This window comes from Agromyces sp. Y575, from assembly GCF_059445445.1.
In genome coordinates this window covers 907,997-964,373 of sequence record NZ_JCAIUI010000002.1, presented here as the reverse complement: position 1 = coordinate 964,373, position 56,377 = coordinate 907,997, and the positions used below count along the sequence as shown (strand labels likewise).

General features: G+C 68.7%; 55 protein-coding genes (2 of these 55 cut by a window edge). 14 read left to right on the top strand and 41 right to left on the bottom strand.

The window, feature by feature from the left end:
• The 3 genes from AC1C2U_RS10595 to AC1C2U_RS10585 form a co-directional block, all read left to right on the top strand.
• A protein-coding gene (locus AC1C2U_RS10595) for a SulP family inorganic anion transporter (protein ID WP_495361695.1) crosses the window boundary here: on the top strand, window positions 1-234 show its 3' portion. 1,233 nt of this gene lie to the left of the window's left edge; only the last 234 of its 1,467 coding nucleotides appear in the window; its start codon lies off the left edge, out of view; its stop codon occupies window positions 232-234.
• Window positions 235-310: 76 nt separating this feature from the next.
• Window positions 311-1,015: an SOS response-associated peptidase gene (locus tag AC1C2U_RS10590; protein ID WP_495361694.1), complete on the top strand. Its 705-nt coding sequence runs from the start codon at window positions 311-313 to the stop codon at window positions 1,013-1,015.
• A gap of 143 nt (window positions 1,016-1,158) precedes the next feature.
• Entirely contained in the window at window positions 1,159-1,443 is a 285-nt protein-coding gene (locus AC1C2U_RS10585; RefSeq protein WP_495361693.1) for an iron-sulfur cluster assembly accessory protein, read from the top strand.
• Between the two features lie 77 nt (window positions 1,444-1,520).
• Here the strand turns inward: AC1C2U_RS10585 and AC1C2U_RS10580 are convergent, their stop codons facing one another.
• The 6 genes from AC1C2U_RS10580 to AC1C2U_RS10555 all read right to left on the bottom strand — a co-directional run bounded on the left by AC1C2U_RS10580 (window position 1,521) and on the right by AC1C2U_RS10555 (window position 9,230).
• Window positions 1,521-2,993 carry a DUF2252 domain-containing protein gene (locus AC1C2U_RS10580; RefSeq protein ID WP_495361692.1) on the bottom strand — a complete coding sequence of 491 codons (1,473 nt, stop codon included), beginning with the start codon at window positions 2,991-2,993 and terminating at the stop codon, window positions 1,521-1,523.
• A gap of 34 nt (window positions 2,994-3,027) precedes the next feature.
• Window positions 3,028-4,650, bottom strand: a complete 1,623-nt coding sequence (locus tag AC1C2U_RS10575; protein ID WP_495361691.1) for an MFS transporter — start codon at window positions 4,648-4,650, stop codon at window positions 3,028-3,030.
• A gap of 211 nt (window positions 4,651-4,861) precedes the next feature.
• A complete protein-coding gene (locus AC1C2U_RS10570; RefSeq protein WP_495361690.1) occupies window positions 4,862-5,461 on the bottom strand; it encodes a hypothetical protein in 600 nt (199 codons plus the stop codon).
• Between the two features lie 99 nt (window positions 5,462-5,560).
• Complete coding sequence (locus AC1C2U_RS10565; protein ID WP_495361689.1) at window positions 5,561-6,406, bottom strand: class II glutamine amidotransferase; 846 nt, start codon at window positions 6,404-6,406, stop codon at window positions 5,561-5,563.
• An 87-nt stretch (window positions 6,407-6,493) separates the two neighbouring features.
• Window positions 6,494-7,816 (bottom strand): serine hydrolase domain-containing protein, encoded by a 1,323-nt coding sequence (locus tag AC1C2U_RS10560; protein WP_495361688.1) that lies wholly within the window; start codon window positions 7,814-7,816, stop codon window positions 6,494-6,496.
• A gap of 106 nt (window positions 7,817-7,922) precedes the next feature.
• Window positions 7,923-9,230, bottom strand: coding sequence for an ATP-dependent DNA helicase (locus AC1C2U_RS10555; protein ID WP_495361687.1), 1,308 nt, complete (start codon window positions 9,228-9,230; stop codon window positions 7,923-7,925).
• 154 nt (window positions 9,231-9,384) lie between these two features.
• Here AC1C2U_RS10555 and AC1C2U_RS10550 point away from each other — a divergent pair, with 154 nt between their 5' ends.
• Window positions 9,385-10,431, top strand: a complete 1,047-nt coding sequence (locus tag AC1C2U_RS10550) for a hypothetical protein (RefSeq protein ID WP_495361686.1) — start codon at window positions 9,385-9,387, stop codon at window positions 10,429-10,431.
• A 24-nt stretch (window positions 10,432-10,455) separates the two neighbouring features.
• Here AC1C2U_RS10550 and AC1C2U_RS10545 read toward each other — a convergent pair whose 3' ends face one another.
• The 7 genes from AC1C2U_RS10545 to AC1C2U_RS10515 form a co-directional block, all read right to left on the bottom strand.
• Complete coding sequence (locus tag AC1C2U_RS10545) at window positions 10,456-12,555, bottom strand: bifunctional copper resistance protein CopD/cytochrome c oxidase assembly protein (protein WP_495361685.1); 2,100 nt, start codon at window positions 12,553-12,555, stop codon at window positions 10,456-10,458.
• A gap of 172 nt (window positions 12,556-12,727) precedes the next feature.
• Window positions 12,728-13,015, bottom strand: coding sequence for an HU family DNA-binding protein (locus AC1C2U_RS10540; protein ID WP_139415757.1), 288 nt, complete (start codon window positions 13,013-13,015; stop codon window positions 12,728-12,730).
• Between the two features lie 563 nt (window positions 13,016-13,578).
• Window positions 13,579-13,884: a 30S ribosomal protein S14 gene (rpsN, locus tag AC1C2U_RS10535; RefSeq protein WP_495352100.1), complete on the bottom strand. Its 306-nt coding sequence runs from the start codon at window positions 13,882-13,884 to the stop codon at window positions 13,579-13,581.
• 3 nt (window positions 13,885-13,887) lie between these two features.
• On the bottom strand, window positions 13,888-14,055 hold the full coding sequence (rpmG, locus tag AC1C2U_RS10530; RefSeq protein WP_022892462.1) for a 50S ribosomal protein L33: 168 nt from the start codon (window positions 14,053-14,055) through the stop codon (window positions 13,888-13,890).
• Window positions 14,055-14,291: a 50S ribosomal protein L28 gene (rpmB, locus tag AC1C2U_RS10525; RefSeq protein ID WP_495352099.1), complete on the bottom strand. Its 237-nt coding sequence runs from the start codon at window positions 14,289-14,291 to the stop codon at window positions 14,055-14,057. Before rpmB ends, rpmG begins: the two co-directional genes overlap by 1 nt.
• 246 nt (window positions 14,292-14,537) lie before the next feature.
• A complete protein-coding gene (locus AC1C2U_RS10520; protein ID WP_495361684.1) occupies window positions 14,538-15,602 on the bottom strand; it encodes a LacI family DNA-binding transcriptional regulator in 1,065 nt (354 codons plus the stop codon).
• Between the two features lie 66 nt (window positions 15,603-15,668).
• Entirely contained in the window at window positions 15,669-16,901 is a 1,233-nt protein-coding gene (locus tag AC1C2U_RS10515) for a Gfo/Idh/MocA family protein (RefSeq protein WP_495361683.1), read from the bottom strand.
• 222 nt (window positions 16,902-17,123) lie between these two features.
• Between AC1C2U_RS10515 and AC1C2U_RS10510 the strand changes: the two genes are divergently transcribed.
• From AC1C2U_RS10510 to AC1C2U_RS10500, 3 genes are all read left to right on the top strand, one after another.
• Complete coding sequence (locus AC1C2U_RS10510; protein ID WP_495361682.1) at window positions 17,124-18,365, top strand: ABC transporter substrate-binding protein; 1,242 nt, start codon at window positions 17,124-17,126, stop codon at window positions 18,363-18,365.
• Between the two features lie 159 nt (window positions 18,366-18,524).
• Window positions 18,525-19,376, top strand: a complete 852-nt coding sequence (locus AC1C2U_RS10505) for a carbohydrate ABC transporter permease (RefSeq protein ID WP_495361681.1) — start codon at window positions 18,525-18,527, stop codon at window positions 19,374-19,376.
• On the top strand, window positions 19,373-20,284 hold the full coding sequence (locus tag AC1C2U_RS10500) for a carbohydrate ABC transporter permease (RefSeq protein WP_495361680.1): 912 nt from the start codon (window positions 19,373-19,375) through the stop codon (window positions 20,282-20,284). The genes AC1C2U_RS10505 and AC1C2U_RS10500 overlap by 4 nt, the downstream gene beginning before the upstream one ends.
• Before the next feature lie 32 nt (window positions 20,285-20,316).
• Here the strand turns inward: AC1C2U_RS10500 and AC1C2U_RS10495 are convergent, their stop codons facing one another.
• The 12 genes from AC1C2U_RS10495 to AC1C2U_RS10440 form a co-directional block, all read right to left on the bottom strand.
• A complete protein-coding gene (locus AC1C2U_RS10495; protein WP_495361679.1) occupies window positions 20,317-20,967 on the bottom strand; it encodes a hypothetical protein in 651 nt (216 codons plus the stop codon).
• The gene (locus tag AC1C2U_RS10490; RefSeq protein WP_495361678.1) at window positions 20,964-22,568 is read right to left on the bottom strand and encodes an ammonium transporter; all 1,605 of its coding nucleotides are present in this window, start codon (window positions 22,566-22,568) and stop codon (window positions 20,964-20,966) included. Before AC1C2U_RS10490 ends, AC1C2U_RS10495 begins: the two co-directional genes overlap by 4 nt.
• An 11-nt stretch (window positions 22,569-22,579) precedes the next feature.
• Window positions 22,580-23,950, bottom strand: a complete 1,371-nt coding sequence (gad, locus tag AC1C2U_RS10485) for a glutamate decarboxylase (protein ID WP_495361677.1) — start codon at window positions 23,948-23,950, stop codon at window positions 22,580-22,582.
• 283 nt (window positions 23,951-24,233) lie between these two features.
• Window positions 24,234-25,136, bottom strand: coding sequence for a glycine betaine ABC transporter substrate-binding protein (locus AC1C2U_RS10480; protein ID WP_495361676.1), 903 nt, complete (start codon window positions 25,134-25,136; stop codon window positions 24,234-24,236).
• 153 nt (window positions 25,137-25,289) lie between these two features.
• Entirely contained in the window at window positions 25,290-26,186 is an 897-nt protein-coding gene (locus AC1C2U_RS10475; protein ID WP_495361675.1) for a glycine betaine ABC transporter substrate-binding protein, read from the bottom strand.
• 299 nt (window positions 26,187-26,485) lie between these two features.
• Entirely contained in the window at window positions 26,486-27,436 is a 951-nt protein-coding gene (locus AC1C2U_RS10470) for an ABC transporter permease (RefSeq protein WP_495361674.1), read from the bottom strand.
• Entirely contained in the window at window positions 27,433-28,953 is a 1,521-nt protein-coding gene (locus AC1C2U_RS10465; RefSeq protein WP_495361673.1) for a quaternary amine ABC transporter ATP-binding protein, read from the bottom strand. Before AC1C2U_RS10465 ends, AC1C2U_RS10470 begins: the two co-directional genes overlap by 4 nt.
• Before the next feature lie 396 nt (window positions 28,954-29,349).
• Complete coding sequence (locus AC1C2U_RS10460; protein WP_495361672.1) at window positions 29,350-29,751, bottom strand: Fur family transcriptional regulator; 402 nt, start codon at window positions 29,749-29,751, stop codon at window positions 29,350-29,352.
• Window positions 29,748-30,590 carry a metal ABC transporter permease gene (locus AC1C2U_RS10455; RefSeq protein ID WP_495361671.1) on the bottom strand — a complete coding sequence of 281 codons (843 nt, stop codon included), beginning with the start codon at window positions 30,588-30,590 and terminating at the stop codon, window positions 29,748-29,750. Before AC1C2U_RS10455 ends, AC1C2U_RS10460 begins: the two co-directional genes overlap by 4 nt.
• Complete coding sequence (locus tag AC1C2U_RS10450; RefSeq protein WP_495361670.1) at window positions 30,590-31,576, bottom strand: metal ABC transporter permease; 987 nt, start codon at window positions 31,574-31,576, stop codon at window positions 30,590-30,592. Before AC1C2U_RS10450 ends, AC1C2U_RS10455 begins: the two co-directional genes overlap by 1 nt.
• Window positions 31,577-31,623: 47 nt before the next feature.
• On the bottom strand, window positions 31,624-32,412 hold the full coding sequence (locus AC1C2U_RS10445; RefSeq protein WP_495361669.1) for a metal ABC transporter ATP-binding protein: 789 nt from the start codon (window positions 32,410-32,412) through the stop codon (window positions 31,624-31,626).
• Between the two features lie 4 nt (window positions 32,413-32,416).
• Window positions 32,417-33,478: a metal ABC transporter substrate-binding protein gene (locus AC1C2U_RS10440; RefSeq protein WP_495361668.1), complete on the bottom strand. Its 1,062-nt coding sequence runs from the start codon at window positions 33,476-33,478 to the stop codon at window positions 32,417-32,419.
• Between the two features lie 155 nt (window positions 33,479-33,633).
• Here AC1C2U_RS10440 and AC1C2U_RS10435 point away from each other — a divergent pair, with 155 nt between their 5' ends.
• Window positions 33,634-34,119, top strand: a complete 486-nt coding sequence (locus AC1C2U_RS10435) for a GNAT family N-acetyltransferase (protein WP_495361667.1) — start codon at window positions 33,634-33,636, stop codon at window positions 34,117-34,119.
• Window positions 34,120-34,273: 154 nt separating this feature from the next.
• Here AC1C2U_RS10435 and AC1C2U_RS10430 read toward each other — a convergent pair whose 3' ends face one another.
• From AC1C2U_RS10430 to AC1C2U_RS10415, 4 genes are all read right to left on the bottom strand, one after another.
• Entirely contained in the window at window positions 34,274-35,704 is a 1,431-nt protein-coding gene (locus AC1C2U_RS10430) for a dihydrolipoamide acetyltransferase family protein (RefSeq protein WP_495361666.1), read from the bottom strand.
• A gap of 64 nt (window positions 35,705-35,768) precedes the next feature.
• Entirely contained in the window at window positions 35,769-36,728 is a 960-nt protein-coding gene (locus AC1C2U_RS10425) for an alpha-ketoacid dehydrogenase subunit beta (RefSeq protein ID WP_495361980.1), read from the bottom strand.
• 170 nt (window positions 36,729-36,898) lie between these two features.
• Window positions 36,899-38,044, bottom strand: coding sequence for a thiamine pyrophosphate-dependent dehydrogenase E1 component subunit alpha (locus AC1C2U_RS10420; protein WP_495361665.1), 1,146 nt, complete (start codon window positions 38,042-38,044; stop codon window positions 36,899-36,901).
• A gap of 16 nt (window positions 38,045-38,060) precedes the next feature.
• Complete coding sequence (locus AC1C2U_RS10415; RefSeq protein ID WP_495361664.1) at window positions 38,061-39,170, bottom strand: histidinol-phosphate transaminase; 1,110 nt, start codon at window positions 39,168-39,170, stop codon at window positions 38,061-38,063.
• 53 nt (window positions 39,171-39,223) lie between these two features.
• On the opposite strand from AC1C2U_RS10415, the gene AC1C2U_RS10410 reads away from it, so the two are divergent.
• The gene (locus AC1C2U_RS10410) at window positions 39,224-39,610 is read left to right on the top strand and encodes a phage holin family protein (protein ID WP_495361663.1); all 387 of its coding nucleotides are present in this window, start codon (window positions 39,224-39,226) and stop codon (window positions 39,608-39,610) included.
• Here the strand turns inward: AC1C2U_RS10410 and AC1C2U_RS10405 are convergent.
• The 3 genes from AC1C2U_RS10405 to AC1C2U_RS10395 form a co-directional block, all read right to left on the bottom strand.
• Window positions 39,573-41,090, bottom strand: a complete 1,518-nt coding sequence (locus AC1C2U_RS10405) for a hypothetical protein (RefSeq protein ID WP_495361662.1) — start codon at window positions 41,088-41,090, stop codon at window positions 39,573-39,575. The genes AC1C2U_RS10410 and AC1C2U_RS10405 overlap by 38 nt on opposite strands.
• Entirely contained in the window at window positions 41,075-41,455 is a 381-nt protein-coding gene (locus AC1C2U_RS10400) for a hypothetical protein (protein WP_495361661.1), read from the bottom strand. Before AC1C2U_RS10400 ends, AC1C2U_RS10405 begins: the two co-directional genes overlap by 16 nt.
• 98 nt (window positions 41,456-41,553) lie before the next feature.
• Window positions 41,554-42,717 carry a phosphotransferase gene (locus AC1C2U_RS10395; protein ID WP_495361660.1) on the bottom strand — a complete coding sequence of 388 codons (1,164 nt, stop codon included), beginning with the start codon at window positions 42,715-42,717 and terminating at the stop codon, window positions 41,554-41,556.
• 99 nt (window positions 42,718-42,816) lie between these two features.
• On the opposite strand from AC1C2U_RS10395, the gene AC1C2U_RS10390 reads away from it, so the two are divergent.
• The gene (locus AC1C2U_RS10390) at window positions 42,817-43,344 is read left to right on the top strand and encodes a low molecular weight protein-tyrosine-phosphatase (protein WP_495361659.1); all 528 of its coding nucleotides are present in this window, start codon (window positions 42,817-42,819) and stop codon (window positions 43,342-43,344) included.
• Window positions 43,341-44,720 carry an adenylosuccinate lyase gene (gene purB / locus AC1C2U_RS10385; RefSeq protein ID WP_495361658.1) on the top strand — a complete coding sequence of 460 codons (1,380 nt, stop codon included), beginning with the start codon at window positions 43,341-43,343 and terminating at the stop codon, window positions 44,718-44,720. The genes AC1C2U_RS10390 and purB overlap by 4 nt, the downstream gene beginning before the upstream one ends.
• A gap of 54 nt (window positions 44,721-44,774) precedes the next feature.
• Here purB and AC1C2U_RS10380 read toward each other — a convergent pair whose 3' ends face one another.
• From AC1C2U_RS10380 to AC1C2U_RS10365, 4 genes are all read right to left on the bottom strand, one after another.
• The gene (locus AC1C2U_RS10380) at window positions 44,775-44,918 is read right to left on the bottom strand and encodes a hypothetical protein (protein ID WP_495361657.1); all 144 of its coding nucleotides are present in this window, start codon (window positions 44,916-44,918) and stop codon (window positions 44,775-44,777) included.
• Between the two features lie 158 nt (window positions 44,919-45,076).
• Window positions 45,077-45,394 (bottom strand): hypothetical protein, encoded by a 318-nt coding sequence (locus AC1C2U_RS10375; protein WP_495361656.1) that lies wholly within the window; start codon window positions 45,392-45,394, stop codon window positions 45,077-45,079.
• The gene (locus tag AC1C2U_RS10370; protein WP_495361655.1) at window positions 45,391-45,978 is read right to left on the bottom strand and encodes a DUF308 domain-containing protein; all 588 of its coding nucleotides are present in this window, start codon (window positions 45,976-45,978) and stop codon (window positions 45,391-45,393) included. The genes AC1C2U_RS10375 and AC1C2U_RS10370 overlap by 4 nt, the downstream gene beginning before the upstream one ends.
• A gap of 37 nt (window positions 45,979-46,015) precedes the next feature.
• Window positions 46,016-46,966: a helix-turn-helix transcriptional regulator gene (locus AC1C2U_RS10365; RefSeq protein ID WP_495361654.1), complete on the bottom strand. Its 951-nt coding sequence runs from the start codon at window positions 46,964-46,966 to the stop codon at window positions 46,016-46,018.
• A gap of 104 nt (window positions 46,967-47,070) precedes the next feature.
• On the opposite strand from AC1C2U_RS10365, the gene AC1C2U_RS10360 reads away from it, so the two are divergent.
• Complete coding sequence (locus AC1C2U_RS10360; protein ID WP_495361653.1) at window positions 47,071-47,475, top strand: VOC family protein; 405 nt, start codon at window positions 47,071-47,073, stop codon at window positions 47,473-47,475.
• A gap of 126 nt (window positions 47,476-47,601) precedes the next feature.
• Here the strand turns inward: AC1C2U_RS10360 and AC1C2U_RS10355 are convergent, their stop codons facing one another.
• From AC1C2U_RS10355 to AC1C2U_RS10345, 3 genes are read right to left on the bottom strand one after another with little or no spacing between them, the layout of a single operon-like run.
• On the bottom strand, window positions 47,602-49,023 hold the full coding sequence (locus AC1C2U_RS10355; protein WP_495361652.1) for an NAD(P)(+) transhydrogenase (Re/Si-specific) subunit beta: 1,422 nt from the start codon (window positions 49,021-49,023) through the stop codon (window positions 47,602-47,604).
• Window positions 49,020-49,310: an NAD(P) transhydrogenase subunit alpha part 2 gene (locus AC1C2U_RS10350; RefSeq protein WP_495361651.1), complete on the bottom strand. Its 291-nt coding sequence runs from the start codon at window positions 49,308-49,310 to the stop codon at window positions 49,020-49,022. The genes AC1C2U_RS10355 and AC1C2U_RS10350 overlap by 4 nt, the downstream gene beginning before the upstream one ends.
• Window positions 49,310-50,530, bottom strand: coding sequence for a Re/Si-specific NAD(P)(+) transhydrogenase subunit alpha (locus AC1C2U_RS10345; protein ID WP_495361650.1), 1,221 nt, complete (start codon window positions 50,528-50,530; stop codon window positions 49,310-49,312). The genes AC1C2U_RS10350 and AC1C2U_RS10345 overlap by 1 nt, the downstream gene beginning before the upstream one ends.
• 242 nt (window positions 50,531-50,772) lie before the next feature.
• On the opposite strand from AC1C2U_RS10345, the gene AC1C2U_RS10340 reads away from it, so the two are divergent.
• Window positions 50,773-51,087: a DUF1905 domain-containing protein gene (locus AC1C2U_RS10340; protein ID WP_495361649.1), complete on the top strand. Its 315-nt coding sequence runs from the start codon at window positions 50,773-50,775 to the stop codon at window positions 51,085-51,087.
• Window positions 51,088-51,208: 121 nt separating this feature from the next.
• On the top strand, window positions 51,209-51,922 hold the full coding sequence (locus AC1C2U_RS10335) for an IclR family transcriptional regulator (protein WP_495361648.1): 714 nt from the start codon (window positions 51,209-51,211) through the stop codon (window positions 51,920-51,922).
• 23 nt (window positions 51,923-51,945) lie between these two features.
• Here the strand turns inward: AC1C2U_RS10335 and AC1C2U_RS10330 are convergent, their stop codons facing one another.
• Together AC1C2U_RS10330 and AC1C2U_RS10325 are read right to left on the bottom strand one after the other, a co-directional pair.
• On the bottom strand, window positions 51,946-53,910 hold the full coding sequence (locus tag AC1C2U_RS10330; protein ID WP_495361647.1) for an FAD-binding monooxygenase: 1,965 nt from the start codon (window positions 53,908-53,910) through the stop codon (window positions 51,946-51,948).
• 160 nt (window positions 53,911-54,070) lie between these two features.
• Window positions 54,071-56,377, bottom strand: the 3' portion of a protein-coding gene (locus AC1C2U_RS10325) for a helix-turn-helix transcriptional regulator (RefSeq protein ID WP_495361646.1). It continues 438 nt past the right edge of the window; 2,307 of the gene's 2,745 nt are visible here — the last part of the coding sequence; the start codon falls outside the window, past its right edge; it ends in the stop codon at window positions 54,071-54,073.

Here is a 56,377-nt window from a genome sequence, read left to right as displayed (position 1 = left end):
TTCTTCGCCTCGAGCAACGACCTCACGACGCAGTTCGAGTACGCCGACGACCCCGAACGAGTCGTCATCGACCTGTCGAATTCACACATCTGGGATGCCTCGACGGTCGCCGCCCTCGACGCCATCACGACGAAGTACGAGCATCACGGCAAGCGTGCCGTGATCGTTGGACTGAACGAAGCGAGCACCACGATGCGCGACCGGCTCGCCGGCAATCTCGGCGCCGGGCACTGACGTTCAGCTCGCGAACCCGAGTTGCTGCAGGCGAACACCCAGTAGGGCTGTCGGTGGTCGGGTGCAGACTGGCTGCATGTGCGGACGATTCGCGAACGACGCAAAGCTCGATGAGCTCATCCAGGAGTTCGTCGCAGAGGGCAACGACTACCGCGACTGGAAGCCCCAGTACTCGATCGCCCCGACCCAGCTCGTGCCGATCGTGCGCGAGCGGCAGAACAAGCAGACCGGTGAGATCACCCGCTCGATCGATGCCGCCGTGTGGAACTTCCACCCCTCGTTCATGAAGGAGTCCAAGCGCCCGCAGTTCAACACCCGCATCGAGACGGTCGCGACCAACGGACTGTGGAAGGGCGCGTTCGCTTCATCCCGGTGCCTCGTGCCGATGCGCGGCTACTACGAGTGGACCGGTGAGCCGGGCCACAAACAGGCATTCTTCCTGCACGGCGAGCAGCCGCTGCTCGCCGCCGCCGGCATCTACACCACCCGCAAGATCGGCGACGAATGGGAGGTCTCGACGTCGATCATCACGCGCGAGGCCAGGGATGCCTCGGGCGAGGTGCACGATCGCATGCCTGTCTTCCTCGAGCGCGACGCATGGCAGGAGTACCTGGCGCCGGTGAAGCTCGACGACGAAGGCAAAGCCGAGATGCTCGACCTGCTCACCTCCGAGTCCAAGCGCGTCGCCGCCACGATCTCCAATTACGAGGTCGACCGCCGGGTCAACAACTCGCGCGCCGTCGACCCGGCCGACCCGAGCCTGATCACTCCGCTCGGCTGAGTCGAAGTCGCCCCCGGGCAGCGCCTGCGCGCCGAGCAGCGGGTCTCCATGGGAGTCTCCGGAGAATCGGCGGCGAGCCCTTGCGGCATCCGCTCACTCTCGGAATCGTGGCTGACTCGCCGCCAGACAGGAAGGGGAGCAACATGCTCACACTCACCGAATCGGCAACCACGGTCGTGAAGGCCATCGTCGCGCAGAGCATCGGGTCGACCGATGGAGGCCTTCGCATCAACAGCGACGATCCGGAGGCCACCGAGTTCGCGGTGCGCATCGTCGAGGCGCCCGAAGACCTCGATGCGATCGTCGAACGCGACGGCGCGCGCGTCTATCTCGGCACGAATGCCGTCATCGCGCTCGACGACAAGGTGCTCGACGCCGAGATCGGCGACGACGGCACCGCCCGGTTCGCCATCGCGACGCAGGGCTGAGTCCGAGGTCGCCCGGGCGAGCGGTCTACGCCGCCGCCCGGGCGAACCCGGCCCCCGCGGTACGGGGAGCGGCCCGATCACGGCGTCGACGCGGGCGCCGCCTCGAGCCGGCCGGATGCCACGGCAGCGACGAATGCCTCGAAGTCGCGTTCGTTCTGGTCGGCGTAGCCGACCGCGAAATCGGCGACCGCCTCATCGAACCGGTCGCTGCCACCGAGGTACGCGGCGATCGCCACCCGGTCGCCCGAACGAGCGTGGGCCCGCGCGAGCGTCTCGCCGCAGATGCGCGCGTAGAGCTTCGCCCCGGTCGGCCTCGCGTGCTCGACGTCGAAGCCGCCCTTCCAGTCGTGCAACTGTCTCAGGTAGTAGTCGCGTTCCACGCCATCATGGCCGGTCACCCGCTGCCACCCGAGGAACAGATCACTCGCGGCCTGCATCAGGCGTTGGCCCCTGACGACGCGTTCACCGTGATGTTCGTATCGGCTCGGCCCCAGGAACCGTTCGAGCACCGACGACTGGGACTGTTTCGCCTGCAGCAACAGCGGGTCGTCGTTGTCACGACCGCGCAACAGCACGATCCACGCCCTGGTGCCGACACTCCCGACGCCGACGACCTTCCGGGCCATGTGCACGAAGGTGTACTCGCGCAACGGATGCCTCGAGAGGGGCAGCGTCGCCTCGTAGTCACGCAGCAACGCGCGCATCTGCTGCTCATCGTCGTCGCGAGAACGGTCGTCGGGCCGTAAGTCCTCGAGAGGCACGATCAACGGCGGGTCGCCCGTGATTCGCAGGTCACCGTCGACGACGCTCACGAGCTTCGAGAATGCGCGCATGCCGTCACGGGTTCGGGCTTTCGAGATTGTCGCCTCGGTGCGTTTCACCTCTTCCTTCAGCACCCGGGCCGCCCGATGCTCGTCGCGGACCCATTCGGCGATCTGGTCGGCGTCGAGCCGGTCGTACCAGGCGTCGAGCACGCGCGATGCGGCAGACCGGCGCATCCGCTTGCGATAACCGCGCACCGACTCGACGGCGATCGCTCGTCGCTCGATCTCGGTGAAGCCGAGCTGCCTGCCTGCGACCTCGAAGCTCGCGGCGAGCCGCTTGACGTCCCACTCCCACGGGCCGGGCAGCGTCTCGTCGAAGTCGTTGATGTCGAAGACGAGCTTGCGTTCGGGTGTACCGAAGACGCCGAAGTTCGAGAGGTGGGCGTCGCCGCAGATCTGCGCGGTGATGCCCGAGTCGGCCGTGCCGGCCAGGTCGGCGGCCATGATGAGGGCCGCGCCCCGGTAGAAGGCGAACGGCGAGACCATCATGCGAGCGTGCCGGATCGGGATGAGCTCGGGCACCCGGGTCGTCGCCTGCTCTTCGAGCAGCGCGACGGGGTCCGGCCGGTCGGCGGCCGGGCGCCAGTCGGCGTGCGCGCCCCTCGGTGAGCGGCGCCGGGCCGCGCGCCCCAACTGGGCGCGGCCCGCGAAGTCGGTCGGTGAGGGTTGCGACACCTCGGCCTCGGGCGGCGAGACGGCGTCGGATGTCGCGTGGTGGGCCTTCATGGTGCTCCCCCGTTCTTCGTGGCGACCGGCCGAGTCACGTGACCGGCGGGGCATCCGCATTCTCAGGCCGTCGCCCCATGACCTCTGCGGGGATGCCGCGCGAGAACAACAGCGATGCGAGTGCGAACACGATGAGCGCGAAGAACGCGGTGCGCAGTGACGAGATCTGCGATTCGCTGTAGACGCGGGTGAGTTCTTCGCCCTCGGCCTCTGAGAGCCCCGCCTTCTCCGCGATGTCGTCGACGTCGGCGGCCGGCACGATCTCGACGCCGGTCTGCGTGCGTTCGTCGATGATCGACCTGACCTCGGCCGGGAGCTCGCTCGACACCACCCCCGAGGCGAACGAGGTGGCGAGCGCCCCGATCAGCACCGATCCGATGAGCGCCGTGCCGAGCGAGGAGCCGAGGTTCTGGAACACGCCCTGCAGTCCGCCGACCTCGCTGGTCTGCGACTCGGTCACGCTCGACATGTTGACGTTTCCGAGCTGAGACGCGAGCAGGCCGAGGGCGGCACCGGCGATGAACATGCCGCACCCGAAGGCGATGCTCTGCAGTTCGAGGTCGACCGACCCGAGCAGCAGCACGGAGGCCACCACGAGCGCTACCTGGCCCCATCGCACGATGCGTCGCGGCGACCACAGCCGCGAAAGCCGCGTGCCGATGATCGAGAAGAGGATGAGCGAGATCGAGAGCGGGAAGATCTTGAGCCCCGTCTCGAGCGCATCGAGCCCGAGAGTCATCTGCAGGTACACCGGCACCATGAAGAAGAGCCCGGCCGTGATCGTGTACTGCGCGCCGAGCACCGCGAGTCCGCTGCGGAGCCGGGTGATCGAGAACAGCGACACGTCGAGGAGCGGCGCCCGCCCCGCGGCTGAAAGCCGGCGCTGACGGCGCATGAACAGTGCGAGCAGCGCGCCGCCGGCGAGTATGAGCCACGCACACAGCGAGATGCCGAGCGGTGCGATCTCGACGCCGCCGATCTCGGGCGACTGCAGCGGCGTGATCCAGCCCCACGTCTTGCTCTGCAGCATGCCGAGCACCACGAACACGAGCCCGACAGCCGAGAGCAGCACGCTCCACACGTCGATGCGCACCGTCTGACGGGCGGTGCGGTCGGCGATCACGCGAGTGAAGAGCACGACCACGATCATGATGACGACCTCGGCGACGAACACGTACCGCCAGCTCGCATAGGTCGTGAGAAAGCCGCCGATGAGCGGACCGGCCGCGACTGCAGCGCCCGAGACCGCCCCGATGATCGCGTACGCGGTGATGCGGTCGGGGCCTTCGTAATTGTCGGCGATGAGCGCCGCGACCGCCGGGATGACGAGCACCGCACCGACGCCCTCGATGATCGACCAGCCGAGGAAGAGGACCTGCACGTTCGGGCTCAGTGCCGTCATGAGCGAGCCGACGGCGTAGATGCACGAGCCGATGACGAAGGCCCGCCGCCGCCCCCACACGTCGCCGAGCTTCGCGCCGAGCAGCATGAGCGAGGCCATCGTGAGCGTGTAGAACGTGATCGCCGTCTGCATCGCGGTGACACTCGTGTCGAGGTCTTCGACCACCGTCGAGATGGAGACGTTCATGACGGTGCCGTCGAGGACCATGACGAACTGGGCGGATCCGAGGACCGCGACGACCGACCACTTGTTCATGTGACCCCGCTTCCGACAACGACGTGGAACGAGCGGTCGGGCGGGCCGGCTGACCCGGGCGACCTTGGCAAGGTGCAGCCGAGGTCAGTATGGCAGCGGATGCCCCGTGGCGGGCGATTTTCTGCGTGCGAAGTGAGCGTTTCTCACCCCGCTGATCGGGCGTGCGCTGCGTTGGTCCAGCGCCGATCGCGCGTCGGTCGCGTCAGTCGCGTCAGTCGAGCGCCGTCCACTCGTCGATCGAGACCGCGTCGAGCCCCGCGAGCGCCTCGGCGACGGCCGGCTTCGTCTTCCCGCAGACATCGACGGGGTAGCGCACGGAGACGACCGACCCGTCGGCGGCCTCGAGCCAGAGCGGGGGCACGAGCTCCATCGAGGCCGCGCACACCGTGTCGGGCGGGGAGGCGTCATCAGGTGCCGCGAGCGCGCTGAGCAGCGGGCCGAAGTCGCCCTCGTACCGGGTCACCGTCACCACGACGTCGAGCGCGCCGTGGCTCCGGCCCGCGTCGCGCATCTCGAACTCGCAGCCGAGCGCCGCGACGACGTCGAACCTGGCGGGCACCCGCCCAGGCTCGGGAATCGGTGTCGCCGCCGGTGCGTCGGGCGATGGCACGAGCAGTCCGTTGAGCGTGCGGCAGTCGACGGCGCCGTAGGTCACGGCCGGGGCGTCCGGTTCCTCCACGACGACGGAGGGCAGCGGTGCAGGGGGCTCGGGCAGCGGCGAGGCCGGGAGGTTCTGGGCGCACCCCGACAGGAGCGCCGCACCGGCGACGACGGCCAGCAACCGCGCGGCGGCAGATCGAGCGTGGGACATCCGGGCCTCCCTGGCAGAGTGATCGACGTTCAATCTCTAGAGACGAACGAATGCCCCGAAACGTTGTGGTCCCGGTCGCGAGGATAACCCGGCGAAGCCTCAGACGTGCACGCCCTCCATGAACGGCTCGTACCGGTAGCCGTCGTCGTCAAGGATCGCGACGGTCGACTCCGGCACTTCGACGAATGCGCCGGGCAGGTTGTTGAGGGGCTCGGAGACGACGACGCGCGCCTTCTGGCCGAAGAGACGCAGGCGCGGGAAATCCGGGTACATCTCCTGCAGCGTCGGAATGTCCACGGAATGGAACAACGTGCGCGACTCCCCCTCCGACGAGTACCGGAAGGCCCAGATCGTCGCTCCGTCGGCGATGGCGACCGTGCCCTGCATCGGATACCCGATGCCGTGCTCGTGGCCGGTCTCCTCGACGAACCGCACGGCCTTCGTCATGCCTGCGATCGGGTCGTCGAGGAGACCGAACGTCAAGGCGAGATAGAAGAGCACCTCCGAGTCGGTCGTGCCCAGTACGTCGGGGTAGAGCGACGGATCGATGGCGAAAGTGAGCTCACGCTTGATCGTGCTGAAGCCGTGGATGACTCCGTTGTGCATGAAGAGCCAGTTGTGGTGGCGGAACGGATGGCAGTTGGTGCGCTGGATCGGCGGACCTCCGGCCGCACGCACGTGGCTGAAGAACAGCGGGCTTTCGATCGACTCGGTGATCTCGCGGAGGTTCTCGTCATTCCAGGCCGGTTCGACGCTGTGGAACGTCGACGGACGGCTCCCCGCCGTCGAGCCGGGGGGATACCAGCCGACGCCGAAGCCGTCGCCGTTGACCGTTTCGGCGCCGAGTGGCGAATCGAGTGCCTGCGCGACGAGCGAGTGCTGCGCGTCGAGGATCACGAGGGAGGGTTGGAGCGGTTCTCCCGAGTATGCAAGCCAGCGACACATGCGACTCAACTCCTTCGTCGGCACCGACATGAGGATGCGGTCAGCCTAGCGCCGTCGCGAGTGTTCCTCACCTATTTTGTTGCGCCGTCAGCCGGCCGGTGCCGGTTCCGCAGGTGCAGCCGGTGCAGCCGGTGCCGCGACCGGGCACTTCGCGAGTTCGCGCATCTTCGTGGTGGCCTGCTCGAACGACCACGGCAACTCGACCAGTGGCAGTTCGTGGTCGGCGGCCGCGCCCGCCTTGGACGCGAGTGAAGCGAGTGCGAACGCCGTCTCACGCACGAAACCTTCACCCGACGTCGAATTGTTGAGCGCCACGACGATTGTGAGGCCGCTCTTCGGGTCGGTGAATGCCGCGGTGAGCGCGCCCGTCGACTCACCCGCAGTTCCACGCATCGGTCCGTACTCGGCCCCGCCGATGCCCCACCCGTGCCACGCGGGTGCGTCGGCACCCATCGGGATCGACGTCCACTGCGTGCGGGCGGTCGCCTCGTCGAGCAACGCGCCGGTTGCGAACGCAGCGCTCAACCGGCGTGCGTCTTCGAGACTCGACACGGCGCCGGCGGCCGCCCCACCCATCGAGCTCGACTGCGAACTGTCGTCGCGACGCACCGCGCAATCGAGCGCGCCGTCTTGCGCGATCGCAGCGGAATAGGCGCCGAGTCCGTCGTCGAGCTCGGTGTCGGTCGGCGTCGGAAGCGAGGTGTCGTCAAGATCGAGCGGGTCGAACACATAGCGCTCGGCGAGTTGACTCCAGCTGAGTCCCGTGCGTCGCTCGAGCGCCATCGCCAACAGCAGGATGCCCGTGCGCGAATGCGCCCACTGCTCACCGGGCTGGCCGGTGCGCGGCAGCGCGAGCCCGCTCGAGAGCAGCTCGTTCGGCGGCCAGATGCGCTCGGGGTTCGCGACGAAGTGGCTGCGCAGGCCCGGGTAGTAGTCGGCGATGCCGGAAGTGTGCTGGCAGAGTTGCCCGAGCGTGACGTCGTCGAGACTCGGCACCCAGTCCACGTATTCCGCGACCTGGTCGTCGAGCTGCACCTGCCCTTCGTCGACGAGGCGCAGCAGCACCGTGCACGTCACTTCGGTCGTGAGCGTGCCGAGGTGGAACTCGGTGTCGACGGTGACCGGCGCGGGCTTCTCGCTGAAGTCGACGGTGCCCGAGGCACCCGCCCACTCCCCCGACCACGGTGACCACGCACCGGCGATTCCCCCACTCGATCCGCTGAGGGCGACGGCCTCGTCGAGCACCGCCTGCAACTCACCGGCGAGCTGCTCGCCGAAGGCCGCATCGACGGGATCGAGATCGGCCATCGGGTCGACCGAGCCGCCGGTGCAGCTCGTGAGCGTGAGCGCACCGACGAGCGCGACAGCGAGAAACCCCCGCCGCCACTTGCCCCCAGACTCTTCAGCCACCAAGCTCCCCTCAGCCGTGTGTCCGCTGAAATTGTAACCCGCCGTTACGGTAGCGATCGCACAGCCGGGTCTCCGCCGCCGCAAATGTTGCACAAACGCGACGCTGTCAATTCTGCGACGACGCAATCTCGCGATCGGCGCCCGTCATGAACCGCTCGACGTTGCGATCAACGATGATGTCGTTCGGTCGCAACGGGCGGGCCAGGTAGAGCCCGTCGAGCGAGGTGAGGCGGCTGAGCGCGACGTAGGTCTGGCCCGGGCTGAAGACGCGCTGGCCGAGGTCGACGATCGCGGTGTCGTAGCTCGCGCCCTGCGATTTGTGTATGGTAACCGCCCAGGCCAGTTTCAACGGGAACTGCGTGAACTCGGCCACGACCTGCTTCTCGAGCTTCTTGCGCGTCGGATCCCAGGTGTACTTGTACTTCTCCCAGGTGACCTGCTCGATCTCGTGCTCTTCGCCGTCGATCTCGATGCGCACGGCCCGATCGAGCGATGTCACCGTACCGATCGTGCCGTTCACCCAGCGCTGGCCCTCTGGCCCGATCGCGGTGTCGTTGCGCAGGAACATCACTTGCGCGCCGATCTTCAGCTCGAGGTTCTCGTCGGCGGGGTACGCGCGACCACCGAAATCGCCGGTGACCTCGGCCTCGTTGCCGTGCGATTGCCCCGGCAGCCGGTGCAGTTGCGTGTGGTTGATGCGGTTGACGGTGTCATTGCGGGTCGCGAGCGTGATCGCACCCTGTTCGGGCAACGGGCGTCGGGCACCCACGCTGTTCAGCACACCGGCGATCTCTGCGGTGACCCGGCCGTGTCGCACCGCGTTCAGCATGAGCTTGAAGTCGTCGTCGTGCTGGCGGTGGATCTCGCCGAGTTCGAAGATGCGCAGATCGGTCTCACGCCACACTTTCGCGTCGAAGAACCACATCGAGTCGTAGGTGTCGGCGAAGTAGGCGCGCTCGTCGGCGTCGCCCGGCACCGGCGCGAGTTGATAGGGGTCGCCGAAGAGCACGACCTGCGCGCCGCCGAACGGTTCGAGCGGCCGCTGCCTCGCCTGCCGCAGCGAGCGATCCAACGCATCCATCAGGTCGGCGTTCACCATCGACACCTCGTCGATGACGAGCGTGTCCATGGCGTTCAGGATCTTGCGCACCGTGTCGTTCTGCTCGATGACGTGGTCGGCGATGACGCCGATCGGCAGCCGGAACAGCGAGTGAATGGTCTGTCCGCCGACGTTCAGGGCGGCCACGCCCGTCGGCGCGCAGATCACGATCTGCTTCTGCGTGTGCCAGTTCAAGTGGTTCAGCAGCGTGGACTTGCCGGTGCCGGCGCGGCCGGTGACGAAGACGTGCTCACGGGTGCCCTCGATCGCCCCGAAGACCGCCGCCTGTTCGCGGCTGAGGGTCACATTCTGCACTGGGGCGCTTTCGATTCGGCGAGCGGATGCCGCGGGGCGAGTGTTTCGCTCCCACTGTAACCGCCTCGCCGTGGGGTTCGTGCGGCGCTGGGGCCCTTCCGCTCAGAGCTCGGCTCTCAGTTCCCGCCGTTGCCTCCCATCTACACTTGGGCAGGTGGGGAGCTCCGGAGTGCGCAACAGTCGGGTGTCGCCGCTGTCCGTCGTCGGTTGGGTCGGGCTCGCGATGCTCGTCATGGGCGCGTTCTTCGCCGCGCTGGGCGCCCTGAACCAGACGGTCTACGGTGCCTCGAACTTCATAGAACGCTACCTCTCCGCCATCGCGAACGACGACATCGCGACCGCCTCGACGACCCCAGGGGTCGCGCTCGATGCCGCAGAGCTCGAAGCCCTCGGGCTGCCGGCCAACGTGTCGACGGCAATGCTCCGCACCGGCGTCGTGGAGTCCGGCCCCGAAGACATCAGCATCGTGAGCGATGTGGCGCACGCCGACGGCACGCACACGGTGATGGCCACCTACCGGCTCGAGACCGCGATCGTCGAGTCCTCCTTCGACGTGCGACCCATCGATCCCCTCTACGGCGTGCTGAACCGCTGGGAGTTCGCGGTCAGCCCGCTCGCCGTGGTCGACGTGACCGCCGCGCACTACCCGCTCTTCACCGTGGGCTCGCTCACCCTCGACTCCCGTGCGACGAAATCCGGCGAGGAGCTCGCCGCATTCACGCAAGTCACGCCGTACCTCGCGATCGCGCCGGCGGTCTACGAGTTCTCGTACAGCTCGGTGCTGCTCGAGGCGGTGCCGGTGGCACTGCAGGCCGATGCATCGGCGCGCGTGCCCGTGACGGTCGACGCGCAGCCGACCGCCGCGTTCGTCGAGCGGGTGCAGGTGAGGGTCGACGCCTTCCTCGCGGAGTGCGCCACGCAGACCGTGCTGCAGCCAGCGAAGTGCCCCTTCGGCATCGAGATCGACGACCGCGTCGTCGGAGAGCCGGTATGGAGCATCGTGAGCGTGCCGCAGGTCACCCTCACTCCCGGTGAGGCATCGTTCGACATGCCGCCGACCGAGGGCGTCGCGCACATCTCGGTCGACGTGCAGTCGCTCTTCGACGGCCACCACTTCACCCTCGAAGAGGATCGCCCGTACACCATCGCCCTCTCGGCGACGATCCAGCCCGACGGCAACATCGCGATCCAGCTGAAGTAGCCCCAGTCTTCGGCGTGGCAGCAGCTACGGCCGGCCGTCGCGTTCGGCGATCGCCGCGAGCTGCGCGTTGTAGGCCTCGAGCTCGGCGTCGCCCGTGCGATCGGCGTGCCGATCGCGTCGCTTCGACTCCTTCTCGTCGCTGCGGGCCCACTGCACGGCCACCGCGATCGCGAGCGCCACCGTCGGGATCTCGCCGATCGACCAGGCGATGCCGCCGCCGAGCTGCTGATCGATGAGCGCATCGGTGCCCCACCCCATCGCGCCGTACCAATCGGCGAGCAACAGGCCAGTGCTCGACATGATCGTGAGTCCGAAGAACGCGTGGAACGCCATGGTGCCGAGCAGCAGCACCAGCCGGAACGGATACGGCAGGCGGTACGGCACCGGATCGATGCCGATGAGCGACTGCACGAACAGGTAGCCCGTGATGAGGAAGTGCACGATCATCCACTCGTGCCCGATGTGGTCGAGCATGGTCCAACGGAAGAGCGGCGAGTAGTAGAAGACCCACAGCGACCCGGCGAAGAGCACCGCGGCCACGATCGGGTTGGCGATGATGCCGGCGAACTTCGAGTGCACGGCGAGCAGGATCCACTCGCGGCCGCCGCGACTGCCGTCTTTGCGGGCACGGATGGCGCGGGCCGCGAGCGTCACCGGTGCGCCGGGCACGAGCAGCACCGGCACCGCCATCGTCAGCACCATGTGCGCGAGCATGTGCGCCGAGAACAAGTACTGCTCGTAGACGTTCACGCCGCCGTTCGTGATGTAGGCGAGCAGCAGCAGGCCGGCGACCCAGAGCACCGTGCGGTAGACGGGCCAACGGTCGCCGCGCTTGTGGAGGCGACGCACGCCCGCGAGGTAGAAGAAGATGCCGAAGCCGCAGGCGAGCAGCCAGATGAGGTCGGGGTTCCACTCGGTGAAGAAGCGCGTCCACTCGGGCCAGGGCGGCAGCGGCTCGCCCGTCAGGAACTGAGCGGGAGAGTCGGCGACCCCGGCAGTGACCTTCTCGGGCACCGGGGGCGCCGTGCGTGCAAGGGCGGCTGCGACACCTGACGCGAGACCCATGAATGCGAGCTCGGCGACGACGAGCCACCAGAAAGCACCCCCACCGCTCGCCGGGCGAGTAGCGCCCGACGCAGGAGGACGCGTATCGAGACCCGCCGCCGAGGAACCCCCGCCGTCTGCCGGTCGAGTAGCGCCCGACGCAGGAGGACGCGTATCGAGACCCGCCGCCGAGGAACCCACGCCCCGCGACATCCGCCCGATCAGGAACCGCCGCTGGGCCGCACCGAACAGTCCCAACGCGATGAGCGCAACGACCTTCGCGACGACGAGCATTCCATAGGGCGTGAGGAGCTGATCCCATTCGCCGATGCGCAGCGCCGCGCTCGCGTACCCCGACAGCGCCACCACGATGAAGCAGATGAGCGCGACCGTCGAGTAGCGGGCCAGCACGACGGGCAGTCGCTCCGCCCCGAGCTCGCGCTTCAGCACCACGATCGTGACGAGTCCGCCCAGCCACACCGACGCGAACACGAGGTGCAGGCCGAGCGCGGTGATCGCCGCGGCATGCCCGGCTGCCCCTGCTGCGTGCCCCTGCTGCGCGAGCGGCACGAGCGACGCGACCGCGAGCACCGTCACGAACACGAGGGCGGTCTGGTTGCGAACTGCGAAGCACAGCACGGTGACTGCCGCCGCGACGAGCGTCGTCGTGAGCAACGCCTGCCCGAGCTCGATGGTGGTGACGAACTGGCCGAGCTTCTGCCCGAAGGAATCGCTCAGGTCGAACGGCACGCTCGTGACGAGCAGGAAGGTGAAGAGGCCGGTCGCGGCACTCGCGACGGTCATGACGGCAGCGGATGCCGCGGCCACATCGAGCGCGAGATCGAACTCGCGCCGCTTCGGACTGAGCGCCCACACTGCGAGCACGAGCGCCCCGATCATGCCCGCAGCGCCGAGGTTCACGAAGAGCTTGGCCACCGGCACGCCGTAGCGGGCGATCGGTCCGGGATCTTGGATCAGCTGCTCGGCCGCTCCCCCGCCGAAGGCAAGGCCGGCGAACGTCGCGGCGAGGGCGACGGCGATGAGCGCGGCAGGACCGAGCACTCGAACGGAGCGGGGCACCGAACCAGCCTAGACGGCGGTGCCCGAGCGCCCGCCCAGAGCGGCGCGCACCGGCGCGCACCGCGAGCCCGCGGCATCCGTCACCCTCACAGGCTTACCCACTGCGCGGGGAGGAGATCCAACGGCGAAGGGGCGCGCGGCTCACGCCGCACGCCCCTTCGGGAAGTCGCAGTTACTTCGCAGCAGCCTTGAGCTTCGAACCAGCCGAAACCTTGACCGAGTAACCGGCCGGAATCTGGAGCTCGGCGCCCGTCTGCGGGTTGCGGCCGGTGCGCGCAGCACGGTGCGTGCGCTCGACGGCGAGCCACCCGGGGATCGAGACCTTGGTGCCGGAGCCCACGGACTCGGCGAGCGCCTCGAAGAGACCGCCGAGAACGGCGTCGACGGTGGCCTGGCTCTGTCCGGTCGACGCTGCGACCTTCGCGACGAGCTCGGTCTTGTTGAGCGACTTGTCAGCCATTGAATGTCCTCCTCGGACCTTCGCTGTTGGGTACAGCATTTGTGAGTTCTCAGGAACGATCGTTCAACCGCCCCCATGGCCGATCAGGCCGCTTCGAATGTAGCAGAGACCCCCGGAATCCCGCGGATTTCCGGGCTTTTTGGCCACATTCGTTCGGCGTGTCGCGCAACGTTCGCTCTGGGCGCGACGATGTGGGCTCACTCTCGCCTCGTCTTGCGGCTCGAGGATCTCGTTCGCTCTGGGCGCGACGATGTGGCTCGCGCTCACGCAAATGAGCTGAGCGGATGCCCCGCAATGCGGCATCCGCTCAGCTCTGCAGTTCGATCCGGCCGTCCGCCGGACCTCGTCAACCCTGAATCGCCTGCCAGCGCTCGAGGAACGCGGCGAGTTCAGCGCGTCGTCGGGGCCGAAGTTGCCTCACGCTCCGAAACGGAGAGGTGCCTACGCCATGGGCAGAACTCCCCCGTTCAACTCGCAATTGCGCCGATCATGCGGCGCAGACGACGAAAGGGGCGTTCCTTTCGGAACGCCCCTTTCGGGTAAGCCTGACGTCTGTCGTCGAGTTACCAGGACGACTTCGTGATGCCGGGCAGCTCGCCGCGGTGCGCCATGTCACGGAAGCGGACGCGCGAGACGCCGAACTTCGTGAGCACGCCACGGGGGCGGCCGTCGATCGCGTCACGCGAACGCACGCGGATCGGCGATGCGTTGCGGGGCAGTTTCTGCAGGCCCTGACGAGCGGCCTCGCGGCTCTCGTCGGTGCCGTTGGGGTCGACGAGCGCCTTCTTCAGCTCGAGGCGCTTCGCGGCGTACCGCTCGACGATCACCTTGCGCTGTTCGTTGCGCGCGATCTTGCTCTTCTTCGCCATGTCTTAGCGCTCCTCTCGGAAGTCGACGTGCTTGCGCACTACGGGGTCGTACTTCTTGAGCACGAGACGGTCGGGGTTGTTGCGGCGGTTCTTGCGGGTCACGTACGTGTACCCGGTGCCGGCGGTCGACCGAAGCTTGATGATCGGGCGGATATCTTGTGCTTTCGCCATTAGAGCTTCACCCCACGTGCCTGCATGTCCTTGACCACTGCCTCAATGCCACGAGCGTCGATCACCTTGATGCCCTTGGCGGACACGTTGATGGTGATCTTGCGCCGCAGCGACGGCACGAAATAGGTCTTCTTCTGCACGTTCGGGTCGAAGCGGCGCTTCGTCCGACGGTGCGAGTGCGAGATATTGTGTCCGAAGCCGGGAATGGCTCCGGTCACCTGGCACACTGCTGCCATTGGTTTCCTCCAATACCGAGGGGCGGATGCCCCTCCCAAGGTCTCTTGTCTGCTGACCTTCCCCACACGAATGCCCGCGATTTCTCGCGTGTCGTCGATGGGGATTGTCGCGGCATGGGCAGTGGAAGTGCCCAGCCAACGAGCCAGCTTACCAGAAAGGGCGGAGGCGGCCGAACCGAGCGGATGGCGCGGCGACGCAGCTCTTCGGCCGCGTGGCGCCCGCCCTCGATGCTGTAGTGGAGAGTATTACAACGAGAGGTCGAGACCCGATTCGGATTCAGCATCGGTTCGGGGCACGGCGACCCGGTCGTCGTCGATCGAGCAGCCGCACGACTCGCGAATGATGAGCTCGGTGGGGAAGGTCGTCAGGCCCGGCGTCAGCTCACCGGTCACGAGCTGACGGATGGCTTCGTCGGCCATCGCCGCGATCGGTTGGGAGACCGTGGTCAGCGGCGGCCAGGTGTAGGCCGACTCCATCGTGCCGTCGAAGGAGACCACGGCGATGTCTTCGGGAACGCGCAGCCCGACCCGATGCAGCGCGGCCAGCAGGCCGACCGCGATCTGGTCGGATGCCGCGAACACCGCACGGGGTCGGCGCTCCGATTCGGCGAGCGCGAGGCCGGCCTGATATCCGCCGTCGTACGAGAACGGTGCGCGCAACCGGGGCCCGAGGGCCAGTCCCGCCTCACTCAGCGCATCGGACCAGCCGCGTTCGCGTCGGTCGATGGCGAGCGCGCTTCCGACGAACGCGATCTCGCGATAGCCGTGCCCGATGAGGTGCTCCACGGCCTGCTGCGCTCCGGCCCTGAAGTCCACACCGATCGCCGGCGTCTCGCTCGCGCCCGTGTACTGGTTGATCAGCACGACAGGAATGTCGAGCGACTCGATGATCGCCTGCTCGACCGCGGTGAGGAGGTCGGCGATGATGAGGCCGCCGATCTGACGTGCAGCGAGGTCGTGGATCTGGTCGGCCGCCGCGACGTGCTCGCGGTCGGAGTTGGCGATGAGCAACGAGCGGTTGCGGCGAACGGTCGCTCGATCGAGCGCGTGGCAGAGCTGCGCGAAGAACGGGTTACGGCTGTCGACGACGATCATGCCGATCATGTCGGCCGACCCCGTCGACAGTGCGCGTGCCGCAGCGTTCGGCCGGTACCCGAGCACCCGTACCGCCTCGAGCACCCGCTCGCGAGTGAGCGGCGCGACCGGCTTCGGCCCGTTGTTCAGCACGTAGCTCACGACCGCCGTGCTCACCCTGCTGTAGCGGGCCACATCGGCTCGAGTGACCTTCCTGGCCCTGGGCAGCTCGCTCATCTCAGATTCCCTCGTTCAGCGGCGGGCGGGTGATGCAGCGGCCGACGGCGTCGCGTGAGTGCAAGGCTAGCGACTGACCGCCTCGCTCGACGTCAGGCGAGCGGATGCTTCTGGCTCGCCGAGGTCGGGGATCACCAGGCGTTCGCCGCCCCGCCGAGCCGACTCGTGCGCGATCACGCCGGGCAGCGTGAACCGCGCCGCGGTCCAGGCGTTCACCGGCGGCAGCGTGCCCTGCTCGACGGAACGCACGAAGTCGTCGACGAGGAAGTGGTGGCTGCCCTCGTGCCCGTTGTGGAGGCCACGCAGCTCTTCGGGGATGCGCGAACGGTCGTGGATCGCGGCGTACCCCGACACGAAGGCGTCGCGCAGAGCTGGTGCGACGTGCGCGAGCGACGGATCGTCTGCATCGAGCGACGGGTTGGTGTCGATGAGCTCGGAGACCTCCTCGACCCCTTCCCGCGTCTGCCAGTACGAGGCCGTCGTGACCTGCTCGAAGGTGCCCTCGGTGCCGAACCAACGGAAGCGCGACTCACGCCGGTGCGACGGGAACCCGACGCGACGGAACTCGTTGATGCGCATCGACCCGCCCGCGGCGAGCTCGAAGAGCGCGGTGACGTTCGAGAAGTCGTTGTCGAACTGGCTGACCTCGCGATCGAACACGCCGTCACCGCGATCGTCGACGACGCCCACTGCGGAGACCGCGGTCGCGAAGGTGGGCCAGGCGCCGAGCACGCCGCCGATGGAGTGCGTCGGGTAGAGCATGGGCGGGTAGCTCGCCGTCGCCTTCCAGTTCTCGCCGCCGCTGTAGCGGTACGCGTCGTAGAAACCGAGGTCCATGTCGTGCACGTAGTCGCCCTCGGCGTAGAAGAGCCGGCCGAACTCGCCGGCCGCGAGCTTCTCGCGGGCGAAGACGGTGGCCGGGTTGTAGTAGCTCGTCTCGCCCATCATGTAGGTGAGCCCTGTCTCGCGGACCGCCTCGATGATCGCCGCGATCTCGTCGGCGGAAATGGCCATCGGCACTGCGGAGTACACGTGCTTGCCGGCCCGGAGCGCACGCACGACGAGCGGGCCGTGGGTCCAGCGCTGCGTGAAGATCGCGATGGCGTCGACCGGCGAGGCGAGCATCTCGTCGAAGCTCCCCATGGTGCCCGCGAGCCCGGCCGTGGCGACGAGCTCGTCGGCCCGTTCGGGGATCGTGTCGGTCACGTACACCTCGGAAACGCCGGGGTGGTGATGGAAGAGGGTCGCGAACTGGCCTGAGAACTGGCCAGCGCCGACGATGCCCAACGAGAACGCCATGGTGTTTCCTTCGCCTTGCACGCAAGCCGAATTGCTCGCGTCTGAGGGGCAGTCTCGCATCGTGTTCTACGCGTGTCAACCAAGATCTGCAGGCTGTAATCCAATGAAATACTGGGATGCACTCACGCTTGCGATTCAGAATCTACGCGGGTAACCTCTGAGCTACCCCGCGCCGGCGACGTCGAAGTCCGGAGCGCACGTCCCCAAATGTTAGGAAAGACGATGAAGTCCACTCTTCCCGGTGTCGCTGCCATCGCAGTGCTCGCCGTCGCGTTGACGGGTTGTTCCGCCGACGGCGGCGCGGGCGCGACGATCGAGGTGCAGACCAACTTCGGCGCGACCGACCCGAGCCTCGAGGTGCTCACCGAGCTCACCGCCGCCTACATGGCCGATCACCCCGGCGTGAAGATCGACCTCGTGCCGAGCACCGACACCTACGAGGCTGACATGAAGGTTCGCCTCGCCTCGGGCGACGTGCCCGACATCTGGGCCACCCACGGCTGGTCGCTGTTGCGCTACAGCGAATTCCTCGAACCGTTGAACGACCAGCCGTGGGCGAAGAACTTCAACCCGGCCCTCGCGCCCGCGATGGAGAACGACGAGGGTGAGTTCTTCGCGTTCCCGCTCGACACGGATGTCGCGGGCATCGTCTACAACCGAGCCGTGCTCGACGCCGCAAGCATCGACCCCGCAAGCCTCACCGACTGGGCGAAGTTCGATGCCGCCCTCAAGACCCTGTCCGACGCCGGCGTCACGCCGATCTCCTCGTCGGGCAAAGACAGCTGGTTCGCGGGCAACATCCCCGACTTCATGGGTTCGGGTGGTTTCACCGACGAGGAGTTCGAGGGTTTCCTCGACGGCGAGTTCCAGGGCGACGGGTACTCCTCCGTCCTCGACAAGATCGCGACGTGGCAGGGGGCGGGCTACTTCAACCCCGACTACTCCTCCGCGACGACCGACGACCTCGGCCGAGCACTCGCCGAGGGCACGACCGGCTTCGTCATGGTGCAGAACAACATCGTCGCCACAGCGCACGGCTTCAACCCCGATGCCGAGCTCGGCTACTTCCCCATCCCGTCCGACGTCGGCGCACCGTTCCTCGTCGGCGGTGAGGGGCGTGCGTACGGCGTCTCCAAGACGTCCGAGCAGAAGCAGGAGGCGCTCGACTACGTCGCGTTCCTCGCCGAACCCGAGAACCTCTCCCAACTCGCGAGTGCGATGGGCGGCATCCCCGGACTCACCGACGCGACGAGCGACCTCGGCGGCCTGCAGGCGAGCTACGACGAGTTCGTCGCCCCGGGCGACGTGCCGCTGCTGCCGTACTTCGACCGGGTCTACCTGCCGAACGGCATGTGGGACACGATGGTCTCGACCACCGACAGCATCATCACCGGCCAATCGGATGTCCCGACCGTCATCGACCAGATGACGACGAGCTTCGACGGCCTCTACGGCCAGGAGTGACCTCGATCGTGGGGCGGCCCGGCCGCCCCACGATCCGCTCCCCCGACACGCCGCACCTCCCGAAAGGCCAACGCGTTGACAGCGACGTCATCCCACACCATCCCGCCACGGCGGCGCGGCTCCCGGTCGTCGTCGGTCCCCCGCTTCGCGCGACGCAGCTTGAACCTCTTCTACGTCCCCGCGTTCATCGTGCTCGCGATGTTCACGATCTGGCCGTTCGTCAACGGCATCGTGCTCTCGTTCACGAACTGGAACGGCTACAGCCCGAGCCGCAGCTTCATCGGACTCGAGAACTACGGCCGGCTCTTCGCCGACCCGAACTTCCACACGGCGCTCTTCAACACGTTCCTGTACGGGTTCGGGTCGACCCTCATCCAGCAGGTCGTCGGTCTCTCCCTCGCGCTCGCGCTCGATCGGGCGATGCGCGGCCGCAACGTCGCCCGCGCGATCATCTACCTGCCGGTGCTCGTCTCCCCCGTGGTCATGGGCACGATGTACTACCTCTTCTTCTCGTACAACTCCGGGGGGCTCAACGACCTGGTCATCGCCCTCGGCGGAGCACGCACGGCCTGGCTCAGCGATGCGACGACGGCCATCGCGCTCATCGTGCTCGTCAACTCCCTGCAGTTCGTCGGCATCTCGATGGTCATCTACCTCGCCGGGCTCCAGTCGATCCCCGTCATGTACTACGAGGCCGCCAGGCTCGATGGCGCCGGCCCGTGGCAGCAGTTCGTGAACGTCACTGTGCCCCTGTTGCAACCGGCTTTCGCCACGAGCATCGTTCTGAACCTCATCGGCGGCCTGAAGCTCTTCGACGTCATCCAAGTGCTCACCGGCGGTGGGCCGGGCTACTCCACGCAATCCGTCTCCACGCTCATCAGCACGGCGTACTTCGACAACCAGACCGCCGGCTACGCCTCGGCGATGGGCGTCGCCCTCTTCATCCTCATCGCCGTGTTCACCCTCCTCGCGAACACGATGCTGAACCGCAAGCGTCTGGAGCTGCAGTGACCACGACGATCATCGATCCGCTCGAGGCCACGGCCGAGCGGGGCATCCGTTCGGTCGACGACCAGGAGCCACCGACTCGCAGCCGCACCGGTCGCCTGATCGGCCGGTTCGCGATCGGCTTCGGCCTGCTCGTCGCGATCGGCCTGCAGTTGCTGCCGTTCTACATCACCGTCACCACCGCGCTGAAGCCGCGCAGCGACCTCTCGTCGCAGTGGCTCTTCCCGGGCGACGAGTGGTACTGGCAGAATTTCACCACCGCGGTCGACCGCGGCAACATCCTGGGCGCGATCGGCAACAGCGCCCTCGTCACCGTCGTGAGCACGCTGCTCGTGTGCGTGCTCGGCGCCCTCGCCGCCTACCCGCTCGCCCGTCGCACCACGGTCGCGAACCGACTCGTGATGGTCGGCATCGTCGGCCTCATCATGGTGCCCCCGTTGTCGATCCTCGTGCCGCTGTACACGATGATGAACCAGCTGCACGCGGTCAACACCTACTGGGGCACCATCCTCGTGATGGTCGCCACGCAGTTGCCGCTCGCGATCTTCCTCTACGCCTCGTTCATGCGTGGGTTGCCGCTCTCGATCGAGGAGGCTGCGGCCGTCGACGGCGCGAACCCAGTGCAGATCCTCTTCCGGGTCGTCTTCCCGATGTTGAAGCCCGTCACGGCCACCGTCGTGATCCTCACGAGCGTGGCCGTCTGGAACGAGTACGCCCTCAGCGTCTACCTCATGCGCAGCCCCGACATGCGCACGATCGCCCCCGCGATCGGCACCTTCTTCGCGAGCTCGGGCAGCGACCTCGGCGCGGCCGCCGCCGCGTCCCTCATGTCGGTGATTCCGGTGCTCGCGGTCTACCTCGTGCTGCAGCGGTACTTCATCAAGGGCATGGTCGCCGGCGCCGAGAAGTAGGGCGGCACGAAGTAGGGCGGCACCCGGAGACCTCACGCCGGCGCGGGCTCCGCGTCGATCACGCGCCGAGACAGCAGCGCCGCCACGAGGAAGCACAGCGCGCCGAGGAGCGTGCCGAGGTTCGCCCAGAACGCGCTCACGAGCGAATCGGTCTGCGGCACGACGTACGCGCCGATCGCCGAGGCACCGAACGCGATCGAGCCGAGCAGGTTCAGCCAGGTGCCGTGCCATGAACGGGCATCCCGGTCCCAGAGCTGTCCGCGGTCCTTCGTCGCGACCACGGCGAGCACGCTCGAGAGGAGGAACGCGGCCGACCCCCAGGCGTCAGGTCGCCACCCGGCGCCAAGGCGTTCGGGGTCGGCGACCGCCGCGGCGAGCGCGACCGCGGTGCTGACGTTGAAGAGCAGGGTGCCCGCGAACTGGATCGCGGCCGCCCACCAATCCCAACGGTCGGCCCGGTTGGTTCCCCGCTTCGGCACATGGCGGCCGCTCAGGCCCAGCTGGATGAAGGCCGCGAGCGTGAAGAAGATCGATCCGACGAAGAACGTGACACCGACCCCGACCGGCCCCGCCCACTCCGCGTAGAAGGGGATGGCGCCCACCAGGAAGCAGAGGGAGCCCACTGCGAAACCCCAGGCCTCGCGGCGGAGTCGACGGGGTCGCGCGAGACGGGTCGCGGTCATCGGTGGTCGTCGCGAACCGTCGGCCCCGACAGCGCCCGGCCGTCGCGGCTCAGCACCGCCTGCACCGCCGCCACCGCCTCAGCCGGCACCAGCACCTCCACGCGGGAAGCACGGACGAAACCGACATCCGCCGACTGCTCGCGGACCGAGACGCGCTGGCCACTGCCGGTCGCGACGGTGACCTCGTCGAGCACGATCGACCGCGCCCCAGCCGCGAAGAGCTCGGCGCGCAGCTCTTCCGCGTCGGGCGTCTCGACGACGGCCATGACGGTCCGTTCCGCGCCGTCGACACGCGGCACCGCACCCTGGCCGCCCGGTTCCCCGCCTCGGCGATCACGCGTGAGCACCGCGGCGAGGTGGTATGCGTCGCTGCCCTGCTCCTGCTGATCAGCATCGCGAGCGGGGTCGGAGGAGGCGCGCAGCCCGACGGTCGCCTGCGTCAGCCTGGCGATGATCCAGGTGACCACGAAGGCGTAGGCGATGACGACGACGAGGGCCAGAGCCTGATCTCCGAGCAGCCCCCAACCGCCCCCCGAGAACAGGCCGTCGCGGCCCGCTGAATTGATCGCGGCCGAGCCGAAGAGGCCGAGCATCAACGAACCGATGATGCCGCCGACGAAGTGCACGGCGATCACGTCGAGCGCGTCGTCGAACTTGAAGAACACCTTCAGCTTCAGTGCGAGCGTGCAGACGACCCCCGCGATGACGCCGATCGCGAGGGCGGCGAGCGTGCTGACGTACCCGGCTGCCGGCGTGATGGTCGCGAGGCCGGCGACCGCACCGGTGATTCCGCCGATCACCGTGGCTCGCTTCGTGCGGATGACCTCGCACACGAGCCACGCAGCCATGCCGCCCGCTGCGGCGACGTGGGTGTTCAGCAGCGCCTGTGCCGCCACCCCGTTCGCCTGGAGCGACCCGCCGGCGTTGAAGCCGAACCAACCGAACCAGAGGATGCCGCCGCCGACGACCGCGAGCGGGATGGAATGCGGGATCGATCGGGTCGTCGGCCAGCCCGACCTCCGCCCCACCACGGCGAGCACCGCGAGCGCGGCGCCTCCGGCCGCAGCATGCACGACGATGCCGCCCGCCCAGTCCTGCGCACCGAGCTTCGCGAGCCAGCCGTCCGGATTGAAGAGCCAGTGCGCGATCACCGGGTACACGAGAATCGACCAGAAGACCAGCACGACGACCCATCCGAGCGGACGCAACCGGCCCACCGTGGCACCCGTCAGCAGGGCCGGCGTGATGATCGCGAACATCATCTGGAACGCGACGAACGCGAGCGTCGGGATCGCGACGTCCGCATCGACGACGTGCAGAGCCGGCGCCGGGGCTCCGTCGAGCCCCATGAGTCCGAACAGCTTCAGGTCGCCGACGAGGCCCGACCAGGCGTCCGAGCTGAAGGCCATGCTGAAGCCCACGAGCACCCACGTGATCGTGACGACCGCGAGGGGCACGATGTTCTGCTGCATGATGACGAGCACCGTGCTGCGGCGCACGAGACCCGCGTAGAAGAATGCGAGCCCCGGCACCATGAACAGCACGAGCGCCGCACACACCAGGACCCAGGCGGTGTCGCCGCTGTCGATCGCTTCGGACACGGTCGAACCCCCTAGTGGTGGAACCCGGGCTTCTGCCCCTCGGTCGGCATCGGCGAGGAGAGCGCGTCGAGCCACGCCGTCTCGACCCTGATGTCCTCGAGCAACTCGTCGCCGAGGTCGCGGCTGAGGCCGTTGCGCACGACGATGCGCTGCACCGTGAGGTCGTTCATGTTGTCGGGCATCGGGTAGGCGGGTACGAGCCAGCCCTTCATGCGCAGGCGATCCGAGAGGTGGTACAGGTTCCACTTGTCGGTGTGGCCCGGCTTCAACCGCCACGCGAACACCGGGATGTCGGACCCGTCATTCCACAGGTCGAACGCGCCGATCGCGGCGATGCCCTTCGCGAGGTACTTCGCGACGTCCTGGCACTCCTGCTGCACCGCGGTGTAGCCCTCGTGCCCGAGGCGGAGGAACTGGTAGTACTGCAGCAGCACCTGCGCGCCGGGCCGCGAGAAGTTCAGGGCGAGCGTCGGCATGTCACCGCCGAGGTAGCTCACCCGGAAGATGAGCTCCTCGGGCAGCGCGTCGAGGGTGCGCCACACGACCCACCCGACGCCCGGGTAGACGAGCCCGTACTTGTGGCCCGAAGTACTGATGGAGTGCACCCGCTCGAGGCGGAAGTCCCACTCGATCTCGGGCTGCAGGAAGGGCGCGATCATGGCGCCGGATGCCCCGTCGACATGGATCGGCACATCGAGCCCCGTCTTCGCCTGCAGGGCGTCGAGAGCCTCGGCGATCTCCTTGACCGGCTCGTACATGCCGGTGTACGTCACACCCATGATCGCGACCACGCCGATCGTGTTCTCGTCGACGTACTGCTCGATCTGGGCCCCGTCGAGGGTGGGGTGTTCTTCCGAGATGGGCACGAGGCGCATCTCGACCTCGAAGTAGTTGCAGAACTTCTCCCAGCACACCTGCACCGCCGAACTCATCACGAGATTGGGTTTCTCGGTCGACTTGCCGGCAGCACGACGGGCGGTCTGCCAGCGCCGCTTGAAGGCGAGGCCGCCGAGCATGCACGCCTCTGACGAGCCGATCGTCGACGTGCCGATCGAGTCGGCGACGTCGGGCACGTTCCACAGCGATGCGAGGATGCGCCAGCAGTTCTCCTCGATCGCGGCGGTGCGCGGGTACTCGTCTTTGTCGATCATGTTCTTGTCGTACGACTCGGCGTACAACCGGTCGGCCTCATCGCCCATCCACGTCGCCACGAACGTCGCGAGGTTCAGGCGGGCGTTGCCGTCGAGCATCGTCTCGTCGTGCACGATCTGATAGGCCGTCTTCGGGTCCATCTCACCCTTGGGTATCGTCAACCGCGGGGCGACGGATCGCACCGCCGTCCTCGCGAAAGTCGGTGCGAGCACGCTCGGATCGTCGGCCATCGTCGGTCCTTCCAGTCAGCCCGGTCTCCGGACCCGCGCCGCACGCGTGCCCGCCGGAAGGCAGTCGACCTCAAGCGCCGGGCCCCCGGACCGGATCACCATCTCGCCGAACAATACGCCGGCGCGTTCGCGGCCGATACCCCTCGTGCGGGTGGATGCCCGGGCAGCGGGCAGCGGGCAGCGGGCGGCGGGCAGTGCAGCCGAGTGGGCCGTGAGCCCGCCTGCATGACGAAGGCGGGTGACGGATGCCGCAGCATCCGTCACCCGCCCTGTTCGCCTCGCGCTACTCCGTGAGCGAGTCGACGTACTCCCGGTTGTCGGCGATCCACTCGGCTACGACCGCGCTGAAGTCGCGGTCGCCTGCAGCGGCATCGTCACCGTTGAACATCGCGTTCTCGAGCGAGTGCAGTAGATCGGAGTCCATCTCGAAGCCGCGCAGCCAACCGGCGAGCGTCGGGAGCTCCTCCTCGATGTCGGACCGCGCCTGGATGTGGATCTCCTCGGCGGCGCCGTATGCGCCGAGCGGGTCCTCGAGCACCTTGATCGGGAACGCCTCCCACGCCCAGTGGGGACTCCACAGCGTCACCGCGATGTTCTCCCCCGCCGCCGTCGCCGCCGAGAGCTCGGCGAACATCGCCGGACTCGACGACTCGAGGAGGTCCATCCCGTCGAGCCCGTAGGCGGGGATGACCTCCTCCTTCGTGAGGCGGGTGAGCCCTGCACCGGGCTCGATGCCCACGATGCGGTTGTCGAACAGATCGGCGTTCGCGGCCAGCTCGTCGAGGGAGTCGATCGGGGCATCCTCGTTCACAGCGATCATGTTGCGCCCGCCGCCGTTCCACGAGCCGAGGTCGACGAGGTCGTCGCCGTACTGTTCGACGTAGTCCTCGTGGGTGACCGGCAGCCACGAGTCGAGGTTCAGGTCGTAGTCGCCGGTCGCGATGCCCGCGTAGACGGGCGCGGGGTCGGCGTAGGCGAGTTCGACCTCGTAGCCCTGCTCTGTGAGCACGGCCTTCCAGAGTTCGCTCGCGGCGATGCCCTCGTCCCAGCCGTTGAACACGGCGATCGTGACGTCGGCGCGATCTCCGTTCTCGACGGTCTCGGCCTCGCCTGCTGCGCAGCCGGTCAGGGTGAGCATGGATGCAGCGCCGAGAGCGATTCCTCCGACGATGGTACGGGACTTCATGTGTTCCTTCCTCCCGCAGCCGTGCGGGATCCCCGGCGTGTCCGGGGTCGATCCGCCCGCCGCTGTTCGGCGGGAGGTATGGAACAGGCGGCGGCCCCGTGTGGAGGCCGCCGCCTGTCGTGATTGCCGAGCGGATGCCGCTCGATTGCCTGACTACTCGGTGAGTGAGTCGACGTACTCCTGGTTGTCGGCGATCCACTGCTCGACCACCGGTGCGTAGTCATCGGAGTCGGCATCGCTGTTGAACATCGCGTTCTCGAGCGAGAAGAGCAGGTCGGAGTCCATCGTGAAGTTCTTCAGCCAGCCGGCCGCCGTTGGGTAGTTCTCCTCGAAGCTCTTGCCGCCGAAGGAGTGGATGCCCTCGGCATCGCCGAGCGTGCCCTCGGGGTCCTCGAGGTCCTTCATCGGGAACGCGTCATAGGCCCAGTGCGGGCGCCAGAGCGTCACGGCGATGTTCTCGCCGTTATCGGTCGCCGCGGTGAGCTCGGCGAGCATCGCGGGCGTGGAGCTCGTAAGGTACTCCATCGAGTCGAGCCCGTACGTCGGGATGACCTCTTCGGTCGTGACGCGGTTCAGGCCCGAACCCGGCTCGATGCCGACGAGCCGGTTGCCGAAGAGATCGGCGTTCGCGGCGAGCTCCTCGAGGGAGTCGATCGGGGCATCCTCGTTCACCGCGATGGTGAGCTTGGCATCTTCGTTCCACGCGCCGAGGTCGACGAGGTCGTCGCCGTACTGCTCGATGTAGTCGGCGTGCGTGATCGGCAGCCAGGTGTCGAGGGTCACGTCGTAGTCGTCGGTCGTGAGACCGGTGTAGACAGGGGCCGGGTCGGCGTACTCGAGTGTCACGTCGTAGCCCTGCTCGGTGAGCACGGCCTTCCAGAGCTCGCTTGCCGCGACTCCTTCATCCCAGCCGTTGAACACGGCGATCGTGATGTCCTTCTGGTCACCGTTCTCGAGGGCCTCGGCTCCGGCGTCAGCGGCGCAGCCGCTGAGTGCGAGAGCGGCGACCGCTCCGAGTGCAAGTGCTCCGGTGAGCATGCGCTTCTTCATGTGTTCCTTTCCTCCCGTGTGCTGTGGCACGGGTGTTGGGGATGGCCGCCTGAGCGGCCCTTGGGCGAGCGGATGTCGCGCGCCCTCGTTTCGTCGTGCAGCAATTCAGGTTCGCGCCGGCGTGTCGGGTCGAATCCGTCGGGATCCGGGCCGCGACACACCTCCCGTCCTGAATTGCTGCACGGTGGCGAGTGGGGCGGGGGTATTGGGGGCGGGGACGAGTCTGGGTTGGGAGGTGGGGGTGGGGGTTGGGGATGGGGGAGGGTGGGATTCGGGGTTGGGAGTCGGGATGCCGCAGCTCAGACAGCGACGGGCGCCTTGAGGATGGACTGTTTGACCGGCAACCCCGAGCCGTCGGTCTCGCTCAGATCGGTCGCCTTGCTGACGTCGTCGGGCGACGGGGACTGCCTGCGCCGGTTCGGATTGCGCTTGGTGCCGAGCGCGCCGGTCACCCGATCGAGGATGATCGCGAGGATCACGACCGACAGGCCGGCTTCGAAGCCGAGGCCGACGTCGATGCGGGTGAGCGATTGCACGACCATGCCGCCGAGCCCGCCCGCACCGACCATGCCCGCGATGACGACCATCGAGAGCGAGAGCATGATGACCTGGTTGACCCCGGCCATGATGCTCGGCATCGCGAGTGGCAGCTGGATCTGGCGGAGGATGCGCCACGGCGAGGAGCCGAAGGCCTGGCCCGCCTCCACGACCTCCTTGTCGACGCCGCGGATGCCGAGCTCGGTGAGCCTGACGCCGGGGGCCATCGCGAAGATGATGGTCGCAACGATGCCCGGCACCACGCCGACGCGGAAGAGGATGAGGGCGGGGATCAGGTAGACCATCGCCGGCATCGTCTGCATGAAGTCGAGGATCGGCCTGATGACCTTCGACGCGACATCGGAACGCGCGGCGAGGATGCCGACCGGCACCGAGATGACGACCGCGATGAGCGAGGCGACGAGCACGAGGGCGAGCGTCGACATGGCGTTGTCCCACTGGTCGACGCCGACGATCACGAGCAGGCCGACGACGGTGCCGACGGCGAGCTTCCAGCCCTTGGCGAGCCAAGCGACGCCGGCGAGCACGATGATGACGACCCAGAACGGCGGTGCCTGCAGCGCGAAGTCGATGACGTCGTAGAAACCGGCGAAGACGGTCCGAATGACGGCGAAGAACCCGCCGAAAACGTCGGTGATGAAGTGGATGAATGCGGCGGCCCATTCGCCGAGAGGGAGTCGGAAGTCGCTCATGCCGGGCTCCTCTCCCCCGCGGCATCCGCTCGGCTCGCGGTGACCTCGTGGTCGCCCTCCTGGCGACGGTCTGCACGGCGGTCTTCCGCCTCGCGGTCTTCCGCCTGACGAGTCCGGCCTTCGGCACGGATGTCTGCGGCCTCCGCCACTGCCGCGGCGACCGCGGTCTCATCGGCAGCGTCGGCAAGCGCGGTGTCGGGGCGGGCGGTGCGGTGCAGCGTCGCCGTGATCACATCGACCGGAATGGTGGCGGGCGTCTCGATGATCGACATCTCGGCGGTGTTCGCCGAGACGTTGCCGAGTGCCGCGAGCAAGGTCACGCGCGGCACTGCACCGAGCAGGCGACCCTGCTCGTCGACGACCGCGAGCGGCAGTTGGCTCTCGACGGCGCTCTCGAAGAGCTCGGAGAGGTGCTCGTCTGCGCTGACCACCGGGTGGTCGTCGCTGATGGCGGCTTCGAGTGACCGCTCACCGCGCTGCACGAGCCGCAGCACGTCGCGGTCGTGCACGACGCCGAGGAGGCGCCGGCCGCTGCCGACCACGAACACCATGGAGGTCTGCAGATCGCGCATCGATCGGAGGGCGGCCCGGGAGCCGGCGGATGCCGTGACGACCGCGCGCGGCGCCTCCATCACGTTGCCAGCGGTGAGCACGCGAGAGCGGTCGACGTCTTGCACGAACTGGGCGACGTAGTCGTCAGCGGGGTCCGTGAGGATCTCCTCGGCGGTGCCGATCTGCACGATCCGGCCGTCGCGCATCATGGCGATGCGGTCGCCGAGGAACATCGCCTCGTTGAGGTCGTGGGTGATGAAGATGATCGTCTTCCCGAGCTCCTGCTGCAGTTCGACGAGCTGCTCCTGCATCTCCTTGCGGATCAGCGGGTCGAGCGCGGAGAACGCCTCGTCCATGAGCAGGATGTCGGTGTCGGAGGCCAGTGCACGGGCGAGACCCACGCGCTGCTGCATGCCGCCCGAGAGTTCGGCCGGCATCTTGTCGCCCCATCCCCCGAGCCCGACGCGGTCGAGGATGTGCTCCGCGCGTTCGCGCCGCTCGGCGGCCGGGACGCCCTGAATCTCGAGGCCGTAGGCGGCGTTCTCGAGCACGCTCCGGTGCGGCAGCAGCGCGAAGTGCTGAAAGACCATCGACACGTGGCGACGGCGCACCTCGCGCAGGCGCTTCGGCGTCATGCCGGTGATCGTCTCCCCCATGACCGTGACGGATCCACCGGTCGGTTCGAGCAGGCCGTTCAACGTGCGGATCAGGGTCGACTTGCCCGACCCCGACAGTCCCATCACGACGAAGATCTCACCGCGTTGCACGGTGAAGTCGGCGTCGATCACGGCCGCGGTGCCGAGCGCAGTGAGTTCGGCACGGCTCGCGCCGGCGCGCAGACGCTCGAGTGCCTCTCGCGGCTTTCGCCCGAAGAACTTGGTGAGGCTGTGCACCTCGAGTGCGGTGGTGTCGGCGAGTGCAGGCGGTGCAGTGGTGGTGTCAGCAAGTGCAGACGTAACGGTCATAGGCGAGCTCCCGGAGCGCACGCCGAACGCCGCGCATGAAACAGGTGCACGGTCGGGAGTCGGGCGGTGCTGACTCGTGGGTCACGGCCGGGTTGGCGACGGCTCGGAAGGCCGAACTCGAGCTCGCGACGGGGTGCTGTGGTTGCGGGCGAATCGGGACTTCGTCACACTCGGCCATCGGGGCCGGATGCCACGCCGCCGAACCTTACGCCCCGCCATGCCGATCTGGGCACAGCGGACCGCGGACTGGGCGATTCGGTCTTGCAGGACCATCACCCACCGTATCGAGGTCTTCAGCACAACCCTAATCGAATCGTATGAATTCGGTGCTGACCTGCGTTTTTATGCCCGCGCAAAGAGGTTTTTATGCTTGCGCGAAGAGGCCCAGACGCTTGCCTACTCCCCCGCGGCCTGCACCCGGGTGCAATTGGCGCAGAGCCCGAACACGTCGACGACGTGCGCTGCACCCGTGAATCCGTGTTCGGCGGCGACGGCCTTCGCCCACGCCTCGACCTCGTCGGCCGCGATCTCGACCGTGAGTCCGCAATTGCGGCAGATCAGGTGGTGGTGGTGGCCCGTCGTGCTGCAGGCACGGTAGAGCGCCTCACCGTCGGGCGACTGCAGGGAATCTGCTTCGCCGGTGGTGGCGAGGTCGCCGAGGGCGCGGTAGACGGTGGCCAGCCCGATCGGGGAACCGCTCGCGTGCAACGTCGAATGCAGCGCCTGCGCGCTGATGAAACCCTCGGTGTCGTCAAGGGCTTCGCGAACGGCCTCTCGTTGCCAGGTGTTGCGCTTCATGCGATCCGTGCGTCCTCTGCGGTCTCCACCGGTATGGCGACTCGATTCAACGGTAGCCCGCGCAGCTTGGAGATTCCCAGTGCGAGCAGGAAGAAGGCGGTTGCCGCGAGTGCGATCGCCGGGCCGGCCGCGATGGCGAGCCCCCGTGAGGCGATCACGCCCAGCACACCGGCCGCCGCGCCGATGACCGGTGCGACGACGAGGATGCCGCGGAAGGAGCGTACGACAACTCGAGCCGCCGCTGCCGGGGCAGCGATCAGCGCGATGGCGAGGATCGCGCCGACCGCCGGCAATGAGCTCACGACCGACGCGGCGGTCAAGCCGAGCACGAGCAGCTCCACCGGCCATTCGCGGTATCCGGCGGCGCGGAACCCGTTCGGATCGAAGGTCGAGAACGCGATCTCTTTGCCGAAGAGCGCGACGCACACGACGGCGACCACGGCAACGGATGCCGCGAGGAGAATATCTCCATCGCTCACCGTCAGGATGGAGCCCACCAGCAGTGACTCCGCCCGTACCGGGAGCCCGGGAATCACAGCCTGGAGCAGCGCGCCGGCGGCGAATCCACCGGTCAGTACGATGCCCGCGGCAACCTGGGCGCCTTGGCGTCTCACGCGTGCGATACCCGCCATCACGGCGACGAGCACGACGGATGCCACGGCTGCACCGACCGGCACGCTCACCCCGAGCGCCGCTGCGGCGATGGCACCGGGGTAGGTGCCGTGCGTGAGCGCCTGCGCGAAGAAGGTGCGTCGGCGCACCACGACGAGCGCGCCGACGAATCCGGCACCCGCACCGATGACGATCGCGGCGAGGAGCGCCCGCTCGAAGTACCCCATCAGTGCGTCTCCCCCGTCGCATCTACCGGTCGAGTAGCGCCAACCCCATCCGCTGGTCGAGTAGCGCCAACCCCATCCGCCAGTCGAGTAGCGCCCGACGCAGGAGGACGCGTATCGAGACCCGCCCGCGAACCCGCTCGTCCGCGCCTGATCGCCGAGCTCACGAGCAGCACCAACGCGTACCCGGCCACGAAGACCGCCACGACAGTGCTGCCCGCCGGCAGGTCGACACCGGCGCCCACCGATACCGCGAACCCGACGGCCAGCCCGAGCCACGCCGCGACCGCGGCGAAGACGGCCGCCACCGGGAACAGCCACCACAACCGGGCGGTCACGAGCCGCGCGACCGCACCCGGCACGATGAGCAGGGCGAGCACGAGCAGCGTGCCGATCGTGCTCGCCGCCGCCACGACGACGAGTGCGATCGCCGAGTTCAGTACGAGATCGAGCACGAGCGCCGAGTTGCCTGCTGCACGGCTGCCCTTCGGGTCGAACGCCCGGAAGAGCTGCTGCTTCATCGTCAATGCCACCATGCCGAGTGCGACGAGGCTCACGACGACGAGCGGAACCACTTCGGCGGGAGGGATCGTCAGCACTCGCCCGAACAGCAGCGCCTCGAGTTCGCCGGCGTAGTCGTCACTACGTGACACGACGATGACGCCCACACTGAAAGTCGCGGTGAGCACGATGGCGATCGCCGCATCCGAAGTGATGCCGGCTCGGTCGAGCCAGGTGAGCGCGAGTGCGCCGCCGAGCGCTGCGATCGCCGCGCCGGGCAGGAGCCCCGATGCTCCCCCGACGGCGAGCCCGATCGCGAGTCCGGGGAACACCGCGTGCGTCAGGCCGTCGCTGATGAACTCGAGCCGTCGCAGGTTGACGAGCACGCCGACGACGCCCGCAACGATGGCGAGCACGAGCATGACGAGCAGAGCGCGGGCCATGAACGGGATGGCGAACGCCCCGAAGAGCGCATCGGTCAGCGACATCCGTCGCCGTTCACTGGATTCGACACGGTATATGTCTCACGGGGCATTCAATGCCCCTCGTGGCCCGGCACGACGAGGGTGTGCTCGTCGAGCTCGACCTCGAGCCCCTCGAAGCACTCCTGCACGTTGCCGAGTGTGAGCACCTCGTCGACCGGGCCGCTCGCGAGTTGCGTGCCGTTGACGAGCACCACCGTGTCGCACACGAGACGCGCCAGTTCGAGGTCGTGGGTCGAGACGATCACTGCGACTCCGCGGGTCTTCAGCGTGCGGATCGTGTCGACGAGCGCATCGCGATTCGCCTGATCGAGCCCGTTGAACGGCTCATCGAGCAGCAGTAGCGCCGGATCCGAGGCGAGTGCGCGGGCGAGGAGGCCCCGCTGTCGCTGACCGCCCGACAGTTCGCCGAACGGCCGCTTGCCGAGCCCTTCGAGTCCCACCGCCTCGAGCGACCGCCGCACCGCCGCGCGATCCGCACGCCCCGGCCACCGGAACAGCCCGAGTCCGCGGTAACGGCCCTGCATGACGACCTGTTCGAGGCTGATCGGGAAGTCGCTGTCGAGCTCCGCCGACTGCGGGAGGAACGAGACCATTCCATTCTCGGAATGCGAGGTGCGCGCCGCGGCGCCGGGGGCGGTCTCACCGAACTCGATCGTGCCTGCGGTGCGCGGCACGAGACCGAGAATGCCCTTGAGGAGGGTCGACTTGCCGGCTCCGTTCGGCCCGATCAGCGCGACGGCCTCGCCGGGCATGATCGCGAGCTCGATGCCGCTGACGCCTGCGCCGCCCGGATGGGTGAAGGCGGCAGCGCGCAGGCGCAGCACGGGGGAGTCGTTCATAGTGTCATCCTTGCAGGGCCGCCGGGAGCTCGGAAGGTTCGACGCCCCATGACTCGAGGATGAGCCGTGCGTTGTGGACCTGGCTGCCGAGATAGGTCTCGCCGTCGCTGCCGGCGACGCCGAGCGAGTCACCGTACAGGGCGTCGGGGCCCGAGTAGACGGTCACGCCCGCTTCGGCCGCGATCGTGTCGGCGGCTTTGGGTGAGATGGATGCCTCGGAGAAGACGGCCTTCACGCCCGTCGCGCCGATCTGCTCGACGAGTGCGTCGATCTCTGCCGCGCTCGGCTCTGCATTGTCATCGAAGCTCGGGATGATGCTGCCGACGAACGTGATGTCGTAGGCGTCGACGAAGTAGGTGAATGCGTCGTGGTTGGTCACCAGCAGTCGCTCGCTCGCCGGCACCGCCGCGACATTCTCCTCGATCCATGCATCGAGCGCTTCGAGCTGCTCGAGGTAGGCGGACTCGTTCGCCTCGATCATCGCAGTATCGACGCCCGGCACCTCGAGGAGCCCGTGCGCGATGTTCTCGACCATCTGTTCGGCGAGCTCGGGGTCGGTCCAGATGTGGGGATTGCCGGCACCGTGGTCGTGACCCTCATGCGAGTCTTCGACCTCGTCGAGTTCGTCGGCCTCCCCTGCGTCGTCGTGATCGTGATCGTGGTCGTGGGTGCCGTAGAGCTCGATGCCGGCGCTGGCGTCGATGAGCGCACCGTCGAAGCCCGAGGCCTGCACCGCGTCGTCGAGCCAGCTCTCGAGCCCGCCGCCGTTCACGACGAGCGCGTCAGCCTCGGAGAGGGCGAGCAGCTGGGCTGCCGAGGGGTCGAAGCTGTGCGCACTCTGACCGGGGGAGAGGAGCTGGGTGACCGCGGTGGTGTCACCGACGAGCTCGCGGGTGAAGTCACCGACCTGGGTCGTCGTCGCGACGATCGTCGGGCCGTCGGCGCCGTCATCGGATGCCGCGGGGGCCGCGCATCCCGCGAGCATGAGCGTCGCCGCCGCGAGGGTCGCCCCGCCTGCGAACGAGGCGAGCTGGCGGCGTGGAACGGCGCTGGATCGGGCGGTCATTTCTCCACAGTAAGCTTATTGATAATGATTGTCAAAACCATCAGAGAGCCGTTCGACGCATACTCGGTGAACATCAGCGAACGTGCGAAGCATTCCCGCCGTCATCCTGCGGAGAGGTCTGGCGAGTGTCGCACCGACGTGGGAGAGTGAAGCACGTGGATACGACGACGGCCCCCCTCACGTTGCATCCGTTCACCGTCGCCGATGCCGAGCGAGTGCTCTCGGGCGACGTCGAGCCTCATGACGGATGGGAAGGCGCGTACGCCTTCACCGACGAACCCGAACTCCTCGCCGAGTACCTTCGCGCGGTGCAGGAGAACGGCGACCCAGCCCCGTTCGGCCCGTATCTCGTGCGCCGCGGCGAAGACGGTGCGGCCATCGGGGGAGTGAACCTCTTCGGCCCGCCGGGCATCGACGGCGCCGTCGAATTCGCATTCGCTCTCGTGCCGGCCGTTCGCGGCCAGGGCCTCGCGCTGCACACGGTGACCGCCGTGGTCGAGCTCGCCCGGAGCGCCGGCGTCATTGCTCTCCAGGCCGAGGCCGAAGTCGCCAACCTTCCCGCACGGCACGCCCTCGAACGCGCCGGATTCACTCAGGCGTCGCGCACTCCCGACGCCATCACGTACGAATTGCGCCTGTAACTGCTCAAGAGGGTTTCGGCAGGCTCAACCCGCAGGCGGGCCACTTCGAGCAGGCTCAACCCGCAGGCGGGCCACTTCGAGCAGGCTCAACCCGCAGGCGGGCCACTTCGAGCAGGCTCAGTCCGCTTGCCGGTGACGCAACCGGGTGAGCCGGTTACTCGAGCAGCAGTGCGGGCTCTTCGATGATCGACGCGACATCGGCGAGGAACCGCGACGCCACGTCGCCGTCGACCACGCGATGATCGAACGACGCGCCGATCGTCGTGACGAAGCGCGGACGCACCTCACCGTCGACGACCCACGGCTTCTGCTTGATGGTGCCGAGGGCGACGATCCCGACCTCGCCGGGATTCAGGATCGGCGTGCCGGTGTCCATGCCGAACACCCCGATGTTGGTGATCGTGATCGTGCCGCCCTGCATCTCGGCGGGCTGCGTCTTGCCCTCACGGGCGGTGAGCGTGAGTTGCTCGAGCGCAGTGGCGAGCTCCACCATGGTCATCGCCTGCGCATCCTTGACGTTCGGCACGATGAGTCCCCGCGGCGTCGCCGCCGCGATACCGAGGTTCACGTAGTGCTTGACCACGATCTCGGAGTCGGTCCATTGCGCGTTCACGGTGGGGTTGCGTCGCACTGCCCAGATCAGGGCCTTCGCCATGATGAACAGTGGCGAGATCTTGACACCCGCGTAGTCGGGCGACGCCTTCAACCGCTTGAGGTACTCCATCGTGCGGCTGGCGTCGACGTCGACGAAGAGGCTGACGTGCGGCGCTTGGAACGCGCTCTGCACCATCGCGTTGGCGATCGCCTTGCGCACGCCCTTGACTGGGATCCGCTCTTCGCGGCCAGTCGGCCATTCGGGCGTCTGGATGTTGCGGAACACGCTCGCCTGGCTCGCTTCGCGAATCACGTCGTCGCGCGTGATGTCACCGATCGGCCCGGTGGGCGCGACCCGTGACAAGTCGACGCCGAGGTCTTTCGCGAGCTTCCGGATGGGCGGCTTCGCGATCACGGGCAGGCGCGCTGCGGGCCGCGACGGCATCGAAGCGGCGGCAACGGATGTCGCGGCCGCCGCCGATGCACCGGCCGAGCCGGTCGGAGCAGACGGGGCCGCGGGAATCGGCGCCGGGGGAGCGAGGTGTCCGTGGGCGCCATCGGGAGTGGGGTGGCGACGGCGGCGGGTCGACGTCGGGCCGGAGCTGCCGTGCCCGACGAGCACGGCGCCGCTGACCTCGGCGGCCTCGGCGGCCGGAGCGACACCGTAGATCGGTGTCGACTCGGCGGCCGGCGCAGCAATGCCCGCAGGCTGGGCAGCGTCGAGCGCTCCGGGCGCGCCGGGCGAAGCGGCATCCGTCTGGATCACCAGGATCGGCGTGCCGACGTCGACCGTGCTGCCCTCCTCGACGAGCAATTCGGAGACGACGCCCTCGAACGCACTCGGCAGCTCGACGAGCGATTTCGCAGTCTCGATCTCGACGAAGACCTGGTCGAGCACGATGCGATCACCGGGGACGACCCGCCACTGCACGATCTCGGCCTCGGTGAGGCCCTCACCGACGTCGGGGAGGGGGAATCGGATCTCGCTCATGTTCTTTACCCTCGCAGTCGATCTATGCCGTCGTCGTCATGTTTGCGCCGCGGCGCGTGTCAAGTCAGTACGCCAGGGCGCGGTCGACGGCTTCGAGCACTCGGTCAGGACTCGGCAGGTACTCGGTCTCGAGCGCCGCGGGCGGGAAGGGGGTGTCGAAGCTCGAGACACGCAGCACCGGCGCCTCGAGCGAGTAGAACGCCCGCTCGGCGACGGTCGCGGCGATCTCGGAGCCCACCGACACATTGCCGTACGCCTCTTGCGCGACGACCAGCCGCCCGGTGCGGTGCACCGAGTCGAGCAGGGGGCCGTAGTCGATGGGGGAGAGGGAACGCAGGTCGACGACCTCGAGGCTGCGGCCCTCTGTGGCGGCGATGTCGGCGGCCTGCAACAGCGTCGCCACCATCGCGCCGTGGCCGACGACGGTGACGTCGGTGCCGGGGCGCATCACACGACTCGCGTGCAGCGGCAGGCCGGCGTGGTCGAGGTCGACGGGTCCCTTCGGCCAGTACCGGCTCTTCGGCTCGAAGAACAGCACGGGATCGTCGGAGTCGATGGCCTCCTGGATCATCCAGTAGGCGTCGTGCGGGTTCGACGGGCTCACCACTCGCAGGCCCGGAGTATGCGCGAAATACGCTTCGGGGCTCTCTTGATGGTGCTCGATCGAGCCGATGTGTCCGCCGTAGGGCACGCGGATCACGATCGGCATCGAAACGGTTCCGCCGTGTCGCACGGTCTGGCGCGCGAGTTGCGTCGTGATCTGGTCGAACGCGGGGAAGATGAATCCGTCGAACTGGATCTCGATGACCGGCCGGTAGCCGCGCATCGCGAGACCGATCGCCGTGCCGACGATGCCGGACTCGGCGAGCGGAGTGTCGAGCACGCGCTTGTCGCCGAACTCGGCCGAGAGCCCCTCGGTCACGCGGAAGACGCCGCCGAGCGGCCCGATGTCTTCGCCCATGAGCAGCACCTTCTCGTTGGCGCGCATCGACTCGCGAAGACCTGCGGTGATGGCCTTCGCCATCGAGACGGTCTGCACGCCGCGCACGCCACCAGTCGACTCGGCCTCGCCCGCCGACCCGCCCTCGGTCACCTGCGCGGCATCGGTCGCGGCATCCTTCACGTGGGTCTCCGGTTCCTGAGCTCGGCCTGCACTGAGCTCGTCGAAGGGTCGAAGGGCTTCGACGCGGGCGCTCATGCTGCGCTCCCGTCTGACGAGGTGTCGAACGACGTCTCGAACGTCTCGAGCCACTCGGCCTGCTCGGCCATGAGCGGGTGCGGTTCGCTGTAGACGTGCTCGAAGATCACCTCGCGGGTCGGCGCCTGCAGCTCGAGCGCGCGGTGCCGCAGGTCGGTCGCGATGTCGTTGGCTTCGGCTTCGACGTCGTCGAAGAAGGCTGCGGATGCCCCGCGGCCCTCGAGCCACGTGCGGTACCTCGTGATCGGATCGCGCGCCTCCCAGTACGCCACCTCGTCGTCGCTGCGGTACTTCGAGGGGTCGTCTGCGGTGGTGTGAGCGCCCATGCGGTAGGTGAGCGCCTCGATGAGGCTCGGGCCAAGGCCGGCGCGCGCCTCTTCGAGCGACTGGCGGGTGACGGCGTAGCTCGCGAGTACGTCGTTGCCGTCGACGCGCACGCCCGGCATGCCGAATCCGCCCCCACGCAGCGACAGCGGGCTGCGCGATTGCCGGGAGACGGGCACCGAGATCGCCCACTGGTTGTTCTGGATGAAGAACACCTGGGGCGTCTGGTAGCTCGAGGCGAAGACGAGCGCCTCGCTCGCGTCGCCCTGCGAGGTGGCACCGTCGCCGTAGTACACGAGCACCGCGGCATCCGTCTCGGGGTCACCCGTCGCGGTCGCGCCGTCGAACTGGAGGCCCATCGCGTACCCGGTCGCGTGCAGCGTCTGGGAGGCGAGCACGAGCGTGTAGAGGTGGAAGTTGCCGTTCTCCTCGGGGTTCCAGCCGCCGAGGGTCGCGCTGCGGAAGAGGGCGAGGATGCCCACGGGGTCGAGCCCGCGGATGATGCCGACGATGTGCTCGCGGTACGAAGGGAAGAGGTGGTCTTGCGGGCGCGCTGCGTGCGCGGAACCGACCTGCGCGGCTTCTTGACCGTGACTCGGAGCCCACAGGGCGAGCTGGCCCTGCCGCTGCAGGTTCGCACCCGCCACGTCGATGCGACGCGCGACCGCCATGTCGCGGTAGAAGCGCTCGAGTTCGGCGTCGCTCAACGCCTCGACGAGCGGGAGGTACGCCTCGGCTTCAGGGGTGGGGCGAAGTACGCCCTCGGGGGTCAGGAGCTGGACCGTCGGCGCGGTGAACTCTCTTTCGCGGGCTGCCACCGTTCCACGCTACCCGCTACTCGGGACGCCCTTCTTGTGAAGCAGGTACAAGCTCGCCGCAAATCGTGAGGAGGATATCGACAGACTCCTCTTCGCCGATCGACACCCGGATGCCCTCGGGTGCGAAGGCGCGTGCCACGAGCCCGGCGTCGAAGAGACGGTCGGCGACGGCGGCCGTGGCCTCGCCGGTCGGCAACCAGATGAAGTTGCCCTGCGCCTGCGGCACCGGCCAACCCTGCTGCACGAGCGCCGAACGCACGCGGCTGCGCCGCTCGGCGATCGCGGCGACGCGGCCGTGCAGTTCGGTCTCGGCGGCGGGTTCGAGTGAGGCGAGGGCAGCGGATGCCGCGGCAGCGGTGACCCCCAGCGGAATCGCCGTCGCCCGGGCGGCGTCGAGGAGTTCGATCGGGCCGACGGCGTAGCCGACGCGGAGGCCGGCGAGGCCGTAGGCCTTCGAGAAGGTGCGCAGCACGACGAGGTTGGGGTAGCGCCCGATGAGGGTACGGCCGTCGGTGGAGGCGTGCGCCTGCACGAACTCGATGTACGCCTCGTCGAGCAGCACGAGTCGGTCGGCGGGCACCTTCGCCATGAACGCCTCAAACTCGTCGGCGGTGACGACGACGCCCGTGGGGTTGTTCGGCGAGCACACGATGATGACCCGGGTGCGGTCGGTGATCGCCGCGGCCATCGCGTCGAGGTCGTGACCGTGGTCTGCGCGATTGGGCACGGCTACGCTCGTGGCGCCGGCGACGGTGACGAGTCCGGGGTAGGCCTCGAACGAGCGCCAGGAGTAGACAACCTCGTCGCCGGGAGCGGCGGCCGCGAGGATGAACTGGGCGAGGAGTGCGACGGAGCCGGCGCCGACGAGCACCTCGTCGGGCGTGACGCCGAAGCGCTCGGCGAGCCGCTCGCGGAGGGCGAGCGCCGTGGCATCCGGATACCGATTGATCTGTTGCGCTGACGTCGCGACGACGTCGACGACCGATGGCAGCGGCTCGAACGGGTTCTCGTTGCTCGAGAGCTTGAACCCGTCGGTCGGCGCCGGGCGCCCCTGACGGTAGGGGGGAAGGGCGGCGATCTCGGGGCGCAGGCGAACGCGCGCCCCCGTGGGCTCCGGTGCGGTCACGGATTCCACCGTACCCCTTCGCCCGTCGGGACCCCGTCTGACAGAGTGGACCCATGCGGTTCATCGTCAAGGTCATCGTCATCGCGTTCGCCCTTTGGCTCACGACGCTCATCGTCGCGGGCGTCGAGGTGGTGCCCTACGAAGACACCACCCTCGCCACCGTGCTCACCTACCTCCTCGTTGCGCTCATCTTCGGGTTGGTGAACGCGATCATCGGCAACTTCATCAGAATCGTCGCGTTCCCCCTCTATGTGCTGACGTTGGGCCTCATCTCCTTCATCGTCAACGGGTTGCTGCTGCTGCTCGTCGACTGGATCAGCGGCCTCATGGGCTTCGGCCTCGCGGTGGAAGGCTTCTGGTGGGGCGTGCTCGGCGCGCTCGTGATGGGGCTCATCAGCTGGCTCATCGGTCTCGTGGTGCGTCCGACGGCGCAGAGCTGACGCGCATCCCGATCCATCGGGTCATCTCGCCGTCACCGCCGCCTGTGAAGTCGGCGACCTGCTCGCGGAACGCCACGAGCCGCTCCTCTTCCGACGCATCGATCAGCTCGGCGGTTCGCCGGTAGCGAGAGGGATCGTGTGCCGGCACCGAGTCTTCGTACTCGACACCTGCCTCGAGCACGCTGCGGGAGACGGTGAGGCGCTCGGGTGACGGATGCCCCCAGCCGCCGGTCGCCGGCACGAGGTCTTCTTCGTGCTCGATCGAGAGCAGGGGCACCCCATCACGCAACTCGGCCGAGGCAACCGGGCTGCCGACGGTCACCGCCGCGACCACGTTCAGCTCGGGGTCGCCGGCGAGTGCGGCGGCCACGACGCCGCCCCCCGAGTATCCGACCGGCATCAGTGGATCGCCGGGTTGCGCCCCGGCCTCCTCGAGCGCGAGGCGAACCCCGCGTTCGGCCGCGCCCGAGTCCGCGCCGGTGGGCCGCAGCGCGTCGAGGGGCGTGTCATCGGCGATGCCGTGCAGATTGCTGGTCATGTCGTGGTTCTCGACACCCGCGGTGATGGTGAGGTCGACCGTGCCACCGATGTAGACGATCCACCGAGGGTCATCGACCTCGCCGTAGCGCTCTATACGGATCTGCGCGCCGGAGTCGGTCGCGGGAACACGTTCGACCAAGTCGCCGATGCCGCTCGGCGCGGTCACCGGGCCCTCGGGCGGATGGGCGGTGCTGCGTACGTCGCGCAGCCCGAAGCTCTGGTCGGCGCGGCCGTCGCCGAGCGGTCGGGTCACCCGAACCGCCCGGTCGACGAGCACCCGGCTCCCGGTGCCGAGGCCGACGAGTCCCGTGACGCCGAGCAGCACCGAGGCGTTCTCGGGTGCGCCGATCGCGGAGCCGGCGAGCAGGGACAGCCCGGGCGGCAGCGACACGAGCCCGCCGACGAACTCGTCTGCCGAGTCGAATGCAGTGCGCACGGCGCGCACGAACAGCGGGTCGGAGAAGACCTGCTTCTGGTCGTCGAGCCAATCGTGGAGCGGAGTACGCCAACCCAGTGCACGCGCCGCGAGCTCTGCTCCGGTTGCGATGGCGAGACCCGGCACGATCGCGTACGCGGCGACACCCGCGAACCAGGCGACATGTGCGCCGCCGAGGCGCCACAAGGCGTCGATCGTGCGCTCGGTCGAGCCGTACCGTTCGGCGCTCTCCACCAGCGATTGCCTCAGATTGCCCGCGATCTCCCGCGACTCCCGGAGCCGGTGCTTCGCATGTGCGGTTGCTCCGGCCGGCGAGCTCGAGTCGCCGCCCGCAGAAGGTTCGCCGAGGTCCAGCTCGTCGAGACCGATATTGATCACTCTTGCGCGCTCGTACCAATCGGCGAGCGTGGCCTCGGCGCCCCCGAGGCGTGAAGCGTCGGCGAGGAGTTCATCGGTGGCGACGGCCGTCGAACCGCCGCCGCTGATGGTCAGCGAGTCGTCCACGACGGCTCCGTGTTCGGCGCCGATGTGCTCGGCGCCGGCGTGCTCGGCGCGCCGGTCGAGGCGCGCTGCACTTCGAGCTGCGCCTCCATGCGATGGATGCGGTCGGTGAGCCCCGTTTCGGCCACGACGAGAGACTCCTGAGCAGCGAAGACCCACCCGCGCAAGTACTCGAGGCGATCTGCGTAGCCGTCGGCCGCCGCCGATCGCCAGGCCCCGGTCGACGGTGGCACGAGCCGACGGACGGACTCGTTCACCTCGGCCAACAGCGATCGGAGCATTCGCAAGTGAGCCCTGGCGTCTTCGATGCGCTCTGCGGTGAGCGCGCTGCCCATCACGGCGAGCCGGTATGGATCGGAATCGAGCATGGGAGGAGTCTCGCGGGGCACGGATGCCGCGACCGCCGAGGCGGCGCCTCCTGTGCACGGCCGACGGCCCGGCTCGCCTGTGGAGGACCGGTCGCGAGTCAGCCCTCGAGCAGCACCTGATCGAGCGCGTGCACGCCGACGCGACCGAGACGACTTTCGGTGCCGATCGTGTCGACGATCGCGCTGCCGAGCACGAGTGCCCACCCTCGGGCACGATCCCACATCGCTGCATCCGTCTCGCGTCGCCGGTCGACCTCGGCACGGAAGACCGCACGCGCTGGGGAGTCGAACGTGAGCCAAGCGGTTGCGAGATCGGTGGCCGGATCGCCGGCGCACACGTCTCCGAAGTCGACGACGGCTACGAGGTCGCCGGCGCTCCCTGAGCCCGTCTTGCTCCCTGAGCCCGTCTTGCTCCCTGATCCCGTCTTGCTCCCTGAGCCCGTCGAAGGGGCTGAGCCCGTCTTGCTCCCTGAGCCCGTCGAAGGGGCTGAGCCCGTCTTGCTCCCTGAGCCTGTCGAAGGGGCTGAGCCCGTCTTGCTCCCTGAGCCTGTCGAAGGGGCTGAGCCCATCGAGCCCATCGAGCCCCCTGCGCCTGTCGAGCCCCCTGAGCCCGTCTTGCTCCCTGGGCCCGTCGAAGGGGCCCCGAGCACGAGGTTCGCCGGGTGCAGGTCGCCGTGCAGCCACACCGGCGGGCCCGCCCATTCGGGTGCGGCGAGCGCGCGTTGCCACACTGCGCGCAGCGCCTCGCCGCCGGGGAGCCCTCCGAGCCCGCGCTCGAGCCGGGCGCGGATCGCCGCGTCCCGGTCGGAGAGCGGCACGCCGCGATACTCGTTGGCCGGCGCATCCGCCGGCGCGGGCACGCCGAGCTCGGCGACGAATGCCGCGAGCCCCGATGCCGCCGCCGCGCGCGCAGCCGGCGCGACGTCGGCGGCGCTGGCGCCGTCGAACCACGGCAGGATGCTCCAAGAGAAGTCGAACCCGAGCTCGGGCGCGGGCCGTCCGACCCGCACAGGGACGGGCACCGGCACGGTGACCCGGCGGGCGATCCCGGGCAGCCAGCGCTGCTCGTGCAGCACGAGCCCGGCCGCCACCTCGCGGCGCGGCAGCCGCACGACGTACCGCTCGCCGAGACGGAACATCACGTTGTCCCAGCCATTGGCAATGCGCACGATCGGGCCTGAGAGGTCGGGATGCTGCGCCGCCACGAGCGCCGCGGCGAGCGTCGCGTCGACGATGATGTCGGGCTCGGGGGCATCCGCCATCGTCGTCGCCCCCTGTCTGCGCGCATCGTTCGACCGCCCAGCGTATCGCCCTCGAATTGAGTGGTGTGCATCGGCCCGATCTCGACCAGAATAGAACCCATGACGCGAGCGGATCCCGCGGGGGACGCCGCGCAGCCCTTCCGAGTTTCCTTCGTGTGCACAGGCAACATCTGCCGTTCACCGATGGCCGAAGTCGTGTTGCGCGCGCACGCCGAGCATGCCGGACTCGCCGGAGCGCTGGCGATCGAGTCAGCTGCCACCGGAGACTGGCACGTCGGCGAGCCCGCCGACGAGCGCACGATCGACGCACTCGCCCGGGCGGGCTATGACGGCGCACATCACCGGGCCCGTCAGTTCGACGCAGCAGATTTCCCGCGACTCGATCTCGTGGTCGCGTTCGATCGCGGCCAGTCGCGCATCCTCCGCAACTGGGCGCCGACATCCCTCGACCAGGAGAAGGTGCGGATGCTGCTCGAATTCGAGCCCGAAGCGACGACGCTGCACGACGTGCCCGACCCGTACTACTCCGACGCGGCGATGTTCGATCGAGTACTTGAGATGATTGAACGGTCGACGTCGGCCCTCTTCCGGCAACTCGCACCTGCACTCAGACAAGGAATTCGATGACTTCGCTGCCTCCCCAGCCGCTCAGCCCCCTCGACGGCCGGTACCGCTCGGCGGTCGGCGAGCTCGGCGAACACCTCTCAGAGGCCGGCCTCAACCGGGCGCGCGTGCTCGTCGAGATCGAGTGGCTGATCGCCCAGACCGATCGCGGATTCTTCGGCTCCTCGCCGCTCACCGAGCACCAGCGGCTGCAATTGCGTTCGGTTGTCACCGATTTCGGCCAGCCCGACATCGACGAGCTCGCGGGGCTCGAGGCCACGACCCGGCACGACGTCAAGGCTGTGGAGTACTACGTGCGCCGCCGGCTCAGCGACCTCGGGCTCGACGCGATCTCGGAGCTCACCCACTTCGCCTGCACGAGCGAAGACATCAACAACCTCTCGTACGCGATCACCGTGCGCGACGCCGTACGCGACGTGTGGCTGCCGAAGTACCGCGCCGTGATCGAGACGATCGAGGCCCTCGCTCTCGAGCACCGCGACGCCTCGATGCTCTCGCGCACCCACGGCCAGCCAGCGACGCCGACGACGATGGGCAAGGAGCTCGCCGTCTTCGCGTACCGCCTGCGCCGCATCGAGCGGCAGATCGAGGCCACCGAGTACCTCGGCAAGTTCTCGGGGGCGACCGGCACGTTCTCGGCGCATGTCGTCGCGGCTCCGGATGTCTCGTGGCCCGAGGTGTCGCGCGAGTTCGTCGAGTCGCTCGGCCTCACCTGGAACCCGCTGACCACCCAGATCGAGTCGCACGACTGGCAGGCCGAGCTCTACGGCAAGATCTCGCACGCCAACCGGGTGCTGCACAACCTCGCGACCGACATCTGGACCTACATCTCGCTCGGCGTCTTCCGCCAGATCCCTGCGCCCGGGGCCACCGGTTCGTCGACGATGCCGCACAAGGTCAACCCGATCCGCTTCGAGAACGCCGAGGCCAACCTCGAGCTCTCTTCGGCCCTGCTCGATTCGCTCGCCGCGACCCTCGTGACCTCGCGCATGCAGCGCGACCTCACCGACTCGAGCGCCCAGCGCAACATCGGCGTCGGCTTCGGTCACTCGATGCTCGCGCTCGACAACATCCAGCGCGGCCTCGGCGAGATCGACCTCGACCTCGCGATGCTCGCCGCCGACCTCGACTCCAACTGGGAGGTGCTCGGCGAAGCGATTCAGACGGTCATCCGTGCCGAGGTCGTCGCCGGTCGTTCGACGATCGGCGACCCCTACGCGATGCTGAAGGAGCTCACCCGCGGCAAGCGGGTCGGTGCCGCCGAACTCGCCGAGTTCGTGGGCGGCCTCGAGATCGGCGACGACGCGAAGCAGCGCCTGCTCGCCCTCACGCCCGCGACGTACACGGGCATCGCGTCGGAGCTCGTCGACCGGCTCTGACGCTTGCCCGGGCGTCGCCGAGTTGCACGACGATCTCGCCGACACGCCGTCCGATCACGGCGCGCCGCACAGATGCTCCTGCAACTCAGCACTCAGCGACCGACTCGCCACCCGCTGGTCGAGTAGGCCGCCCGCGGCCGCATCGCCGAGTTGCACGACGATCTCGCCGACACGCCGTGCGATCACGGCGCGCCGCACAGATGCTCCTGCAACCCAGCACTCAGCGACGAACTCGCCACCCCGTCGGTCGAGTAGGCCGCCCGCGGCCGCATCGAGACCCCGCAACGGGTCTCGATACGCTCGCTCGCGCTCGCTACTCGACCGGCGGAACCCGATCCCCGACGAGCAAGCGAGATTCAGTGGCCCGGTGAAGGCGGCGCGTCGGGCCCCGGCGGCAGCGCGTCGGGCGCGGGCGGCGCCGGCGGCGGCTCGTCACCGTCGATCTCGGCGGCCTCTTCGGCGTTGGGCTTGATCGCCATCGAGAGCAGCGCGAGCACCACGAGCACCACGATGAACGCGATGCCGGCGACGATGAGCGCCAAGATCGGCTCGCGAGCGGTGACGAGCACGACGAGACCGGTGAAGATCGCGGCGATCGCCGCTCCACCGACGTACTCCGCCGGGCGGAGCACGTCACGCCGACTGGGCTTGTACCCACCGGGGTTCTGAGTCACGAGGGCTGCTCCGTTCCGGACACGTCGGGCGCGGCATCCGCTGGGCCGGTCGCCCATTTCAGCGAGAACCCGCCGATCAGCAGGTATACGCCGAGGATGACGAAGTAGCCGCCGAGCAGGCCGACCGCGGTGACGGCGTCGAGCGGGAATACCAGGAACACGATCGCGAGGATCGCAGTGAATGCGCCCGCGGCGATCCAGTCGCGAGCGGCGAGCGTGCGGCCGCGTGCCCGCAGGCCCGCGAACAATTCGACGAAGCCGGTGACCGCGGCCCAGACGCTCACGAGGTAGAGCAGGAACGGCAGGCCGCCCGGCACGGTCAGGGCGAGCAGGCCGGCGGCGACGGTGACCACGGCGGCGATCACGAAGAGCGAGCGGATGCCGCGCTCCACCGTGAGCCGCAACGAGAGTGCTCCGACGACGAGCCCCGACGCGATCGCCCAGACGCCGAAGACGAGCAGACCGAACTCGGGGGAGTGGTTCTGCGAGAACGTGATGACGGCAGCAGGCACCAGCGTGAGGATGCCGCGGACGACCGGGACGACCCAGTACCGAGTGCGCTCGGGAGCGGCGGCGACGGGCACTTGACCTCTTTCACATCTGTTGGGGTACCGATCCATCCTACGCTGGAGGCGGGTTCCTCCCGACGAGCTCCTCGCCGAGCCGATGCAGCTCGCGCCGCAGCGACTCGGGCTCCATGACTTCGAGGAATTCGGCCCAACCGGCGAGGCCGCGGGCGAGGAGCGCATCGGTGGGTGCAGTCACCCGCACCCGGGACCGCCCCGGGTCGAGTTGCGCCTCCTCGACGGCGCGCTGCCCGAACTGCGTCTGCAGCAGCGGCACGATGCCGGAGTCGACGACGACCGTCGCGGTGGCGCTCGCGCGCTGCCGGTCGACCGTGGCGGTGACGCGTTCCCAGATCTCGGCCAGGTCGAGCCCCTCGGGCCGGCCGGCGGGCTCTTCGGTGCGCTCCGCCTCGAGCAAGCGGTCGACGCGATAGGTGCGTTCGGCGCCGTCGACGCCGCCGAGCAGGTACCAGTGGTCTTGCTTCTGCACGAGCCCCCACGGGTCGACGGTGCGGTCGACGGGCTCCCGGTTCCACGCTGCGTAGCGGATGCGCAGCTGCACCCGATCGACGATCGCCGCTTCGAGCACCGGGAGGAGTGCTGGGCGTTCGGGCGTCGGCCTGCCCCATTCGCCGGGGTCGATGACGACCGCTTCGGCAGCGGCCTGCGCGTTGGTGCGAAAGGTCTCGGGCAGGGCGCGCACGAGCTTGCGCAGGGCGGCTTTCGCTTCGGGGTCGACGGATGCCGCTGGCCCGACCAGCAGGAAGAGCGCACGTGCCTCACCAGCCGACAGACCGCTGAGGTCGGTGCGGGCGCCGCCGAGCAGTTGCCAGCCGCCGCCGCGGCCCGCCTGCGGATACACCGGAATACCCGCGGTGGAGAGTGCCTCGAGGTCGCGCCGGGCCGTGGCGACCGAGACCTCGAGCTCCTCGGCGAGCTGCGAGGCGGTCACCCGACCCCGCGCCTGCAGGGTGAGGAGGACTGCCACGAGGCGATCTGCGCGCATGTTTCCATTCTCGTCCGAAAAGTAGTCAAGAGATGAGCACTTCTGCGTTCAACAATGGATTCATCACCTCGGAACACCGAGAAGCCACTCGAAAGGAACCGCTCATGCTCAGGGGATTCGCCACTGTCAGCTACTACGCCGCCGACCTCGAGGCGGCCGCCGCCTGGTACGCCGAGGTGCTCGGCATCGAGCCGTACTACCGGGTTCCCGGCTACATCGAGTTCCGCGTCGGTGACGATGAAGACGAACTCGGCCTCATCGATGCCCGGTACCGCCCTGAGACTCCGGATGTCCCGGCGGGCGAGATCATCTACTGGGCCGTCGACGACGTGAACGCCGCGTACAACCGCCTGCTCTCACTCGGCACGACCCGATATCAACCGCCGATCGAACGCGGGCCGGGCTTCGTGACCGCCGCAGTCGTCGACCCGTTCGGAAACATCCTCGGGGTCATGTTCAACCAGCACTGGGCCGACGCACATACTCGACGGCCCGCGCCGGTCGAGTAGCGCCTGTCCGGTATCGCTGGTCGAGTAGCGCCCGACGAAGGAGGACGCGTATCGAGGCCCGCACCCGGTCTCGATACGCTCCTTCGTCGCCACTCGACCAACGTTCCCGGCCTGTTCGCTCGGACCCTACAGCGCCTTCACCGCCGCGAGCACCTTGCCGAGCGAGTCCTTCGCGTCGCCGAACAGCAGTGTCGTCTGCGGCTCGAAGAGCAGCTCGTTCTCGATTCCGGCGAAGCCGGGCCGCATCGAGCGCTTCAGGAACACGACCTGCCTCGCCTCCTCGACCTCGAGAATGGGCATGCCGTAGATCGGCGACCCCGGTGACGTCTTCGCCGCCGGATTCACGACGTCGTTCGCGCCCACGACGAGCGCGACATCCGCCGTCTTGAATTCGGGGTTGACCTCGCTCATCTCCTTCAGCGATTCGTAGGGCACGTTCGCCTCGGCGAGCAACACATTCATGTGCCCCGGCATGCGCCCGGCGACCGGATGGACCGCGAAGACGACCTCGATGCCCCGCGACTCGAGCTCGGTCTGCAACTCGGCGACCGTGTGCTGGCCCTGTGCGACCGCGAGGCCGTAGCCGGGCACGATGATCACCTTCTGGGCGTAGCCGAGCAACACGGCGACGTCTTCGGCGTTCGACGAGCGCACCGGGCGATCGGATGCCACGGTCGACCCCGCCGTCGATCCGCCCTTGAACGCACCGAAGAGGATGCCCGTGACGCTGCGGCCCATCGCCGAGGCCATCGCCCGGGTGAGGATCGTGCCCGAAGCGCCGACGAGGGTGCCGGCGATGATGAGCACCACGTTGCCGAGCACGAACCCCGAGGCTGCGACGGCGAGACCCGTGAAGGCGTTCAGCAGTGAGATGACGATCGGCACGTCGGCGCCGCCGACGGGCAGCACGAGCAGCACGCCGGTGATGAGGCCGAAGACGAGTACCACGACCGCGAGCCAGCCGGCCCCGGTGAAGATGACGGCGACGGATGCCGCGACCGCGACGAGTACCGAGGCACTCATGATGATCGGCAGACCGGGGAAGACCACGGGCCGGGTCGTCATCAGCTCTTGCAGCTTCGCGAAGGTCACGAGAGACCCCGAGAACGACACAGCTCCGACGAAGAGCGTGAAGACGATCGCGGTGCCGAGCAGGGGATTCACGCCCACCTGCAGGTCGTACAGTCCGTTCGTCTCTCCGACCGGCGTCGTCGCGTGCCCCAACTCGAGCAGTGCCACGAGTGCGGCGGCACCTCCGCCGACACCGTTGAAGAGGGCGACGAGCTGCGGCATCTGCGTCATCTGCACCCGGCGGGCGATCGGCGCGGCGATCGCCGAGCCGATCGCGATCGCCGCGAGGATCCACGGGATGTTGTCGAGCTTCATCGAGAGGAACACGGTGACGACGGCGATGAGCGCGCCGGCCGCACCGATGAGGTTGCCGCGCCGGGCGGTCTTCGGCGAGCTGAGGCCCTTGAGGGCGAGGATGAAGCAGATCGCGGCGACCAGATAGAGCAGCGCCGTCCAGACGGGGGAGAGGAGGCTCATCGACTGGCCCCCTTCCGGCCGCGGAACATCTCGAGCATGCGGTCGGTCACGACGAAGCCGCCGACGAGGTTCGCGGTGGCGAGCACGACGGCGACGAGGGCGAGCGCGAGGGTCCAGCCGTCGGATGCCTGGCCGGCGACGATGATCGCGCCGACGAGGATGATGCCGTGGATCGCGTTCGCGCCCGACATCAGCGGGGTATGCAGGGTGCTCGAGACCTTCGAGACCACCTCGAAGCCCACGAACACCGAGAGCACGGTGATCGTGAGGAGGGCGATGCCGTCCATCAGCGGTGTCCTTCCTGGTCGGGTGCTTCCGTTGGTCGAGAAGCGCCCGACGAAGGAGGCCGCGTATCGAGACCCGGGTCCCCGCCGAGCAACTCGGCCGTCGGCGCATGCCGCACCTCGCCGGCGAACGTGAGGCACGCCCCCGCGACGACCTCGTCGTCGAAGTCGGGCTCCACCCGGCCGTCGTGCGTCATGAGCTCGACGAGGTTGGCGACGTTCTTCGCGTAGAGCCGCGACGCATCGGCCGGCATGCTCGATGCGGCATCCTTCATGCCGACGAGCGTCACTGTGCCCTCGCCGCTCGCGGTCGGCACCGCGACATCCGTGCCCGCAACCGAACCCTCGACGTTGCCGCCCGACTCGGCCGCGAGGTCGACGACCACCGAACCGGGCCGCATGGCCGCGACCATCTCGGTCGTGACGAGCAGCGGGGCGGGGCGTCCGGGAATCGCGGCCGTCGTGATGAGCACGTCGGCCTCGGCGATGTAGGGGGCGAGCAGACGCCGCTGCGTCGCCGCCCGGTCTTCGCCGAGTTCCTTCGCGTACCCGCCGGCGGCGTCGGCGGCAGTGTCGAGATCGAGATTGATGAAGGTGCCGCCCATCGAGGCGACCTCGTCGGCCGATGCCGCGCGCACGTCGTTCGCCGAGACCCGCGCTCCGAGCCGCTTCGCCGTGCCGATCGCCTGCAGGCCGGCGACGCCGGCGCCGAGCACGACGACCCTCGCCGGTGGAATCGTGCCGGCGGCCGTCATGTAAAGCGGGAAGAACCGGGGCAGGCGCATGGCGGCCTCGAGCACGCAACGGTACCCGGCCACGAGCGCCTGGCTCGTCAGCGCGTCCATCGACTGCGCCCGCGAGATGCGCGGCACGAGCTCGAGGGCGAAGGACTTCACCCGCGCGTCGCGCAGCGCCCGAACCGCGTCGAGCTCGCTCGCCGGTGAAGCAAGCCCCACAGTGACCGTGCCGCTGCGGAGGGCGGCGACCGTCTCGACGGCGAGCGGTCGCACGTGCAGCAGCACGTCGATCGCACCGAGATCGAGCCGGTCGACGAGTTCGGCTCCCGCATCGGCGTACTGCGAATCGCCGTGATCAGATGCCTCGCCGGCGCCGCGCTCGATGGTGAGGGTCAGCCCGAGCCCGGCGAGTTGCCGCACCGTCTCGGGGGTGGCCGCGACCCTCCGCTCGCCCTCACGCCGCTCTTTCGGGATACCGACTCGCACGAACCCTCCTTCTGACACGGGAGTGCAGCGGTGCCGAGGGAGAGAGGTCGATCCCCGTGCCCGCGGCGCTGCTGCACGTGTCGTTCAGCGTACGTGGCCGCGAGGCATCCGCTCCATGATTCCTCGCGATTCCCCGCCCGAACTTCGCCGGTTGTTCCGTCGGGCGGAGGCGATCGGTCATTCGTGTCGAATTCGCGTCGCCGGTCTCGACCCACTGGTACCCACCGCATCGAGGAGGAATGATGAACACCATGACCAGCGCAGCGCCCGCGCCTGCGGCCGTCGGGCCGCTCGACGTCGCCTTCGAGGCCGTGCTCGAGCGGAGCCCCGCCAAGGGCGGCTGGACCTACGTGATCTGGCCGGCATCGGCCGAGTTCTTCGGAACCCATGGGCTCGTGAAGGTGTCGGGCACCGTCGACGGCGCCACATTCGACGGATCATTCATGGCACTCGGCGACGGCAGCCACAAGCTGGCGGTGACCGCCGCCGTGCGACGCGCCATCGGCAAAGAGGCCGGCGCGACGGTGCAGCTGCACCTCACGGAACGCCGATCCTGAGGCGTCGACGTCGTCCGGCGCGACGTTCGTTCTTGCTCCTCATTCGTTCGATTACCGGTCGAATCGTCCTAGTATCGGACGAACACGAGACGAACGCGCACGACGGAGGGGACGTTCCCGCATGGCAGCCGACGCCGGCACGCAAGCCGGTTCGCAGACGCTGAGCCGCGGCATCCGCGTGCTCGAGATTCTCGCCGCCGCCGACCGGAACCTCACGATCGACGAGCTCGCGGGGGCGCTCGGCGTGCACCGCTCGGTCGCCTATCGGCTGCTCCGCACCCTCGAGGATCATGGGCTCGTCACCCGCGACGCCGCGGGTCGACTGAGCCTCGGCACGGGACTCGCGGCACTCGCTTCGGGCGTCGCCCGCGACCTCCAGCGCCTCGCGCTGCCCGAGCTCAACGCCGTCGCGAACGAGCTCGGAATGACGTGCCTGCTCGCCGTGCTCGTCGACGCCGAGGAGGCGGTCACACTGGTGAGCGCGTCACCACGCCAATCCGTTGCGGTGGTGTCGTACCGGCCGGGCCACCGGCATCCGATCACCCGCGGCGGCCCCGGCAAGGCGATCCTGCTCAGCCTTCCCGACAGTGCGTGGCCGTCGGACGTGCCCGACGGGCTTCGAGAGGAGATCGCCGCCAGCCGCGATCGCGGGTACGCGCTGAGTCATGACGAGGTCGTGCCGTCGCTCAGGTCGGTCGCCGTGCCGCTTGCGTTGCCGGGCCAGCCGCCGGCATCGATCGCGGTGATCCACGTCTCGTTCGACCGACCCGAAGCCGAGATCGCCGAGCGCCTGAAGCTCGCGGCCGAGATCGTCGCCCGAGCGTACGGCGCCTGAACGTACGGCGCCCGACCGGCGCGTCAGCGCGCGAGCAGGATGCCTCGGAAGAACTCGGCCAGCTCTTCGACGGCGGTCAGCGGCAGCACGTTCGCCACGTACTGGTCGGGCCGCACCACCACGACGGCTCCGGCACGGTCGATGCCGCGCAGCTCGAAGATGTCGTGCTGCGGGTCGGCGGCGTAGACCTTCTCGTAGTCGGTCAGCTCGAACGGGCCGTTGCGCGGAAGGAAGACCTGCGGCACCCGCCCGAGGTCGACGGCCGTATGAGGCTGCTGGTAGACGACCTTCACATCGAAGACGCTGTCGATGTCGGCGCCGTCGGGCGTGAACGCTCGAAGCGGTGAGTCGGATGCCTCGTGCAGCCAGTTCGCCCAGTCGGCGAGTGCCGTGCCGCGCAGGGCGGGCGCCGCGGCATCCGCGAACGCATAGATGCGCCAGCGCCCGTCGGCCCGGTGATGATGCCCGAGCTGCACGGGGTTGCCGTCGCCGACGCGTTCGGCGGGCGCCGACTTGAAGCGCTTGCCGATCGGGAACCCGGTTGCGAGGCCCTGGTGGCCGGCCTCGCCGACGATCATCGAGGCCTCGTACTGCGTCATGAATCCCGCTGGGAACTCGAAGGTGCGCACGTAGAACTCCTCGAGCTCTGCCGGGTCGCCGAGGTCTTCGGGCTTCGTCGCCATCAGCTTCGACCACTCGCGATCGAACTCGATCAGGTTCTTCGCGACGACGTGGCGTTCGGCGTGGTAGGTCTCGAGCAGCGCCGGGTGAGCACGGCCGTCGAGCACGTGGCCGAGCTTCCAGCCGATGTTCCAGCCGTCTTGAATCGAGACGTTCATGCCCTGGCCCGCCTTCGCACTGTGCGTGTGGCAGGCATCGCCGGTGATGAAGACGCGCGGGGTGCGACTGCCCTGCTCCTCGACGGGAACGTCGTCGAAGCGGTCGGTCACGCGGTGGCCGACTTCGTAGACCGAGTGCCACGGCACGTTCCGCACGTCGAGCGTGTACGGGTGCAGGATCTCGTTCGCCTTCGCGATGATCTCGTCGAGCGTGGTCTGGCGCACCGCGCCGCGGTCGTCTTCGGAGACCTCCCCGAGGTCGACGTACATGCGGAACAGCTGCCCGCCCTCGCGCGGGATGAGCAGGATGTTGCCCGCCTCGGACTGAATGGAGCACTTCGTGCGGATGTCGGGGAAGTCAGTCACGGCGAGCGTGTCCATCACGCCCCAGGCGTGGAACGACTGCGCGCCGACATGCTTGGCGCCGATCGATTCGCGCACCTGGCTGCGTGCACCGTCGGCGCCGACGACGTACTTGGCGCGCAGGGTGCGGCGCTCGCCCGTGCGTCTGCCCTCCAGTGGGACGGCGTGCGACGCGTCGCCGGCACCGATTCCGACACCCGTGACCCGCTCGAGGGTGACCGTCACCGGGTGGTCGGGGAGGGCACCTTCGATCCCTGAGCCTGTCGAAGGGGCGATGTCGAGTCCGACGAACTCCCAGCCGTAGTCCGGCGTGATGCGCCCGGGGGAGTTGTGCGCGTACTCGGCGAAGTAGTCGAGCACACGCGCCTGGTTCACGATGAGATGCGGGAACTCGCTGATGCCGGTCGGGTCGTCAGGGGTGACCGCGGCGCGGTGGATGTTCCGGGGGTGCTCGGGGTCTGGCTTCCAGAACGCCATTTCGGTGATGCGGTACGCCTCGGCGATGATGCGTTCGGCGAAGCCGAACGCCTGGAACGTCTCGACGCTGCGAGCCTGAATACCGTCGGCCTGGCCGATCGCGAGCCGGCCGCCGCGGCGTTCGACGATGCGCGTCGTGACGCCCGGGAACTGCGCGAGCTGCGCCGCTGCGACCATGCCGGCAGGCCCCGAGCCGACGATGAGCACGTCGACCTCGTCGGGAAGCTCCTCGGGCCGGTCGATTCCGACGCCCGCCGCGGGCTGCACCCGCGGGTCACCGGACACGTAGCCGTAGTGGTGGAACTGCACGGCTTCTCCTCACTGCTCTGTGGGTTGGGGCGCCTCGCGGCGTGTTCGATAATAGAACTCTGCATTCTCATATCGCGCACTCATCATAAGTCGGCATGCCCGGGCGGGCAAGCGCCGAGGGCGCACGGGAAGGCGGGCGCTCACGGCGATGCCCGCGCGCCTACCTGGGCCGAAGCGCCGCCGCGAGTTCGCGGCGCGAACCGACGCCGAGTTTCGAGAACACCTTGCTCAGATGCCACTCGACGGTGCGCGGGCTGATGTACAGCACCGATCCGATCTCGGGATTGGTCTGGCCGGCCCCAGCCAGACGTGCGATCTGCGCCTCCTGCGCGGTGAGCTCGGGCCCCGCGGCATCCGCATGCCTTCGCACCGACTCGCCCGTCGCGACGAGTTCCCGGGCCGCGCGCTCGGCGAACCCCTCAGCGCCCATGGTCGTGAACGCCTCGTGCGCGATGCGCAGTTGCGTGCGCGCGTCGGCACGACGGTTCGCGCGCCGCAGCCATTCACCGTGTAGCAGGCGCGTGCGAGCGAGCTGCACCGCGAGACCCGTGCGCGAGAACCGCTCGATCGCCTCGCGATAGTCGGCATCGATCGCCTCCGGCCCCTCGGTGCCGACGAGCGCGTCCGCGAGGAACTGCGCGCCGCGGGCCCAGTCGGTCGACGCGACGCCGGTGCGCTCGGCGAGTCGATCCCGCGCTGCGCGCGCCTCCCCGGGCTCGCCCGCGCGAACCGCGGCCTCGACGAGTTCGGTAAGCGACCAGTTCAGCACTCCGAGGTCGGGATACTCGACGGCCTCGCGAGCCGCCTCGAACGCCGCAGGGTAGCGGCCGAGCCCGTTGTTGAGTACTGCGCGCGCGTACAGGGCGCTGCCGACGAGACGACCCTCGCCCCGCACCTCGGCACCGGCCATGACAACGTCGATGAGTTCGAGCGCCTCCGATTCGCGCCCGCGGTACGCGGCGAGTGCGAGCGATCCCGACGGGCGCGGCGCGAGGCCGCGTGCCCGCTCGATCACGGCGGCCTCGGCGAGGGTGTCATCCGCCTCGGCGAACCTCCCGGCGAACGAGAGGGTTCCCGCGGAGAAGGCCAGGGCGGTCGGCAGCAGGGACAGCGCGCCGCTGGCGCGCGCGAACGACACCGCCTGATCCGACAGTTCGAACCATGCGGCGTCGTCCCACACTTCGTGCGCAGCCGGAGCAGCGAGCCAGAGCAACGAGTACTCCTGCTCGCCGCCGAGCGCGTCGATCGCGCGACGCAGCTTCGGCGCGGCCTCCGCCGGCCCGTCGAGTGCCCACGTCGCGAGCCCGTCGAGCAGCAGGTCCGTCGGCCCGTCACCGCTCATGACGGTGCGTGCGGCTCCGGCTGCCCGCGTGAGGGCGTCGCCACCGAGGCGTCCGGCGTACGCCGCGGCGCCCACTGCCGTGAGGTACGTACGGCGGGCCGAGTCGGGATCGAGTTCCTCGAGCGTCGCGGCCGCCGCCAGCAGCAGCGGGCCGGACTCCCTTCCGGGATTCACCTCGAAGGCGGCTTGCGCGCGCATCCGTTCGGCGTCCGCCCGTTGGCCGGCGTCGAGCGGCGACAGTGCGGCGGCGGCGAGCATCTCTGGAACGAGGGTGGGCGCACCGGCATCCAGCCGCGCCTGCGCCGCAGCGAGCAATCGAGCGCCCCGCAGCGTCGGCTCGGGCGTGAGCTCGGCGGCACGTTCGAGGAACGCGGCAGCAGCCGACCGCCCGCCACGCGCGAGCGCGCGCATCGCCGAGCGTTCGAGCTCCGCCGCGACATCCTCGTCGGGCACGACCGTCGCGTGCGCGCGGTGCCAGGCACGGCGATCGCCGTCGACGTCAGGGTCGATCACCTCGGCGAGAGCCCGGTGCACCGCTCGGACGTCGTCAGGTCGCGCCGAGCGCCAAGCTGCCGAGCGCACGAGCGGATGCCGGAACCGGACGCGTGTGCCGAGTTCGATGAGCCCTGCGGCCACCGCCGGTTCAGCGGATGCCGGTGCGATCGCCAGACGGTCGAGGGCGGCCCAGAGCAGGGTCACATCGCCGACCGGCTCGACGGCGGCGGTCAACAGCACTTGCCTGGTCTCCGGCGGCAATTCGGCGATCTGCCGAGCGAATCCATGCTCGAGCCGGTTCGTGAGCGACGCCGTGCTCCCGCCTCCGAACCCGAAGACGAGTTCGGCGGCGCTGAGTTCGCGCGGCAGTTCGATGAGAGCGAGCGGATTGCCGTGCGCCTCGGCGATGATGCGGTCGCGCACCTGCGGTTCGGTGGGGCTGCTCAGCACGGAGTCGAGCAGCGCCCGAGCGTCGGCGTCGTGGAGTCCGTCGATGCGGAGTTCCGGCAGGTCGACGAGGAATGGCTCATCGGCGAGCAGCCGCTCGTCGTCGCGAGTCCGAACCCCGAAGACGAGTGCGACGGAATCGGCGTCGAGCCGCCGCGCGACGAACCCGAGCACGACCTCGGT

Bases quoted from the DNA above. Each gene is read 5' to 3' on its own strand.
- AC1C2U_RS10590 (WP_495361694.1), top strand. From the start codon at position 311: ATGTGCGGACGATTCGCGAACGACGCAAAGCTCGATGAGCTCATCCAG.
- AC1C2U_RS10585 (WP_495361693.1), top strand. From the start codon at position 1,159: ATGCTCACACTCACCGAATCGGCAACCACGGTCGTGAAGGCCATCGTC.
- AC1C2U_RS10580 (WP_495361692.1), bottom strand. From the start codon at position 2,993: ATGAAGGCCCACCACGCGACATCCGACGCCGTCTCGCCGCCCGAGGCC.
- AC1C2U_RS10575 (WP_495361691.1), bottom strand. From the start codon at position 4,650: ATGAACAAGTGGTCGGTCGTCGCGGTCCTCGGATCCGCCCAGTTCGTC.
- AC1C2U_RS10570 (WP_495361690.1), bottom strand. From the start codon at position 5,461: ATGTCCCACGCTCGATCTGCCGCCGCGCGGTTGCTGGCCGTCGTCGCC.
- AC1C2U_RS10565 (WP_495361689.1), bottom strand. From the start codon at position 6,406: ATGTGTCGCTGGCTTGCATACTCGGGAGAACCGCTCCAACCCTCCCTC.
- AC1C2U_RS10540 (WP_139415757.1), bottom strand. From the start codon at position 13,015: ATGGCTGACAAGTCGCTCAACAAGACCGAGCTCGTCGCGAAGGTCGCA.
- rpsN (WP_495352100.1), bottom strand. From the start codon at position 13,884: ATGGCGAAGAAGAGCAAGATCGCGCGCAACGAACAGCGCAAGGTGATC.
- rpmG (WP_022892462.1), bottom strand. From the start codon at position 14,055: ATGGCGAAAGCACAAGATATCCGCCCGATCATCAAGCTTCGGTCGACC.
- rpmB (WP_495352099.1), bottom strand. From the start codon at position 14,291: ATGGCAGCAGTGTGCCAGGTGACCGGAGCCATTCCCGGCTTCGGACAC.
- AC1C2U_RS10520 (WP_495361684.1), bottom strand. From the start codon at position 15,602: ATGAGCGAGCTGCCCAGGGCCAGGAAGGTCACTCGAGCCGATGTGGCC.
- AC1C2U_RS10515 (WP_495361683.1), bottom strand. From the start codon at position 16,901: ATGGCGTTCTCGTTGGGCATCGTCGGCGCTGGCCAGTTCTCAGGCCAG.
- AC1C2U_RS10510 (WP_495361682.1), top strand. From the start codon at position 17,124: ATGAAGTCCACTCTTCCCGGTGTCGCTGCCATCGCAGTGCTCGCCGTC.
- AC1C2U_RS10495 (WP_495361679.1), bottom strand. From the start codon at position 20,967: ATGACCGCGACCCGTCTCGCGCGACCCCGTCGACTCCGCCGCGAGGCC.
- gad (WP_495361677.1), bottom strand. From the start codon at position 23,950: ATGGCCGACGATCCGAGCGTGCTCGCACCGACTTTCGCGAGGACGGCG.
- AC1C2U_RS10480 (WP_495361676.1), bottom strand. From the start codon at position 25,136: ATGAAGTCCCGTACCATCGTCGGAGGAATCGCTCTCGGCGCTGCATCC.
- AC1C2U_RS10475 (WP_495361675.1), bottom strand. From the start codon at position 26,186: ATGAAGAAGCGCATGCTCACCGGAGCACTTGCACTCGGAGCGGTCGCC.
- AC1C2U_RS10470 (WP_495361674.1), bottom strand. From the start codon at position 27,436: ATGAGCGACTTCCGACTCCCTCTCGGCGAATGGGCCGCCGCATTCATC.
- AC1C2U_RS10465 (WP_495361673.1), bottom strand. From the start codon at position 28,953: ATGACCGTTACGTCTGCACTTGCTGACACCACCACTGCACCGCCTGCA.
- AC1C2U_RS10460 (WP_495361672.1), bottom strand. From the start codon at position 29,751: ATGAAGCGCAACACCTGGCAACGAGAGGCCGTTCGCGAAGCCCTTGAC.
- AC1C2U_RS10455 (WP_495361671.1), bottom strand. From the start codon at position 30,590: ATGGGGTACTTCGAGCGGGCGCTCCTCGCCGCGATCGTCATCGGTGCG.
- AC1C2U_RS10450 (WP_495361670.1), bottom strand. From the start codon at position 31,576: ATGTCGCTGACCGATGCGCTCTTCGGGGCGTTCGCCATCCCGTTCATG.
- AC1C2U_RS10445 (WP_495361669.1), bottom strand. From the start codon at position 32,412: ATGAACGACTCCCCCGTGCTGCGCCTGCGCGCTGCCGCCTTCACCCAT.
- AC1C2U_RS10440 (WP_495361668.1), bottom strand. From the start codon at position 33,478: ATGACCGCCCGATCCAGCGCCGTTCCACGCCGCCAGCTCGCCTCGTTC.
- AC1C2U_RS10430 (WP_495361666.1), bottom strand. From the start codon at position 35,704: ATGAGCGAGATCCGATTCCCCCTCCCCGACGTCGGTGAGGGCCTCACC.
- AC1C2U_RS10425 (WP_495361980.1), bottom strand. From the start codon at position 36,728: ATGGCGAAGGCCATCACCGCAGGTCTTCGCGAGTCGATGCGCGCCAAC.
- AC1C2U_RS10410 (WP_495361663.1), top strand. From the start codon at position 39,224: ATGCGGTTCATCGTCAAGGTCATCGTCATCGCGTTCGCCCTTTGGCTC.
- AC1C2U_RS10400 (WP_495361661.1), bottom strand. From the start codon at position 41,455: ATGCTCGATTCCGATCCATACCGGCTCGCCGTGATGGGCAGCGCGCTC.
- AC1C2U_RS10395 (WP_495361660.1), bottom strand. From the start codon at position 42,717: ATGGCGGATGCCCCCGAGCCCGACATCATCGTCGACGCGACGCTCGCC.
- AC1C2U_RS10390 (WP_495361659.1), top strand. From the start codon at position 42,817: ATGACGCGAGCGGATCCCGCGGGGGACGCCGCGCAGCCCTTCCGAGTT.
- purB (WP_495361658.1), top strand. From the start codon at position 43,341: ATGACTTCGCTGCCTCCCCAGCCGCTCAGCCCCCTCGACGGCCGGTAC.
- AC1C2U_RS10365 (WP_495361654.1), bottom strand. From the start codon at position 46,966: ATGCGCGCAGATCGCCTCGTGGCAGTCCTCCTCACCCTGCAGGCGCGG.
- AC1C2U_RS10360 (WP_495361653.1), top strand. From the start codon at position 47,071: ATGCTCAGGGGATTCGCCACTGTCAGCTACTACGCCGCCGACCTCGAG.
- AC1C2U_RS10355 (WP_495361652.1), bottom strand. From the start codon at position 49,023: ATGAGCCTCCTCTCCCCCGTCTGGACGGCGCTGCTCTATCTGGTCGCC.
- AC1C2U_RS10350 (WP_495361651.1), bottom strand. From the start codon at position 49,310: ATGGACGGCATCGCCCTCCTCACGATCACCGTGCTCTCGGTGTTCGTG.
- AC1C2U_RS10340 (WP_495361649.1), top strand. From the start codon at position 50,773: ATGAACACCATGACCAGCGCAGCGCCCGCGCCTGCGGCCGTCGGGCCG.
- AC1C2U_RS10335 (WP_495361648.1), top strand. From the start codon at position 51,209: ATGGCAGCCGACGCCGGCACGCAAGCCGGTTCGCAGACGCTGAGCCGC.